The organism is Methylorubrum subtropicum, from assembly GCF_038442325.1.
Lineage (GTDB): Bacteria > Pseudomonadota > Alphaproteobacteria > Rhizobiales > Beijerinckiaceae > Methylobacterium > Methylobacterium subtropicum.
In genome coordinates this window covers 111,123-164,616 of the sequence record NZ_JBBXMW010000012.1, presented here as the reverse complement: position 1 = coordinate 164,616, position 53,494 = coordinate 111,123, and the positions used below count along the sequence as shown (strand labels likewise).

The 53,494-nt window shown below is 69.4% G+C and carries 56 protein-coding genes, 3 pseudogenes and 1 riboswitch (2 of these 60 only partly in view); of the genes and pseudogenes, 23 read left to right on the top strand and 36 right to left on the bottom strand.

Features of this window, described 5'->3' with window-relative positions:
- Positions 1-195: the 5' portion of a hypothetical protein gene (locus AAHG03_RS17590; protein ID WP_342152041.1), read on the bottom strand. Its footprint begins 105 nt before the window's first position; 195 of the gene's 300 nt are visible here — the first part of the coding sequence; it begins with the start codon at positions 193-195; its stop codon lies off the left edge, out of view.
- Positions 196-209: 14 nt separating this feature from the next.
- Positions 210-1,289, bottom strand: coding sequence for a catalase family protein (locus tag AAHG03_RS17585; protein ID WP_342152039.1), 1,080 nt, complete (start codon positions 1,287-1,289; stop codon positions 210-212).
- Between the two features lie 352 nt (positions 1,290-1,641).
- On the opposite strand from AAHG03_RS17585, the gene AAHG03_RS17580 reads away from it, so the two are divergent.
- The 3 genes from AAHG03_RS17580 to AAHG03_RS17570 all read left to right on the top strand — a co-directional run bounded on the left by AAHG03_RS17580 (position 1,642) and on the right by AAHG03_RS17570 (position 3,758).
- Positions 1,642-1,878, top strand: a complete 237-nt coding sequence (locus AAHG03_RS17580; protein WP_342152037.1) for a hypothetical protein — start codon at positions 1,642-1,644, stop codon at positions 1,876-1,878.
- 78 nt (positions 1,879-1,956) lie between these two features.
- Positions 1,957-2,838 (top strand): cytochrome b/b6 domain-containing protein, encoded by an 882-nt coding sequence (locus AAHG03_RS17575; RefSeq protein ID WP_342152035.1) that lies wholly within the window; start codon positions 1,957-1,959, stop codon positions 2,836-2,838.
- A complete protein-coding gene (locus AAHG03_RS17570; protein ID WP_342152033.1) occupies positions 2,835-3,758 on the top strand; it encodes a molybdopterin-binding protein in 924 nt (307 codons plus the stop codon). The genes AAHG03_RS17575 and AAHG03_RS17570 overlap by 4 nt, the downstream gene beginning before the upstream one ends.
- A gap of 30 nt (positions 3,759-3,788) precedes the next feature.
- Here the strand turns inward: AAHG03_RS17570 and AAHG03_RS17565 are convergent, their stop codons facing one another.
- Together AAHG03_RS17565 and AAHG03_RS17560 are read right to left on the bottom strand one after the other, a co-directional pair.
- Complete coding sequence (locus AAHG03_RS17565; protein WP_342152032.1) at positions 3,789-4,466, bottom strand: HAD family hydrolase; 678 nt, start codon at positions 4,464-4,466, stop codon at positions 3,789-3,791.
- 160 nt (positions 4,467-4,626) lie between these two features.
- Positions 4,627-5,763 (bottom strand): alpha/beta hydrolase, encoded by a 1,137-nt coding sequence (locus AAHG03_RS17560; protein ID WP_342152030.1) that lies wholly within the window; start codon positions 5,761-5,763, stop codon positions 4,627-4,629.
- Positions 5,764-5,948: 185 nt separating this feature from the next.
- Here AAHG03_RS17560 and AAHG03_RS17555 point away from each other — a divergent pair, with 185 nt between their 5' ends.
- The gene (locus AAHG03_RS17555; protein ID WP_342152057.1) at positions 5,949-6,158 is read left to right on the top strand and encodes a hypothetical protein; all 210 of its coding nucleotides are present in this window, start codon (positions 5,949-5,951) and stop codon (positions 6,156-6,158) included.
- A 213-nt stretch (positions 6,159-6,371) separates the two neighbouring features.
- On the top strand, positions 6,372-7,454 hold the full coding sequence (locus AAHG03_RS17550) for a catalase family protein (RefSeq protein ID WP_342152029.1): 1,083 nt from the start codon (positions 6,372-6,374) through the stop codon (positions 7,452-7,454).
- A gap of 155 nt (positions 7,455-7,609) precedes the next feature.
- On the opposite strand, the pseudogene AAHG03_RS17545 reads toward AAHG03_RS17550, so the two are convergent.
- Positions 7,610-7,906: pseudogene (locus AAHG03_RS17545) on the bottom strand (response regulator); the annotation flags it as partial.
- 109 nt (positions 7,907-8,015) lie between these two features.
- Positions 8,016-8,858, bottom strand: coding sequence for a DUF3658 domain-containing protein (locus AAHG03_RS17540; protein ID WP_342152027.1), 843 nt, complete (start codon positions 8,856-8,858; stop codon positions 8,016-8,018).
- A 199-nt stretch (positions 8,859-9,057) separates the two neighbouring features.
- Between AAHG03_RS17540 and AAHG03_RS17535 the strand changes: the two genes are divergently transcribed.
- The 4 genes from AAHG03_RS17535 (at position 9,058) to AAHG03_RS17520 (ending at position 12,359) form a co-directional block, all read left to right on the top strand.
- A complete protein-coding gene (locus AAHG03_RS17535) occupies positions 9,058-9,789 on the top strand; it encodes a response regulator transcription factor (RefSeq protein WP_342152055.1) in 732 nt (243 codons plus the stop codon).
- A gap of 29 nt (positions 9,790-9,818) precedes the next feature.
- Complete coding sequence (locus tag AAHG03_RS17530) at positions 9,819-11,162, top strand: HAMP domain-containing sensor histidine kinase (protein ID WP_342152026.1); 1,344 nt, start codon at positions 9,819-9,821, stop codon at positions 11,160-11,162.
- Positions 11,163-11,318: 156 nt separating this feature from the next.
- Positions 11,319-11,582 carry a GCG_CRPN prefix-to-repeats domain-containing protein gene (locus tag AAHG03_RS17525; RefSeq protein WP_342152053.1) on the top strand — a complete coding sequence of 88 codons (264 nt, stop codon included), beginning with the start codon at positions 11,319-11,321 and terminating at the stop codon, positions 11,580-11,582.
- A 114-nt stretch (positions 11,583-11,696) separates the two neighbouring features.
- Positions 11,697-12,359 (top strand): thioredoxin domain-containing protein, encoded by a 663-nt coding sequence (locus tag AAHG03_RS17520; RefSeq protein ID WP_342152025.1) that lies wholly within the window; start codon positions 11,697-11,699, stop codon positions 12,357-12,359.
- Between the two features lie 371 nt (positions 12,360-12,730).
- Here AAHG03_RS17520 and AAHG03_RS17515 read toward each other — a convergent pair.
- The 3 genes and pseudogenes from AAHG03_RS17515 to AAHG03_RS17505 all read right to left on the bottom strand — a co-directional run.
- Positions 12,731-13,009: pseudogene (locus AAHG03_RS17515) on the bottom strand (IS21 family transposase); the annotation flags it as partial.
- Between the two features lie 191 nt (positions 13,010-13,200).
- The gene (locus AAHG03_RS17510) at positions 13,201-13,704 is read right to left on the bottom strand and encodes a hypothetical protein (RefSeq protein ID WP_342152024.1); all 504 of its coding nucleotides are present in this window, start codon (positions 13,702-13,704) and stop codon (positions 13,201-13,203) included.
- Between the two features lie 181 nt (positions 13,705-13,885).
- Positions 13,886-14,167, bottom strand: coding sequence for a hypothetical protein (locus tag AAHG03_RS17505; protein ID WP_342152023.1), 282 nt, complete (start codon positions 14,165-14,167; stop codon positions 13,886-13,888).
- 44 nt (positions 14,168-14,211) lie between these two features.
- Between AAHG03_RS17505 and AAHG03_RS17500 the strand changes: the two genes are divergently transcribed.
- Positions 14,212-14,478: a hypothetical protein gene (locus tag AAHG03_RS17500; RefSeq protein ID WP_342152022.1), complete on the top strand. Its 267-nt coding sequence runs from the start codon at positions 14,212-14,214 to the stop codon at positions 14,476-14,478.
- A 12-nt stretch (positions 14,479-14,490) separates the two neighbouring features.
- Here the strand turns inward: AAHG03_RS17500 and AAHG03_RS17495 are convergent, their stop codons facing one another.
- Positions 14,491-14,613, bottom strand: coding sequence for a hypothetical protein (locus tag AAHG03_RS17495; protein ID WP_342152021.1), 123 nt, complete (start codon positions 14,611-14,613; stop codon positions 14,491-14,493).
- Positions 14,614-14,960: 347 nt separating this feature from the next.
- On the opposite strand from AAHG03_RS17495, the gene AAHG03_RS17490 reads away from it, so the two are divergent.
- From AAHG03_RS17490 to AAHG03_RS17475, 4 genes are all read left to right on the top strand, one after another.
- The gene (locus AAHG03_RS17490) at positions 14,961-15,299 is read left to right on the top strand and encodes a type II toxin-antitoxin system RelE/ParE family toxin (RefSeq protein WP_056203425.1); all 339 of its coding nucleotides are present in this window, start codon (positions 14,961-14,963) and stop codon (positions 15,297-15,299) included.
- Positions 15,300-15,316: 17 nt separating this feature from the next.
- Complete coding sequence (locus tag AAHG03_RS17485) at positions 15,317-16,411, top strand: HigA family addiction module antitoxin (protein WP_342152020.1); 1,095 nt, start codon at positions 15,317-15,319, stop codon at positions 16,409-16,411.
- A gap of 107 nt (positions 16,412-16,518) precedes the next feature.
- On the top strand, positions 16,519-16,710 hold the full coding sequence (locus tag AAHG03_RS17480) for a hypothetical protein (RefSeq protein ID WP_342152018.1): 192 nt from the start codon (positions 16,519-16,521) through the stop codon (positions 16,708-16,710).
- A gap of 288 nt (positions 16,711-16,998) precedes the next feature.
- Positions 16,999-17,283 carry a hypothetical protein gene (locus AAHG03_RS17475; protein ID WP_342152016.1) on the top strand — a complete coding sequence of 95 codons (285 nt, stop codon included), beginning with the start codon at positions 16,999-17,001 and terminating at the stop codon, positions 17,281-17,283.
- Positions 17,284-17,454: 171 nt separating this feature from the next.
- Here AAHG03_RS17475 and AAHG03_RS17470 read toward each other — a convergent pair whose 3' ends face one another.
- The 3 genes from AAHG03_RS17470 to AAHG03_RS17460 form a co-directional block, all read right to left on the bottom strand.
- On the bottom strand, positions 17,455-18,003 hold the full coding sequence (locus AAHG03_RS17470) for a hypothetical protein (protein ID WP_342152015.1): 549 nt from the start codon (positions 18,001-18,003) through the stop codon (positions 17,455-17,457).
- A gap of 163 nt (positions 18,004-18,166) precedes the next feature.
- Positions 18,167-18,769, bottom strand: a complete 603-nt coding sequence (locus AAHG03_RS17465; protein ID WP_342152014.1) for a metallophosphoesterase — start codon at positions 18,767-18,769, stop codon at positions 18,167-18,169.
- Between the two features lie 343 nt (positions 18,770-19,112).
- Positions 19,113-19,289 (bottom strand): hypothetical protein, encoded by a 177-nt coding sequence (locus AAHG03_RS17460; protein WP_342152013.1) that lies wholly within the window; start codon positions 19,287-19,289, stop codon positions 19,113-19,115.
- 69 nt (positions 19,290-19,358) lie between these two features.
- Here AAHG03_RS17460 and AAHG03_RS17455 point away from each other — a divergent pair, with 69 nt between their 5' ends.
- Complete coding sequence (locus AAHG03_RS17455; RefSeq protein ID WP_342152012.1) at positions 19,359-19,562, top strand: hypothetical protein; 204 nt, start codon at positions 19,359-19,361, stop codon at positions 19,560-19,562.
- Here the strand turns inward: AAHG03_RS17455 and AAHG03_RS17450 are convergent.
- Positions 19,559-21,172 carry an integrase arm-type DNA-binding domain-containing protein gene (locus tag AAHG03_RS17450; protein ID WP_342152010.1) on the bottom strand — a complete coding sequence of 538 codons (1,614 nt, stop codon included), beginning with the start codon at positions 21,170-21,172 and terminating at the stop codon, positions 19,559-19,561. The genes AAHG03_RS17455 and AAHG03_RS17450 overlap by 4 nt on opposite strands.
- Before the next feature lie 683 nt (positions 21,173-21,855).
- Here AAHG03_RS17450 and AAHG03_RS17445 point away from each other — a divergent pair.
- Genes AAHG03_RS17445 through AAHG03_RS17430 form a run of 4 tightly spaced genes read left to right on the top strand, consistent with a single transcriptional unit; the run spans position 21,856 to position 25,552 of the window.
- Positions 21,856-22,326 carry a MarR family winged helix-turn-helix transcriptional regulator gene (locus AAHG03_RS17445; protein ID WP_342152008.1) on the top strand — a complete coding sequence of 157 codons (471 nt, stop codon included), beginning with the start codon at positions 21,856-21,858 and terminating at the stop codon, positions 22,324-22,326.
- Positions 22,323-24,353: an FUSC family protein gene (locus tag AAHG03_RS17440; RefSeq protein WP_342152007.1), complete on the top strand. Its 2,031-nt coding sequence runs from the start codon at positions 22,323-22,325 to the stop codon at positions 24,351-24,353. Before AAHG03_RS17445 ends, AAHG03_RS17440 begins: the two co-directional genes overlap by 4 nt.
- Positions 24,350-24,559: a DUF1656 domain-containing protein gene (locus tag AAHG03_RS17435; protein ID WP_342152006.1), complete on the top strand. Its 210-nt coding sequence runs from the start codon at positions 24,350-24,352 to the stop codon at positions 24,557-24,559. Before AAHG03_RS17440 ends, AAHG03_RS17435 begins: the two co-directional genes overlap by 4 nt.
- 45 nt (positions 24,560-24,604) lie before the next feature.
- Entirely contained in the window at positions 24,605-25,552 is a 948-nt protein-coding gene (locus AAHG03_RS17430) for an HlyD family secretion protein (RefSeq protein WP_342152005.1), read from the top strand.
- A gap of 33 nt (positions 25,553-25,585) precedes the next feature.
- On the opposite strand, the gene AAHG03_RS17425 is transcribed toward AAHG03_RS17430, so the two are convergent.
- From AAHG03_RS17425 to AAHG03_RS17325, 21 genes and pseudogenes are all read right to left on the bottom strand, one after another.
- Positions 25,586-25,885 carry a hypothetical protein gene (locus AAHG03_RS17425; RefSeq protein ID WP_342152004.1) on the bottom strand — a complete coding sequence of 100 codons (300 nt, stop codon included), beginning with the start codon at positions 25,883-25,885 and terminating at the stop codon, positions 25,586-25,588.
- 12 nt (positions 25,886-25,897) lie between these two features.
- The gene (locus AAHG03_RS17420; RefSeq protein WP_342152003.1) at positions 25,898-26,125 is read right to left on the bottom strand and encodes a hypothetical protein; all 228 of its coding nucleotides are present in this window, start codon (positions 26,123-26,125) and stop codon (positions 25,898-25,900) included.
- The gene (locus AAHG03_RS17415) at positions 26,125-26,307 is read right to left on the bottom strand and encodes a hypothetical protein (protein ID WP_342152002.1); all 183 of its coding nucleotides are present in this window, start codon (positions 26,305-26,307) and stop codon (positions 26,125-26,127) included. The genes AAHG03_RS17420 and AAHG03_RS17415 overlap by 1 nt, the downstream gene beginning before the upstream one ends.
- A 688-nt stretch (positions 26,308-26,995) precedes the next feature.
- Positions 26,996-30,530 (bottom strand): annotated as a pseudogene (gene uca, locus AAHG03_RS17410) (urea carboxylase).
- A 5-nt stretch (positions 30,531-30,535) separates the two neighbouring features.
- Entirely contained in the window at positions 30,536-31,153 is a 618-nt protein-coding gene (locus AAHG03_RS17405; RefSeq protein WP_342152000.1) for an urea amidolyase associated protein UAAP2, read from the bottom strand.
- 14 nt (positions 31,154-31,167) lie between these two features.
- Complete coding sequence (locus tag AAHG03_RS17400) at positions 31,168-31,977, bottom strand: urea amidolyase associated protein UAAP1 (RefSeq protein ID WP_342151998.1); 810 nt, start codon at positions 31,975-31,977, stop codon at positions 31,168-31,170.
- A 252-nt stretch (positions 31,978-32,229) separates the two neighbouring features.
- Complete coding sequence (locus tag AAHG03_RS17395) at positions 32,230-32,577, bottom strand: cupin domain-containing protein (RefSeq protein ID WP_342151997.1); 348 nt, start codon at positions 32,575-32,577, stop codon at positions 32,230-32,232.
- Positions 32,578-32,590: 13 nt separating this feature from the next.
- Positions 32,591-33,964, bottom strand: coding sequence for a type III glutamate--ammonia ligase (gene glnT / locus AAHG03_RS17390; RefSeq protein ID WP_342151996.1), 1,374 nt, complete (start codon positions 33,962-33,964; stop codon positions 32,591-32,593).
- Positions 33,965-33,967: 3 nt separating this feature from the next.
- Positions 33,968-34,756 carry a creatininase family protein gene (locus tag AAHG03_RS17385; protein ID WP_342151995.1) on the bottom strand — a complete coding sequence of 263 codons (789 nt, stop codon included), beginning with the start codon at positions 34,754-34,756 and terminating at the stop codon, positions 33,968-33,970.
- Positions 34,753-35,688: an ABC transporter ATP-binding protein gene (locus AAHG03_RS17380; RefSeq protein WP_342151994.1), complete on the bottom strand. Its 936-nt coding sequence runs from the start codon at positions 35,686-35,688 to the stop codon at positions 34,753-34,755. Before AAHG03_RS17380 ends, AAHG03_RS17385 begins: the two co-directional genes overlap by 4 nt.
- Positions 35,685-36,752 carry an ABC transporter permease gene (locus tag AAHG03_RS17375; RefSeq protein WP_342151993.1) on the bottom strand — a complete coding sequence of 356 codons (1,068 nt, stop codon included), beginning with the start codon at positions 36,750-36,752 and terminating at the stop codon, positions 35,685-35,687. Before AAHG03_RS17375 ends, AAHG03_RS17380 begins: the two co-directional genes overlap by 4 nt.
- 10 nt (positions 36,753-36,762) lie before the next feature.
- On the bottom strand, positions 36,763-37,770 hold the full coding sequence (locus AAHG03_RS17370; protein ID WP_342151992.1) for an ABC transporter substrate-binding protein: 1,008 nt from the start codon (positions 37,768-37,770) through the stop codon (positions 36,763-36,765).
- 227 nt (positions 37,771-37,997) lie between these two features.
- Positions 37,998-38,109: riboswitch (guanidine-I (ykkC/yxkD leader) on the bottom strand.
- A 123-nt stretch (positions 38,110-38,232) separates the two neighbouring features.
- Positions 38,233-39,336, bottom strand: coding sequence for an HD domain-containing phosphohydrolase (locus AAHG03_RS17365; protein WP_342151991.1), 1,104 nt, complete (start codon positions 39,334-39,336; stop codon positions 38,233-38,235).
- A gap of 22 nt (positions 39,337-39,358) precedes the next feature.
- Positions 39,359-40,447, bottom strand: coding sequence for a protein-glutamate methylesterase/protein-glutamine glutaminase (locus tag AAHG03_RS17360; RefSeq protein WP_342151990.1), 1,089 nt, complete (start codon positions 40,445-40,447; stop codon positions 39,359-39,361).
- A gap of 10 nt (positions 40,448-40,457) precedes the next feature.
- Positions 40,458-41,312 carry a CheR family methyltransferase gene (locus AAHG03_RS17355; RefSeq protein WP_342151989.1) on the bottom strand — a complete coding sequence of 285 codons (855 nt, stop codon included), beginning with the start codon at positions 41,310-41,312 and terminating at the stop codon, positions 40,458-40,460.
- 7 nt (positions 41,313-41,319) lie between these two features.
- Entirely contained in the window at positions 41,320-41,793 is a 474-nt protein-coding gene (locus AAHG03_RS17350) for a chemotaxis protein CheW (protein ID WP_342151988.1), read from the bottom strand.
- A 115-nt stretch (positions 41,794-41,908) separates the two neighbouring features.
- A complete protein-coding gene (locus AAHG03_RS17345; protein WP_342151987.1) occupies positions 41,909-44,002 on the bottom strand; it encodes a HAMP domain-containing methyl-accepting chemotaxis protein in 2,094 nt (697 codons plus the stop codon).
- A 135-nt stretch (positions 44,003-44,137) separates the two neighbouring features.
- Entirely contained in the window at positions 44,138-46,348 is a 2,211-nt protein-coding gene (locus AAHG03_RS17340) for a HAMP domain-containing methyl-accepting chemotaxis protein (RefSeq protein ID WP_342151986.1), read from the bottom strand.
- 51 nt (positions 46,349-46,399) lie between these two features.
- Complete coding sequence (locus tag AAHG03_RS17335) at positions 46,400-46,861, bottom strand: chemotaxis protein CheW (RefSeq protein ID WP_342151985.1); 462 nt, start codon at positions 46,859-46,861, stop codon at positions 46,400-46,402.
- Positions 46,861-48,936 carry a chemotaxis protein CheA gene (locus AAHG03_RS17330; RefSeq protein ID WP_342151984.1) on the bottom strand — a complete coding sequence of 692 codons (2,076 nt, stop codon included), beginning with the start codon at positions 48,934-48,936 and terminating at the stop codon, positions 46,861-46,863. Before AAHG03_RS17330 ends, AAHG03_RS17335 begins: the two co-directional genes overlap by 1 nt.
- Before the next feature lie 719 nt (positions 48,937-49,655).
- Positions 49,656-50,828 (bottom strand): methyl-accepting chemotaxis protein, encoded by a 1,173-nt coding sequence (locus AAHG03_RS17325; protein WP_342151983.1) that lies wholly within the window; start codon positions 50,826-50,828, stop codon positions 49,656-49,658.
- Between the two features lie 199 nt (positions 50,829-51,027).
- On the opposite strand from AAHG03_RS17325, the gene AAHG03_RS17320 reads away from it, so the two are divergent.
- Together AAHG03_RS17320 and AAHG03_RS17315 are read left to right on the top strand one after the other, a co-directional pair.
- Positions 51,028-51,315: an STAS domain-containing protein gene (locus tag AAHG03_RS17320; protein WP_342151982.1), complete on the top strand. Its 288-nt coding sequence runs from the start codon at positions 51,028-51,030 to the stop codon at positions 51,313-51,315.
- Between the two features lie 39 nt (positions 51,316-51,354).
- On the top strand, positions 51,355-51,720 hold the full coding sequence (locus AAHG03_RS17315) for a response regulator (protein ID WP_342151981.1): 366 nt from the start codon (positions 51,355-51,357) through the stop codon (positions 51,718-51,720).
- Here AAHG03_RS17315 and AAHG03_RS17310 read toward each other — a convergent pair.
- Complete coding sequence (locus AAHG03_RS17310) at positions 51,717-52,046, bottom strand: hypothetical protein (RefSeq protein WP_342151980.1); 330 nt, start codon at positions 52,044-52,046, stop codon at positions 51,717-51,719. The genes AAHG03_RS17315 and AAHG03_RS17310 overlap by 4 nt on opposite strands.
- Before the next feature lie 237 nt (positions 52,047-52,283).
- On the opposite strand from AAHG03_RS17310, the gene fabD reads away from it, so the two are divergent.
- Positions 52,284-53,216 (top strand): ACP S-malonyltransferase, encoded by a 933-nt coding sequence (gene fabD / locus AAHG03_RS17305; protein ID WP_342151979.1) that lies wholly within the window; start codon positions 52,284-52,286, stop codon positions 53,214-53,216.
- Between the two features lie 21 nt (positions 53,217-53,237).
- On the top strand, positions 53,238-53,494 hold the start of the coding sequence (gene fabG / locus AAHG03_RS17300) for a 3-oxoacyl-[acyl-carrier-protein] reductase (RefSeq protein ID WP_342151978.1). The gene runs 484 nt beyond the window's last position; only the first 257 of its 741 coding nucleotides appear in the window; the start codon lies at positions 53,238-53,240; its stop codon lies off the right edge, out of view.

Genomic DNA, 53,494 nt, shown 5'->3' with positions numbered 1-53,494 from the left:
CGCATGCTCGGCATCAGGGCTGTCGACAGGCAGGACGTAGTCCTGGCCGCTCTCGATGCCCTTGGTCGGGTCGAACACGCGGATTGTCACGCTGAACGGCTTGAGGGACGTCCTGGCCCCGTCGTCGGCCTGGGCGCCGCCGCCGATGACGAGGGCGAGTGCGGCGAACGCCGTGCCCGTGAGGAAGGATCTCATACCCGTCCCCATGGTCATCGACCCGAGCCGGGTTCGTGGATCGGGCAGCCGTTGAAGCGCTCCCGGAACTCGGCGGAATGCCTGTAGGGCTCGTTGCGGGCGCGGTTGATGTTGCCGAGGGGGCGATGGGCGGCGAGGCCGGTCCAGACGCCGAAGCGCATGTGCTCGTCCACCGCATCGACGCGTGCGGCGTCCCAGCTGTCCTGCGCCCGTACGCGGATGGTCGCGACCTTCACGAAGGGTGCTTCCTGCTCGTCCCACTCGACGGTCGGGTCCTCGACCGGCTGGCGTTCGAGATCCCGGCACAGTTGCACCCGGAACTCCCAGACCCCGTCGATCCCCTTCATCTCCGACTGCACCGTCTCGCGGATCGCGTCCGGGCGTCCGGAGGCGTCGATCTCGGTGCCGGTCAGGGCGGTCAGGGCCGGTGCCACGGGAGCGACCGAGAACTTGGCGATGTAATCGCCGTACCGGAAAGGCGTGACGCTGTAGTAGGTCTCGCCGAGCGGATCGACGTTGGGCGCACCACCCAGCCCGCCAATCGTGGGGCTTTCGATGCCGACCGCGGTCAGCACTTTGTTGACCCCGCGCAGGACGGTGGATGCGGCGACCTTCAGTCCCTCGGCCCGGTCGGTGGTCTTGGCCAAGAGCTTGAGGCTACCAAGGAATTTGTCGGCCGTCGGCGCCTGGAAGACCTTGGCGTTGACCATGATGAAGTTCTGGGTCGTGCCTTCAGCCCCTGGCAAGCGCTCGCCCGGCACGTCGAGGACCTTGAGGGCCAACCCCCGCGGCAGGGAGATGGCATCCGGCAGGATGTCGCCGGCGTTGGTCGATATCCGCATGTAGACCTTATGCTCGCCCGGCGTGGCGAACATGCCTTGCGCGAGTTCCGGCGGCAGTCCGGCTTCGACCGTCAGGGTGCCCTCGAGGATGCCGTGCGCCTTGGCGTGGACCGAGCGCACCGCGTGTCCGGAATGCTCGGCGACCGTCGTCAGAATGGTATCGAAGGTCTCGTTCAAACCTTCGATGGTCTTCCCCTCGTCGGCAGCGATCTTCTCGACATCGGGGGTATAACGGACGGGCGCTGCCGGCATGCACGGTCTCCAAAACTCGCTTGTGCACAACCAATCAACTTGGAACCCGTTCCAGTCGTTTCCCCGATCAGCCTCACACCGCGGCCTCACGTATTCGGGAAATCTTCCGCCGGCCCAGCGGTAGGCTGTTGGCGTTCTTATTCCGGCCCGAAACTATTCACCACAAGCCTCCGTACCGGTTGGCATACGCCCGGCCTGGGCGTGGCGCGAGGCCCTGTCTCGGCGTCCGATTTGTCGTGTTCCAACGCCATTGGAAACGGATTTTTATTCGTAAAATCAGGAACTTGCCGTTCTCTCATTCTCTTCTCCCGATGTGCAAAAGGGGATTCCTTCCCCGTACAGGAGACGTTGAATGAAGATCACCACCCTCGCCCTCGCCGCCTCGGTCCTCGGCACCCTCGCCCTGGGAGCCGGCGGCGCTTCCGCGGCCCCGCTGGGACCGAACGGTCTCCAGGGCGGCTCCTCGACCGTCACCCAGGTCCGCATGGACCGCAGCGAGCGGATGATGATGAAGAAGCGCATGATGCGGAAGCAGATGATGAAGCGCCGCATGATGAAGAAGCGGATGATGATGAATCGCGGCATGTGATTTCGAGGCGCCGTGCGCTTCCGGAGGCCCCTATTCAGGGGCCTCCACCCTGGCTGTTACGTGTGCGAGGAAGACTGTTTGGCTCGAACCTACCTGACCCGATCCGCTCCCGAGACGGGCGAAGTCGAGCGTCGCCGCTGGATGTTTCGCCACCCCCTCGTCATCCGGGTCACCCACTGGGTGAACGCGGTCTGCCTGCTGGTCCTGCTGATGAGCGGCCTGCAGATCTTCAACGCCCATCCGGCCCTGTACTGGGGCAAGGTCTCGACCTTCGACGCGCCGCTGATGGCGATGTCCTCGACTGAGGACGATCCGCCCAAGGGCATGACAACGGTGTTCGGTCACGGCTTCGACACGACCGGCTGGCTCGGTTCCTCGGTCGGCTCCGACGGCGAGGCGGCCGACCGCGGCTTTCCGGCCTGGGCGACCTTGCCGAGCGACCAGGATCTCACCGGTGGCCGCTCCTGGCACTTCTTCTTCGCCTGGGCCTTCGTCCTGAACGGCTTTGCCTACCTGCTCTATGGGCTGGGCAGCGGGCAGCTTCGATTCCGTGTGATCCCGTCCCGCGACCAGATCCGGCACTTCGGCGCGTCGGTGTGGGAGCACCTGACGCTGCGCTTCCCGCAGGGCGACGAGGCCAAGTGCTACAACGTCATCCAGAAGCTGACCTATCTCGTCGTGCTGTTCGTGCTCCTGCCGGTGCAGGTGCTGGCCGGCCTCGCGATGTCGCCGGCGATGGACGCCGCATTCCCTTTCCTGCTGACGCTGTTCGATGGGCGCCAGTCGGCCCGTACGGTGCACTTCGTCGTGGCGGCTCTGCTGGTCCTGTTCGTGGTCGTGCACGTCGCCCTGGTCCTGCTCTCGGACTTCTGGAACAACATGCGCGGCATGCTGACCGGCTGGTTCGTGATCGAGCGCAAGGTCGAGCCGGCACCCGTGACCGGGGAGACCCGCGCATGATCCGCCTTCCGAGCCGACGGGCCCTCCTGACGGGCGCCTCCGCCGCGGCCGCGGCGGCCATGCTCGGCGGGTGTGACCGCCTCGGCAACGCGGAGTGGTTCCAACGCACGCTCAAGACAGGTGAGGACGCCAACATGTTCGTCCAGCGCCTGCTGCTCACCGACCGGACGCTGGCCCCGGAATACGCTGAGGCCGACATCTCGCCGTGGTTCAAGCCGAATGGCACCGAGGACCCGCCGGACAGGGACTACAAAGCCCTGGCGAGGGCCAAGTTCGCCAAGTACCACCTGGAGGTCGGCGGCCTCGTGGAGGCGCCTTTCAGGCTGTCCCTGGCCGAACTCCGCAAGCTTCCGGCCCGCACCCAGATCACCCGGCACGATTGCGTCGAGGGCTGGAGCGCCATCGGCAAGTGGACCGGGGTACCGCTCGCGGACCTCCTGTCCCGGGCCAAGCTCAAGCCGCAGGCACGCTACGTGGTGTTCCACTGCGCCGACACCATGGACCAAGGCAGTCCGCTCGAAGGCGGGGGGGACGGTGAGGAGACCGACGAGGCCCCTGCCGGCAACGCCAACCCGAGTATGACGAAGCAGTCAGGCGGCGACGAGAGCAGGAAGGACTCCGGCGGCCAACAGGCGTCGGAGGACTCTGCAGCCAGCGGCGGAGCGCCGGTCCGATATTACGAGAGCATCGACCTCGTGGACGCGTTCCACCCGCAGACCATCCTCGCCTACGACATGAACGGGCAAGCGCTTCCCGTGTCGAACGGCGCCCCGCTGAGGCTGCGCGTGGAACGCAACCTCGGCTACAAGCAGGCGAAGTACGTGATGCGCATCGAGGTGGTCGAGAGCTTTGCCCACCTCGGCGAGGGTAAGGGCGGCTACTGGGAGGACCAGGGGTACGCCTGGTATGCCGGCATCTGAGACGGCAACGACGCAACGTGGGCGTCCACACTATCCTCCGATGCGGACCATCTTTGAGGCGACGTCCAGCAGGGTCTCTCCCGTGACATCCGGCGCTCGCAGCACCGCGGAGTACGGCCGCCCCCGGGCGACGTAGCCGGCCATGAGCCCGGCGACCTTGGCACCATGCAGGTCCCAAGGGTGGGTCGCGATCAGCGCGATCTCGCCGGGCACGACCCCGGCGGTCTGCGCCGCGTAAAGGTAGACCTCGGCACGCGGCTTCGAGAGCTTCACGTCCTCGACGGACAGGACCTGCTCGACCAGCCCGTCCATGCCCGCCGCGGCGAGCAGGCCTCTCGTGCTCTTGGTCGCCCCGTTGCTCAACGCGAAGACCCTGATGCCGGCGTCGGCCAGAACCTGGAATGCGGCCTTGGCGCCTTCCTGCGGCGGCAAGACCTTCATCATGTCCAGGACGGCATGCTTGTCCTTCGATGAGGCTTCGAGCCCCTGCATGGCGAGCATTTCGTCGAGGCACTCCGACAGCACGGACTGGAAGGGGGCGAAGGTGTTGGTCGTGGCGAGGGCGAAGGTGTCCCGCAGGCCGGTCGCGTAGAGCAGGTCCAGCGCGAGCGGCGGGAGCCCCAACGCCATCAGCGCGGGCCGCATCGGCTCCATGCTGAACACCGTGCCGATGATGTCGAAGGCAACGACCTTGGGACGTTTGGGCATCGCGGTTCCGTTGTCGGGCAGCGCGTCAGGGCTGAAGCGAAGCAGTGAAAGCTCGCAGAGGTTCGATGCGCCGGCGGTCTGCGGCTACGCCGGCTGCGATGCCTTTCGACAAGTCAGCGGGCCGGCCATCCGGGGAAGGCCGGCCCGTACCGGCGTCAGGTCACTTGGCGCCGGTGGAACCGGTGGCCATGCCACCGAAGGCCGCATTCAAGTCGCCGATGACGGCGGTCTCGGCTTCCCTGGCCTTGGCGACGACGGCGCCCATCCCGAAGAACTCGTGCGTGACGCCGGGGTAGTCGCGGTAGGTCACCTGACCGCCCGCCGCCTTGATCTTGTCGGCCAGCATCTTGCCGTCGTCGTGAAGCGGATCGATTTGCGCGGTGACCACCGTGAACGGCGGCAGCCCCTTGAGGTCGGCCTTGCCGACGATATCGAGGCGCGGGTCGGTGCGGTCTGCGTCGTTGCGTACGGTCTGGTCGTAGAACCAGGCCATCATCGGCTTGTCGAGCGGCTTGGCCGAGGCGTTGTCCTTATAGGACTGCGTGTCGAGGTTGGTGCCTGCCATCGGGTAGACGGCCACGACCTGCAACGGCTTCTCGACGTTCCCGTCGCGCGCCATGATGGCGACGTTGGTCGCGAGGTTGCCGCCGGCAGACTCCCCGACCAGCGCGATTTTGGACGGGTTGCCGCCGAAGGTCTTGGCGTTGGCGAGCGCCCACTTGTAGGCGGCGAAGGCGTCCTCGTGCTGTGCCGGGAACTTGGCCTCCGGCGCATGGCGGTACTCGACTGAGACCACGACGGCCTTGGCACCCTTGGCAATGGCGCGCGGGGTCGCGTCGTAGGTGTCGAGGTCGGCGATCACGAAGCCGCCGCCGTGGTAGTACACCACCACCGGCAGCGGACCCGAGGCTCCCTCGGGGGTGTAGATCCGGACCTTCTGGGAACCGCCGCCGGTCTCGTAGGCGAGGTCCTTCGTGGTCACGCCTGGCTCGGGTGCCGTCGGCTTGCCCTGTTCCGTCAGAAGCGCCTTGACGCCGTCGGTGGGGCTCGGCTGCTTGCGCGCCTCCTCCGGCGAGAGCTTCGGGATCGGCTTCGGGTCGAGCTTCTTCAGCGCGTCGAGGACGTGCTTCATGTCGACGTCGAGGTTGGCCATCGGCGAGCCGGTCACAGTCGCGACGGCGCCGTCGAAATGGTCCTTCATCGTCGGCTGCGCCTGCGCCCAGGCCGAGGAAGCGGTCAGGAGGGCGGTGCCGGCAAGCATGGCGGCAAGCGCATGCGACTTCGTCTGAATGGCCACAGAGTATCCTTGGATGTGGGAGAGTCCCCGCCGAGTCGGCTGGAGGTCTGCCAAGGGAACGACCCCTACCTGTCGGTGTTCCAATTCCGTTCGCCCCGGACACGATACCGGCCATGCCGGAACCCGAGGTCGAGGTCTTAGCTTGCCTCCCTGTGCTGGTGCTTCGTCCGGCCATGAGGACCGCCATGTCGAGCGATACGGAAAGACATCACCTGCTGCTGAGCGCGCTGAAAGCCGCCCAGGGCAAGGGCGAAGGCTCCTTCGAGCAGGCTGTCACCGCCGCCTTCGAGCATGTCTTTGAACATCTTGACCGCCTGAACTCGCATGTTTCGCTGGGCGGCCCGGACGGCGAGGACCAACCCCTCAAGCCCGGCGAGTCCTCGACCTTGAGGTAACGCTCAGCCTGTTGCCTGCGGTTTGACCCGATATCGGCGGGTGGCCCACGGCAAGTCGGTTTTCGACTGACGCGATGCCGGCCTGGGTCGAGAGCGGCCCCTGGCAGATCGATTTTCGGAGCGGCTTTTCGATTCATAAACGCAAACTTCGAATCCGCTGCGTTCTTTCCAGCCGCGGCCCACTTCCGTTCCCCGACCCCCGTGAGGCAGCGCATGACATATCTTCGATACGCATCCGACATCGAGACGCCCACCCCGGACGAGCAGAAGACGATTGACGGCATCATCAAGGGCATGACTCAGCAATCGGAGACCGTCGAGGCACGCGAGCACCATGCCGTGCGTGCCAGCCACGCCAAGAGCTCGGCTTGCGTCACCGGGGAGTTGACGATTACCGCCGGCCTGCCGCCCGAACTGGCGCAGGGGCTGTTCGCGACGCCCGGGACCCACCCCGTGGCGGTGCGTTTCGCGCAAGGGCCGGGCGAGACCCTGGGGGACCGGGTCTCGACCCACCGCGGCATGTCCATCAAGGTGTTCGACGTGCCCGGCGAGAAGCTGCCCGGCCATGCCGTCGACACCCAGGACTTCGTCCTCGCCACGGGCACCACCTTTCCCTCGGGAACGGCGGCCGGCTTCCTGCGGGACGGCACCGTCATCGGCAAGTCGACGAGTTTGCCGGAGGGGGTGAAGAGCGCCGTCTCGTCGACGATGCGCAACCTCAACCGCGCGCTGCACGCATTCGGGACGGAGAGCGCGTTCGCCGACTTCTTCGGCCATCCCTTCAGCCACCCGCTGGCCGACAGCTACTTCAGCCAAGCGCCGGTCCGCTTCGGCGATTACGTCGCCAAGCTCGGGGCCGTGCCGGCGACGGAAAGCCAGCGTGCCCTGTCCGAGTGGCGGCTCGATCCGCATCAGGACGAGGACGGCTTCCGCCACGCCACGGTCGCGTTCTTCCGGGACCACGAGGTGGTGTTCGAGTTGAGGGCGCAGCTTTGGGCGGACGCCGAACGGCAGCCCATCGAGGACGCCTCGGTCGATTGGCCGGTCTCGATCAGCCCCTACCGGACGGTGGCGACGCTGCGCCTGCCCCGCCAGGATGCCTATGCCCCGGATCGCGTGCGCTACTTCGACGAGGTGATGACCTTCCGTCCGGCACACAGCCTTGCGGCCCACCGGCCACTGGGTTCGGTCATGCGCGCGCGGCTCCAGGTCTACCGGGCGCTGAGCGATTTTCGCCATCGCGAGAACGGCGTGGCGTCCGAGGATACCGCAAGCATTGATAAGGTGCCGGCCTAGAACGCGATATGCTCCAAGGCTCTCGCTTGCGAACGCGGTGGCTGCAGGACAGCGACGGGCATGGCTCGTTCGCGGCGGAGGCAGACCCTCCACCGGGGACTTGCGCCCCCTATCTCCAGACGGCGAAACCCCCGCGCGGGGGGTGAGATCGCTCTTTCGATCAAGCCGCGGATGCGGGTGGCGAGGGCCTCCAAGGCGATGGGCTTCACCAGAGATTCCATACCGGGCGCGAGGTGGCCGTGGTTCAGCGCGGCGTTCTCGGCGTAGCCGGTGATAAACAGCACCTTCAGGTCCGGCCGAGAGGACTTCGCCGCGTCCGCCATCGGTCGCCCATTCATGCCGCCGGGTAGGCCGACGTCGGTCAACAGCAGGTCAATGTGCACGTCCCACTGCAGCACCTTGAGGCCGAAGGCGCCATCCGACGCCTCGATGGCCGCGTAGCCGAGGTATTCCTGTGGATCTGCGACACCTATCGGAGGCTGCGGCGTTGATTACCGACGAACTCTTTCGACGGCGACCCTAAGACCTTCCGTGCGTCGGGGGGTCGTGGAAGCCGCCGGTTCAGGGGTCGCCTCCGGTGCCGCCAAGTGCGCTCCATGCGTCGCGTCGCCTGACATCGTAGTCTCGCATCCCCGGCCCTGGTCCGGTCACGTCCAGCACACCGGCCTCGCCGAGGACGAGGATGCGCGCGAACAGCAGTTCGTCGCTGCAACCCTGCCCCGGCGGATCGACCTCGAACGACAGGTGAGTGAGGACGCGACCGACCAGCTTGATCAGCATCTCGCTTTCCGCCGCCGCCTGCGCCGCCAGGATGGCATCGAAATGCGTCAGCGGCGCCGACACCAAGCGCCCGTCGCGCACCACCCGCAACGGAGCGTTCTCCCGCCGCAATCTCGACCAGTCCGCCACGGCAGCATCACTCTCGGCTCTGGTGAAGGGGCGTCGTTTCCCGCCCAGGCCGGATGCCACGATGTCCCCGGGGCGGAGAAGCCCGAGGGACCAGATGGGCGCGATCCCACCCTCGGTCGCGATTTCAAGGCCGGTGGCATCGACGATGTCGAAGGGCCGGCTGCCCATGCGGGAGGCGAATTCCAAGATGCTCGCGTGCTCGACGGCATCGGTCAGGCAGACCCAGAAGACCGGATGTACGCCCGACGCCGTTGCTTCCGTCCAGGGCGTCTCCGCATCCGACCCATCGAAGCATGGGTCGCCGGTCACGCGCATGTTCGCCTCGAACCACGCCCGGCGCGCTTCCGGGTCGGGCGGGTCGATGGGCCCGAGGCTCAGGGCGTGGGTGAGCGCGATCACCCGCGCCTCGCAGCCCTGCAATCGCAGGGCGTCGCGGACGCTCTCCGCCCGGCTTACGCCCCATGCCACATGAACGGTCTCGGCCTTACCGGTCATCTCGCAACCTCCATGGTCGTCGCGTCTCGACGCAAGCCCCACCGGCCGATGCTCGGACCGGGAGACCGTGGTGCCGGACCCCCTCAGCCTGAGAGTGCGGAACGCCCCGGTCATGACGGGGAGGGCCGCCGATGTAACGTTTTGTGACAACGGCCCCTTTCCCGTTGCCGACCGAGAGCCCCCTCGTATGTTCGGGGTCATGAGCGACGGTCAGACCATCGTGGTCGTCGAGGACGACGGCGACATCCGCAGCCAACTCTCCGCCTACCTGGAGAACGAGGGCTTTCGCGTCGTGGGCTTCGACGGCGGCGCAGGCCTCGACCGGCACCTCTCCACGGGCCCGGCGCCGGACTTGATCGTGCTCGACTGGATGCTCCCAGGCGAGGACGGGCTTTCGATCTGCCGGCGGCTTCGCGAGGCGGGCGGACCGCCCATCGTCATGCTGACCGCCAAGGACGAGGACATCGACCGCGTGCTCGGCTTGGAGATGGGCGCCGACTACTACGTCTCGAAGCCGTTCAATCCTCGGGTCCTGCTGGCCCGCATCCGTGCGGTCCTGCGACGCGCCAACGCCGCCGGCGCCCCGGCCGTCGAAGCCGAACCCGATCGGCTGAGCGTCGCGGACCTCGTCGTCGACCTTGCCGCCCGTACGGTGACCGCCGGCGACACCGCCGCCGAGATCCCGCTCACCAGCGCCGAATACGACCTGCTGCACTGCTTCGTCACCCGGCCGCAGCGGGTGCTGTCGCGCGACCAGCTGCTCGACTGGACGCGCGGCCGGACCGCGGACGCCTTTGACCGGACCATCGACGTGCAGGTCAGCCGCCTCCGGCACAAGCTCGACGCGGCCGGCAGCGAGGTTTTCGCCATGTTGAAGACCGTGCGCAACGCCGGCTACATCCTCGCCGCGCCGGTGCGGCCGGCACCGTGATGGCACGGCTCGGCCTGCTGGGACGGATCATGCTCCTGTTGCTGGGGGCGCTCTCGCTGCTCGTTCTGGCCACCGTCGCCCTGGATGGCTGGCAGCGGCGGCAGGAGGGACCACGCTTCCCGACCCGGTTCCCCCGGGTGGACCAGGTCGCCGACATCATCGCCTTGCTGCGGGATGCCGACCCCGGCTTGCGACCCGCCATCCTGAAGGCGGTGAGCGGCGAGGTCCTGCGCGCGGAGATCACCGACACTCCGCCGGACGAGACGAGCCTGATCCGCGAGCCGCGCCTCGAACGGCGCCTGCGCCGGTTGACCGGGGAAACGGACGGCCGGGTCCGGGCCTTCACGGACCAGGCGTTCCTGCATCGCGGTGTCGATCCCGCCGACGTGGCGGATGGCGACCGTAGCGGACCCATCGGCCAACTCGCCACCGCGACCTACAGGCTGCCGGACGGCCGGACCCTGGTCGTCTCGGCCATCGCCAGGCATCGGTCGATCATGCCTTGGCTGCTCGGCCAGCCACTCAGCCTCTGGGTCGCGGTCCTCGGCGCCGCCGTTGCGGGTCTCGTCCTCGTCGGCGCCCGGCACGAGCTCGCCCCCTTGCGACGCCTGACCGAGGCGGTGACCCGGTTCGACGGGCGGGCGTCCGAGCCGGTGGCCGTCACCGGGGGCGCGCCCGAGATCCACCACCTCACGCGCGCGGTCCAGGCTATGCAGGAACGCATTGTCGGCCTGCTCGGCGAGCGCTCGCTCCTCATCGGCGCGATCTCCCACGACCTCAAGACCTACCTCACGCGCCTGCGACTGCGGGCCGAGGGCGTCGCCGAGCCGGGCCGGCGCGAACGCCTGATCGAGGACCTCGACGCGATGACCGCGCTGATCGAGACCTCGCTCGGGTTCGCGCGCGGAACGGCGGTGGAAGTCGGCCGGACGCCAGTCGACCTCGCCGACATCGTCGCGGCCGAGGTCGCCGAGCACGCCGCGCACGGTGCCTTCATCCGTCTGTCGGGGGAGGAACTGCAGGGCATCGTGGTCGCCGGGGACGCGGTCGCCCTGCGCCGGGTGGTGGCTAACCTGATCGGCAACGCCGTCAAGTTTGGACGCTCCTCGGTCGCCGTCGCGGTGGGGCGCGTCGACGCGCTGTGCCGGGTCGTCGTCGAGGACGACGGCCCCGGCATCCCGGAAGCCGAGCGCACGGCGGTGTTCAGTCCCTTCTACCGGATCGAGCGTTCGCGCAGCCGCCTGACGGGCGGCACCGGCCTCGGGTTGGCCATCGCCCGCCAGATCGCGGAGGCGCACGGCGGCAGCGTCGTGGCAGAGGCGGGCTCGCTCGGAGGCGCGCGGCTCGTGGTGACCCTACCCGCATTCGCCTGAAGGCCGCGCCGGCCGCGTCGCCCGCGTTACGAAACGTTACGTGAAGGCACTGGTCCGTCACATCCGGGAAGGAGGCGCTGACGATCCTGCCTGCCTCGACCGCGGCATCCGAACGCACCGCCGCGGTCCCATGGGAGAGCGGACAAGGACATGACGATGCTGAAGATCCTCGCCTCCGGTGCCCTCCTGGCCGTCCTCGCGGTCCCCGCGTCTGCGCTGCCGCTGGTCCAAGACGCCGTCTCGACCGGAGCCGACGGTGCCCGGATCATCCAAGTCTACGGCGGCTGCGGTTTCTACGGCCACCGGGGACCCTACGGCGGGTGCCGGACCGGCGGGCAATGGGGTGGCTACGTCCGGGGCCGCTCGTGCCCGGCGGGCTTCCACATCGGGCCTTACGGCCGCCGCTGCTGGCCGAACTGAGCCTTCCGACACTCATCCAGGCGATGCGTCCGGCCTCGGCCGGGCGCCCGGCCACGAGGCTGGGCGCGCGACGGTGGACTGAAGGCTACCCGTGAAAGCGAGAGGCTTTTGAGAATGACTTTCGAACGAATCCCTCCGGTCCGGCCCACGCGAAGGAACGTCCTTTCGGGGGCTGCGGCCGGGCTGGCCACGGCGGCGGCGTCCAGGGCGGCATTCGCTGCATCCGTCGCCGACCCCTCCCAGGCGGGACCGCTCGGCGATGTCTGGATCGGGTCCCCGCAGGCGCGGGTGAGGTTGATCGAGTATGCAGCCGTGACCTGCCCGCACTGTGCGAGGTTCCACGCGGAGACATGGCCCGTCATCAAGGCCCGCTGGATCGACGCCGGTCACGTTCGCTTCGCGCTGCGAGGGTATCCGTTGAACCCCCTCGACACTGCGGGCTTCATGGTTGCGCGGGCGGATGGAGAGCGCAACTACTACGCCGTGACGGACCTGCTGTTCGAGCGGCAGGCCGCGTGGGCCTTCGCGGCCAAGCCGCTAGATGCCATGCGCGACCTCATGCGCCAAGCCGGCATCGGTGCCGAGCGGTTCGATGCCACCTTGCGCGACCAGGCCCTCTACTATGGTGTGAGGACCGTTCACGAGCGGGCGACGTCGGACCTGGGCGTGCACAGCACCCCGACGCTCTTCGTCGGCGAAGACAGGTTCGAGGGGGCCTTGGGCGCCGACGCGCTCTCGAAACGCATAGCGCTTGAGCTGGAGCGGCGTCCCGGCTGACGCGAACACCGACCCGGCATGCGAACGGCTGGTTCGTCGTCGGCTATCAGGGTCGTCTCGCCCTGCGGTGAGCGTAGCGGCGCCGGGATGCCGGGCATCCCGATGCCGTTGAGACTTCCTTCGAACGGAGTATCCGGGACCGGGTCGCCAATGTGCCCCAACCTGCTGATGTCGTGACCGCCCTGAGAAGGTCCGCTTCTCCGCTCGGAGCAGACGCCTTATCCAGCCAGCCACTAGGTCTGCAAAGGGTCAGGAGTTAGCATGTTGGCTATTCGGTCGTGCACGACGGGCAGGCCCCTGCTCTTGTGCGCCTGCAGGTCGGCGGGCAGACGATGAGGGGGACGTCGCGATGGCTCAATACAGTGGCGGCTATAGCCGAGTCCGCGCGGCGCCTCGTAGATCCGGATCGGCGTTAGTCGCTCGCGGGCTGACCTACCGGCGTTGGTGGTCAACATCCGATCGAGATCGTCGCGCCACGGCGCGAGCTTGGGCAGAGGCTGCACCTCACGCTCGTAGGCGAAGGCGGTGGCCCCCGACCGAATGACCTTCCGGACCGTGTTGCGCGAGACGTGCAGATCGCGGACGATGTCCTTGATCGAGCGACCGCGGGTGAAGAACTCGCGCCGGATGCGCGCAATCGTGCCGGACACCTCTCAAAGCTGCGACGTGGGCGTGGACCGATGTGGCTACGGCCGGCCTCGCTGGAGGAGATCCGCGAGAGGATGGCGGCGACGCCCACCGTGCCGGAGGAGATCCGGCTCGGGCGGGCGATGGAGGCTGGAGGGGAGGAATAGCGGGGCCTTGTGCCCCTGGAGCGTCCAGTATTTGGGCGCTTCATCGGTTACAGCAGATTGATGTTGTGCTTCTTCCTGATGCGGTGCGCTGTAAGGATCAACTTACGCACCGCACGCCATTCGTCTGAGAAAATGTCGCCGAGGATCTGCGTCGGGTCGTCGTACCAGTCCCGCTTGCTAGGCGGGATCGCGCGGAGTTCGAGATACCGCTTCGCGATTCCATTGAACGCCTGGCGCGCGTCCGCTTCGTCGAAGTGCGCCCCGCGCTCATACAGCATGATGGCGAACGGAAGGTTGCGTTCGAACGCTTCCTGCATGGCCGGCCCACCGGCGACGAGGTCACCCAGCCAGTCGTACAGGCACTCTGTCGCAACCGGGCTGAGGCTGTCGTAGACGCCCTCGTCAAAATAGAGCGCGCGACAGCACTTGCCGCACAACGACGGTCCTGCCCAACCGCACCCCTCTTCGTCGTCGGCCTCCTCGCATGTGATGCCACAGACGACGCACATGTCGTCTTCTTCGCGGCGGTACTCGGGGTCCGTATGCCTCATGGGCTCTCTCCATGCGTGGCCGGGGTGGCCACGCATGCGAAGAAAGGCCAGAGGCTTTCGCCCGTCGAGTCGATTCAGTCGTCAACCTTAATGCGGTTGACGCAACTATCCCATCCTTCGATGTTAGACCACGCATACTTGGTGGCGCAATAGGGTGTGCTGTTTTACGGTTAACGATATCTCAACTCGCCAGGGCGATGTGCTCGTCGTACTCGGCCAGGAACTCGGTACTACCGCCGTCCCCGGCGACCACGTGGAGATAGGCCGAGAGCAGCGAATGCCGTGTTTCGTTCTCACGGCCCATTAGGTGCTCGCGCAGGACCAGGTGCCGCTGACCGGCCGGTATGGTCCGGCGGATCCAGTGGTCGGTCTGCGGCGTCGAGGCCCGCGCAACGCGGCGCGAGATCTCGTGCTCCATCGCCTCGTCGAAGGGCTCCATCTGCAGCACGACTTTGGCGGACATCGCGGCGGCGCGGATCTCCAGGAAGGCGGACCCAATTCGGTGTCGTGGATGAGGTACGCCTGCGTGCCGGCAACCATGCGCACCTGCCGGTGCGTCAGGAAGCATCGCACCTCGACGGCATCGAGGTGACCGACGTCGTCGGCGAGCCGTGCGGCGGCCTCCTCGCGTGGGATCGGGACGCGGGGTTGCGTGAATGCGCCTCGCTCGTAGCCGAGCGCGACCGCGATCCGCTCAAGGCTCTCGCTACCCGCGGGCTCCGCCCTCTCGACCCGCTCGACGGTGGACAGCGAGACGCGGGCGAAGTCGGCTAGGGTTTCCTTCTTTCATTGCCGCAGCCCGCGAACGGTCCGCGTCATCATCGCCACCAGTTCGATGGGCGGCACCACGGGTACGCCCTGCGGCGGTTTCATCGCCGCCAAGCGTTCGACCAACTGCTTCGGCCTCATGACGGCCTCCTTTCGACACCTTGACGATGCCTCGGGCGATCCGCGCAAAGGAGGCCGGAAAAACCTTCAGATGCGGCGACACGCCGGTCGTCTCCCACCCCGTGCCTCGGGATACGTCCGATGCAAGCGCGGCAACGGACACGTCCTTCCTCGTGCCGGCAAACACAGAGGACCGATACGACATCGTGACCTCTCGCCTCCGTCCAACCTCAAGGCGAAGCGGGTTCGAACACGGCTGTTCATCGGTAGCGGGCACGGAACGGAGGCCATGGCGCCGGCGTTGCGACCATGTTACCCATTGGGTAATGACTTGGAGAACATTACCTTGCAGGTAACGGTTTCGGCCTATGGATCTCACCGTCAGGGGTAAGCGGCTGTGCAAGCAGCTTACCGACCCGAAGGAGATGGCCAAGGCCTTCGGCGACCGCGCGCGGCACATCCGGCTTCGGCTGGGTGTGCTGAGGCAAGCGAAAAGCCTGTCGGACGTCCCGACCGGCTCGCCGGACTACCGGCATATGCTGACGGGTGACCGGAAGGGCCAGTTCTCCGTCACCATCAAGGACAACTGGCGCATCGTCTTCGTGCCCGACCACGACCCGGTCCCGTCCCTCCCGGATGGCGGCGTCGATGTCGCGAGCGTCACGGCGGTCGAGATCGTCGAGGTCGTGGACTACCACGGGAAGTGAGCGTTGGAGGCGTGGACATGACGAGGAAGGAAGCCTTCGTCCCGCAATGGGCGACGCACCCCGGGGAACACCTTGCGGAGTACATCGATGAGCGCGGCTGGTCGCAGGCCGAGTTCGCTCGCCTGGCCGGCCTGACGCCGAAGCTCGTCAGCACGATCATCAACGGCACGAACCCGGTCACGCCGGAGACGGCTCTTCGGCTGGAGCACGTCCTCGGCTTGAAGGCATACATCTGGACGGGGCTGCAGGCCGAGTGGGACCTGTTCCAGGCCCGGGAGCGGGAGCGGGAGAGCGCCGAGCGGCAGGCCGATTGGCTGAAGCAGTTCCCGGTGAAGGAATTGAAGGCATGCGGCCGGCTGCCCGACACGCGCGACATCGGCAGCCTGTTCGGCGAGATGCTGACGATGCTCGGCATTGGCACCGCGCAGGCCTACGACGCCAGGATCGGGTCGCTGGCGGTACATCATCGCCGGGCGCGTTCCGCGACGGCTTCCCCGCACCACATGTACTGCTGGCTGATGCTCGGGGAGGAGCAGGCCCGGAAGCGCGAGCTTCCGGCCTACGACGGCGAACGGTTTCTTCGGAGTTGCGCCGAGATCAGGTCGCTGACGGTGCATGGTCCGGACGTCTTCGAGCCGCGCATGCTGGAGCTTTGCCATTCAGCAGGCGTCGCCCTGGTGTTCCAGAAGCCCTTGAGCAAGACCTGCGTCTTCGGCTCGGCACGGTGGATGAACGACGAGCGGCCGCTGATCCAGATGTCGCTGCGCATGAAAAGCAACGACCATTTCTGGTGGACCTTCTTCCACGAGGCCGCGCACATCGTCCTGCACCGCGGGAAGAACTTCGTCGACGACCAGAACGGCGAGGGCGATGGGGTGGAGGCCGAGGCCGATGCCTGGGCCGAGGAGGTATTGGTCGGTCGGGAGCGGATCGAGTCCTTCGCCACGACATGTCCCTCAACTAGGCAGGAGGTCACCGCCTTCGCCGAGGAGGTCGGCTTGCACCCGGGCATCGTGGTCGGCATGCTGCAGCATCGCTACGCCGTACCGTTCAATCACCTCAACGACTTAAAGGTGCGTTTCGCGTGGGCGGACGAGGTTGCGCCAGCCTGACTGACGCGACCCGGCGACGTCGCCGAGGCTTAAGCTCGTCGATGGTGCGGGTCCGTGGCGTGCATGTAACCGGCAAGGTGCAGCGCTGCGCTACGGCGTCGGGAAGGATGCTGACCCTGGCCCTGAACGGGTCGACCATCGGCACCGTGGCTTTCGCGGCCGGCACGGCCGTGGCCACGTTCACGACGACGAGCGGGATACCCTACCTCTTCGACCAGGGCGACGTCTTGACCCTTACGGCGCTCGCGACCCAGGACGCGGGCCTCGCTGACCTCGTCGGCTTTATCGCCCTGCAGTGAGGGCGGCCGCCGCAGGGGTTTCGAAAAATCCCGGCGGATTTCCGTTCTGATCTTCCGTTACTTAGTGCTGATGTGGCGTTATCGGGTGAGGCGGTAACGGGGCGCTACACAGGGCATACGAACGCTAGTCTCAGGCTGTGCTGTCGCCGGGGAAATTCGTACGCGTCCGGGGCTGACGCCATCCACAGGCGCCCAGGGTCTCGGTAACCACGACCGAACGAGGCCTCTGGACATCGATTCGGGGATCCCGATCTCCTGGGCGTACCCCAGCGACAGGAGGCCGCCCCGATGACGTACCACACCTCCGCCCACCAGGTTGCCGACACCTTCGACACCCCCCTGACCGGCGGCGCCCTGGCGCTCGGGTCGATCCTCATCCAGCAGCAGCAGGCCCGCAACGCGGTCCGTCGCGAGGCCGCCACGATCCGCGCGGTCGCCGGGCGCATGGCCTATGACCGCGTGATGGCCCAGCACCGCATCGACGAGGCCGAGCGCCAGGCCCGGGTCGATTTCGACCGCCGGCGCGCCGCCATCCGGCTGCGGGCCCTCGCTGCCAAGCGCGCCAAGGGCTGAGACGTGCTCAGCGCATGCCATGATGTGCTCACGGGATGCCACGGCGTGTGCGCGCAGGAAAGATCAAGCGAAAACTAGCAAGTCAGACGAGTTATCCACAGGCACGTTGACGCATAAGAAAGCCCGCCCTGGGCGCCCGGGGCGGGCTTCGTCGTTCCGGCGGTGGCGCGATCAGATGGCGCGCGGCGGCTCAGCGATGAGCTCGTCGAGGACGGCGACGAAATGCGACCGCTTGTTCTCGTCGCCCGTCAGGCGGCGGTGCGCCTCGGCGGCCGCGGCGGCGGCGCGGGCCGCCTCCATGCTGCGATACTCGGCCGGGGTCATCGGGCGCGGCAGCGAGGGCAGAAGGCGCTCGCCGAGCAGGTGACGTCCGATCACGGCGGCTTCGTTCTGCGACAGGGCGACTTGCTGATCGAGGGAGATGGCGTCGAGATAGAACCGGGCGGCGTCGTCCAGGGCCGCGGCCTCCGGCTCCTCGCCCGTCAGATAGGCCACCGCCGCCTGGCCCCACTGCTCCGCCGGGGACGGCGCCACCGGCGTCGGGGCGGGCTCCGCGGCCTCCGCCTCGACCATCGCCTCGGCCTCGGCGATGGGATCGTGCGGCGCGAGGGCCGAGCGGACAGCGCGCCAGACGAGCTTGCCGCTCTCCATCGTGGCGACCCATGTGACGCGGCCCATGGCGGCGAGCGCCCGGGCGATCGCTGCGAAAAGTGCCTTCATCGTCCCCTCCTGGATTGACGCTTCGATCCTGCCGCGGGGGGACGCATACGACCAATGTCGCCCTCGGTACGTCAATCGAGCAGGAGCTCCGGGGACCGCCCGGCCCGCGCAGATAGCTGGATAGCCGAAGGGTTCCCGGGGATGACCGGGGGCCCTTCTCGTTTCAGGCCTCGTCAGCCTCGCGGGCGTCGGCCCGCCATCTCTCCTCCGGCTGATCGGGCGTCGCCTCCATGCGGGCGACGACATCCTCCAGCCGGGCCGGCGCGTAGCCCCAGACGTCGACGCCCACGTCGCACGATTGCGACGTCCCGGGCAGCGTCCCGTGCGTGTGGCCGTGGACGTGCAGGACTCCCCGGAACGACCCCGGCCAGGCCCTGAGAGGGTAGTGGTCGCAGACGATGCGGCGGCCCGCGGCGTGGACCGTCAACCGCTCCTGCACGCTCTCCCAGGGAAGCGTGGTCACGCGGTCACGGTCGTGGTTGCCGACCACGAGATGCTTCTTCCCCGGCAGCGCCGCGAAGATCTGCGCCGTCCTCTCCGGCGTGTGCCCCCACTCGAAGTCGCCGAGGTGGATGACGGTGTCGGTGGGGCGGACGCGCGAGACCCAGGCCTCGATGATGAGCCTGTCCATCTCGGCGACGTCGCGGAACGGGCGGCCCGAATGGCCGATGCTCCCCGCGTGGCCGAAGTGGGTATCGCCGACGAGCCAGACGGAGCCCTTCGGCGGCGTCAGGTTGCGGTGGTGCGTGAGGGGTCGGTTGGTCATGAAGGCAGCCTCCTCGAAGGGGGGCTGCGCGCGCGGCGTCACGCCCCCGGGATGGTCGGTCTCGTCGGTTTGGGGGCTATTCGGCGTTTCACGGGTGCCTCTCGGTCGCGGTGTGGGACCAGAGATCGCAGCTCCAGATTCGACCCGTCAAGCGGGGTCGTGCGGCAGGATTAATGGAAAGCCCGGGCGGGGGTTTTTGTGCGAATCCTCTCCGGTTGGTGGGGGTGGAGAAGTTTCTGACAATTCATGCCCCGGGCACGTCGCGGTCCGGAGGGCGCCGGCTCCCGAGCACGGCGAACCGGGCCCGGCACCAGGGCGTGTACGCGTTCGGTCCCCGGCGGCCTCAGGCCTTGGGCCACCGGCAGTTCGTCACCAGGGCCAGCAGGACCTCCTCCAGCGACGCCCGGGGCCCGAGGCGCGCGATCAGGCGCTCGGTGTCGTAGGAGCCCCGGCGCCGGGGGCACCAGGGGCAGGTCAGGACGACCCGCCGGTAGGGGAACTCGCCCAAGCACCGCGGCACCTGTATCCCGTCCCCCGCCGTTGACCCGATCCGTCCGTTCCCTATCTGTTCTCAAGAGGGAGAGGGTCAATGCTCGGGTACGACGACATCGCGGCCGCGGCCGCCGGCGAGGAGCGGGACGCCCTGTGGCGGTCCCTGGCGGAGGAGATGGAGGCGGCGGCCGCGGCGCGCCGGGACGGGCCCGGGTTCGTCAGGGCCTCGACGCCGGCCGACCTGGCGCGGGCGCTCGGCCGGGACCGGCGCGGACGCCGTCTGCGGCGGCTGGCCGGTTAGGCCGCGACCTTCCGGGGGCGGCCGGGGTTGCGCTTGGCGGGCTTGCGCTTCGGGCGCGGCCGCGGCGCCGGCAACGGCTGCAGGGCAAGCGACGCCCGCTCCCGCTCGACCTCGGCCAGCAGGGCGTCGCACCAGAGCGACATTCCCTCGGCCTTCAACGCGATCCTCTGCGCCGTGTCGTAGTGCAGCCGCGTCACCGACGCCGTCTGCTCCCGCAGGTCCTTCGCCCCCGCGATCTCGTGGTCGAGGATGGCCGAGGCGGCGCCGCCCAGCCTGCGGTCGACGAGGAACTCGGTGAGGCTCCTGCGGACGTCGTGGAGCGTCCACTTGCGGATACCGTGCTCGGTCAGCAGGTCCGGGAGGGGCACCTCCGGGGAGACGCGCTGGGGATCGGCCTTCTTGTGGCGCTTGCCGGCGAGGCGGAACAGGACCTGGTTCATCGACCCGGCGCTCGCGTGGCCCGCGCCCCGCTTTGGCGGGAAAAGCCACCTGTTCGACTTGGCGCGGGCGGGCGCGAGCAGGCCTTCGAGCTCTCGCCAGGCCGCGAGGGGCAGCGGCAGGACGTGCTGGCGCCGCGACTTCATCTGGGGGCCCTGCCACGTCACCGCGACCCAATCGTCCCCCGGGACGCCGGCGTCCTGCGAGATGTGGCCGACCTGATCGAGCTCCGTCTTGGCGACCTGGCCCGTGCGCTGGCCCGTGAGGACCGTGAACCACAGCAACCCGAGCGTGCCGGCCGACGTCCCGTGCTCCGTCTGCCCGAGGGAGCGGTGCCGTTCGGCCAGGGCGAGGGTGCGGGCGAGCTCCGTCAACGTCGGCGTGTGCTTGCGCTTCGCGGACTGGTACTCGACGCTCCACTGCTCGCGCCACATCGGCCACTTCTCCTCGGCCCTGGCCAGGCCGCTCTTGCCGCTGTGCGTCCGCCAGGTCCAATCGAAGGCGTCCTTGGCCTGGTTCACGCACCGCGCGGCGGTCGACAGGGAATAGTTGGCGATGATCTCGTCCCTGATCTCCTGCAGCCTCTCGACGGTGATGGTGCAGACCAGCATTCCCTCCAGGCATGCGTAGCCGGGGTGCCGCAGGTACTTGGCGTACTTGGGGAGATAGCTCGCCTCGACCTTGGTCGCCTTGTAGTCGAGGAACTCCTCGATCATGTCCTCCCAGAACCATGGCCCGTTCCGGCGCCGGATCATGCTCGGCACCGGCGGCGGCTCCGAGCGGTCCGGGAAGGCGACGTCCCCGACGACTTCGAGGTCGCCGCCGGTCCGCGCCATGATGTTATGGAAGACCGACATCTCGAACTTCATGTTGTCGCCCTGCCGCAGGCCGACCTTCGCCTTCTCGGCGGCGAACCGGGCCTGGGTGACGTCGAGAAGGTGGTAGGCGCCCAGCTTCACCGTGTCGGTCCGGGTGCGCAGGTACCAGGTCAGGGCCTGGGGCGTGAGGCGCAGCGTCAGCCCGCGCTCCTCCGTGTCGCCCCATTCCATGCCCCGGCCAGGGACCTTGCCGTCGAGCAGCATCCGCTCGGCCTTGTTCACGTGGTTCTTCGTCAGCTTCACCGTCTCGCGCGTGTAGCCCCGCTTCGCCTTCGTCGTCGCCCCCGCCGCCATTCCCGTCCCCCGCGATACAACACCGATACAACGCGGGTCCCGAGAGACCCCGCAAGCCCGGCGTAGGCCGAAAGGCGGGAAAACCTCAATGGATTCAATGGGTGGTTAACGACCGATGGCCGCCCCCCGGCGGGAGCGTTAGGTGGTCAACAAGCCTTCCAAGCTGAATACGAGGGTTCGATTCCCTTCACCCGCTCCACGCCCCTCCACCGGGACACGGCCTCGCCATTCCGGGATGTGACGGGTCGGACCTGACCCGTTCGGAATTCGGCCGACGAATCCGCAGGGTTTGAGAGAGCCTGTTTGACTGGCTCATTCCATCCAACCCGACCCCCTCATCCTGAGGTACCGCGTCAGCGGCCTCGAAGGAGGGCTCCAGGGATCGCGCGACTTCTGGAGCCCTCCTTCGAGGCCTGCGCTTCGCTCCGCACCTCAGGATGAGGGTGTGGATTGGATCGATCGCAGAATCGAGCCGTCTCGATCCCTGAGAGCCAAGTCGAACAGGTTCTGAGCCCCCGCAGCACCGCATCCGCTTGCTCAGGTGGCAGCGCAGGTCTGGAGCATCGCCCAGGCGACGCCGCCCCTGGGAACGAGACCATTGAGGCGGCGGCCATAGATTGATAGGTTGCTAATCAATCGCCCACCTTTGGGGAAGGCCCGGCTCGGGCCAAAGGAAAAATCGGATGGCAGGCGAGGCACCGAGCCAGCGTTGGTTGACCTACACCCACGCGCTGCTCCTCTCCGGTCGCCAGTGGCGGCGGCTCGCCGACGCCACCACGGAGGCGCACGGGGTCTCGGAGGCAAAGGCGCTGCCGCTGGTACTGATCGGGCGCCTGGGCGGTGCGCCGCGCCAGACCGTGCTGGCCGAGGCCGTCGGCATCGAGGGGCCCTCGCTCGTGCGGCTGCTCGACCAGCTCGAAGCGGCCGGCCTCGTCCTGCGGAAAGAGGACCCGACCGACCGCCGCGCCAAGATCCTGAGCCTCACCGACACCGGGCGCGCCGTGGTCGCGCGGATCGAGGCCGACCTCGACCGGTTGCGGCAGGCGGTGTTCGCGGGCGTGAGCGCCGACGACCTGGAGGCGAGCCTGCGGGTGTTCCGGGCGATCCAGGACCATCTCGGCGGCTCCTCCGAACTGGGCGAGGCCGCGCCATGACCCTGCCGGGCTGGCGCGACTGGGCGTTCGCGCTCAAGACCTTCGCGGCGGCCATGCTGGCGCTGTTCCTGGCGTTCTGGATCGACCTGCCGAACCCCTATTGGGCGCTCGGCACGGTCTACATCACCAGTCAGGTGCTCGCGGGCGCGACCCGCTCGAAGGCGCTCTACCGGGTGCTCGGCACCCTGCTCGGGGCCGTGGTCACGGTGGCGCTCGTGCCGAACCTCGTGAACGCCCCGGAACTGCTGACGCTCGCCATTGCCCTCTGGGTCGCGACCTGCCTCTATTTCTCGCTGCTCGACCGCACCCCGCGCAGCTACCTGATGATGCTTGGCGGCTACACGGCGGCGCTGATCGGCTTCCCCGCCGTCGGCGATCCCGGCACTATCTTCGACACCGCGGTCGCGCGGGCGGAAGAGATCACGCTCGGCATCCTCTGCGCCAGCCTCGTCAACACGGTGGTGCTGCCGCAATCGGTGGCGCCCGTCGTCACCGGCCGGCTCGACCTGTGGCTGCGCGACGCGCGGGCCTGGGTCATCGACGTCCTCGGCCGCGCCCGCACGGCCAGGAACACGCAAGGCGCGCGGCTGAAGCTCGCCTCCGACGCCGTCGCCTTCGACGCGCTCGCGACCCCGCTGCGCTACGACATGACCGGGGCGGAGCGCTCGGTCGAGGCGATGGCGACCTTGCGCCAGCATATGCTGATGTTCCTGCCCATCGCCTCCGCGATCGCCGACCGCATCGAGACGCTGGAGCGCGCGGGCCCCCTGCCGCCGCGCCTGCGCGCCCTCCTCGCTGACATGGCCGGCTGGCTTGCCTCCGGCACCACCGAACCGGCACAGGCCGACCGGCTGAAGGCCGCGACCGATGCGCTCGAACCCGGTCTCGGCGACCGACCCTCCTGGGACGCGCTGGTGCTGGCGAGCCTGCTCGCGCGGCTGCGCGACTTCATCGACCTGCGCCAGGACGCGCGCATCCTCCAGCGCCACATCTCCGACGGCACGCCGGCTACCGAGCACCTGACCTTCCGCTACACGGCCACGGCCCGCACGATCCGCCACCGCGACCACGGCATGGCGCTGCTCTCGGCGGTGGGCGTGTTCCTGACCATCCTCGTCACCTGCGCGATCTGGATCGCGACCGGATGGCCGCACGGCTCGGCCGCCCCGATGATGGGGGCGGTGGGCTGCAGCTTCTTCGCCGCGCAGGACGATCCGGCGCCGCTCATCGTCGGCTTCGCCAATTCGGCGATCCTCGGCGCCATCGGGGCCGGCGCCTACCTGTTCGCGGTCCTGCCGCTCGCCACCACCTTCGAGATGCTGGCCCTTGCGCTGGCCCCGGCGCTGTTGCTCTGCGGGGTGTTCATGGCCCAGCCCAAGACCGCGCCGCTGGCGATGGGCGCGGCGGTCAACGGCTCGGCGATGATCGCGCTCCAAGGCAGCTACAGCGCCGACTTCGCCGCGTTCGCCAATTCCTCCATCGCGGTCGTCGTCGGCATGTGGGTGGCCGCCATCGTCACCCGCCTCGTCCGCTCGGTCGGGGCCGGCTGGTCGGCCCGGCGCCTGCGCGGCGTCAACCGCCGCGACCTCGCCCGCGCCGCCGAGCGCCAGGGCGCGCAGAACGGCCTCGAACTCGCCGCCCTCATGCTCGACCGCGTCGGCCTGATCGCGCCGCGGCTCGCTGCGCTACCGTCCGACGACGCCGAATGGACCGCCGACCTCCTGGCCGAGGTCCGCGTCGGCATCAACGTGGTGGAACTCCGGCGCGACCGGCGCCGGCTGCCGAAGCCGGCCCGCGCGGCGGTCGAGGCGCTGCTCGCCGCCCTCGCGCGCCATTTCCGCGGGAAGCCCGCGGCCCCCGGCCCGGACTTGCTCGACACCATCGACGCGGCGCTCGATGCCGTCTCCCCCGAGGCGTGGCAGGCGCCGGGGCGCGCGGCGCTGATGGGGCTGGTGGGCATCCGGCGCGGCCTGTTTCCGCAAGCCGACCCCTATCGTTCGACGCCCCACGCGGAGGCCGCGGCATGACCGGCGAATTCGACCTCTACGGCGTCTTCCTGCCTAGCCTCGCCGCCTGGATGCTGATCGCCTTCCTCCTCAGCCTGCCCCTGCGGCGGCTGTTGGCTTGGGCCGGGTTCTACCGCCTCGTCTGGCACCGGCCCCTGTTCGATCTCGCCCTCTACGTCGTGCTGCTGGGCGCCGTCGTCGCGGTCGCGGTGCCGCTCACCTCCTGACCGATCCTGCGCCCCGGCCACGTCCCCGACCTCCCGGAATCCCCGATGCCCCGGTTCCTCGCCCTATCGTTCCGCCTCCTCGTCACCCTCGGGATGGTCGCCGTCGCGATCGTCGTCGGGCTGGCCCTGTGGGACTACTACATGGAGGCGCCCTGGACCCGCGACGGGCGCGTGCGCGCCGACGTGGTGCAGGTGGCCCCCGACGTGTCCGGCCTCGTCACCGAGGTCCTGATCGCCGACAATCAGGTGGTGAAGCGCGGCGACGTGCTGTTCCGCATCGACCCCGACCGCTTCGCGCTGGCGCTACGGCAGGCCGAGGCCGTGGTCGAGGGCAAGCGGGCCACCGCCGTGCAGGCCGCGGCCGACTACGCCCGCTACCAGAAGCTCAGCGACGCGGCGGCCTCGCAGCAGCGGGTCGAGGCGGCGCAGGCCGCCGACCTCGAGGCCAAGGCCGCCTACGGTCAGGCGATGGCCGACCGCGATCTGGCCAAGCTCAACCTCGACCGCTCCGCCGTGAAGGCCTCGGTCAACGGGCGCATCACCAATATGGGCCTGCGGCCCGGCACCTACGTCTCGACCGGCCACGGCGTGATGGCGCTCATCGACAGCGACACCCTGCGGGTCGAGGGCTATTTCGAGGAGACCAAGCTGCCGCGCATCCATGTCGGCGACCGGGCCAGCATCCGCCTGATGGGCGAGAACGCCACGCTGACCGGGCACGTCGAGAGCTTCGCCGGCGGCATCGAGGACCGCGAGCGCACGGCCGGCTCGAACCTGCTCGCCAGCGTCAACCCGACCTTCGCCTGGGTGCGGCTGGCGCAGCGCATCCCGGTGCGGATCAAACTCGACGGCGTGCCCGACGAGACCCGGCTGGTCGTGGGCCGCACCGCCACGGTCGCGGTCGAGCCCGAGGGTGGAGGCTCGCATGTCGGCCTGTTCGGCGCCTGGCGCGGCGCCCCGTCGCCCGCCGCCGGGGAGACCGGGGCCCGTTGAATCGACGCCGACATCGCTGCCGGCGTCGGGGTGTCAGCCCGCCTTGGGCGTCGGGGTCGGATCGCTGATGCGGCGCAGGTTCTCGGCGGGCGTCTCGGCTTCCGTGGCTTCGACCGAGGCGACGGTGCCGCCCTCGGTCGCGTCGCGGCGGTGGAAGCCGGAGGCGGTGCGCGCCGTCTCGGCCTGCCAGCTCGGGTCCTCCTGCCGCGCCCGCTCCAGATCGGCCGGGCGGGCGACGTCGAGGGGGCTGTCCTGCCCCATGTCCTGGCCGTTGCGGTCGGCATGCGCGTTGAAGTCGCGCAGCGAAACGTGCGGCGGGTGCTTCTCGTCCATGTCCGTGCTCCTTCAGTGCGAACGGTCGGTGCGGTCGGGGGCGCGGCCCGCGCGGCTGTGGGTGTGGTGGGCGTCGCGCTCGCCGCCCCCGCCCGAGACGCCGGATTTCAACGTGCTGGTCGGGCTGCCGGGCGTCGGCCCGTGGCGTTCCTCGACTTTGGGCTTCGACTGGTCCTGATGGCTGCTGCCCGGCCCGCCGTGATGGCGGTCGGTGTTCGGGTGTTTGCTGGAAGTGCTCATCAGCGGTCCTGCTGGTGCCCTTGATGGGTGGTGTTAACCTTCGCATTGCCGGACTGGCCGACCTTGTCCGGATTCTGGGCCTGCCCGGACCCCTGACCCTGCGTGACGGGCGCCGCGGTGGCGCTGCCGGGGCCCTTGTCGGACTGGTTGGCGGGCGGGACGGGAGGCGGCTTGGCGGTCATGGGCGCACTCGGCTCCGTGGTGACGGGTGAGCCTGGAGAACCGGCCGCGGGGGCGAGAGTTCGGACACGGGTGCCCGGAATGTCCGCCGACCGGTCGGGGATTCTTGCTGCCCGTCAGCGTCGGGTGAAGTGCGTGGAGGTCGGGCGGTCGCGGTGCCGCATCCAATCCCAGACCAACAGGATCGGCACGGGAAGCACGATGGCGAAGAAGATCCAGTCGAACATCTGCGGCATGGTCGGTATCCTCCGTTCGGGTGATGATCTCGAACGGTGAACCGGACGCGACGACGCTCAAGTTCCGGTGTCGTGAGGCTATGCGACCCCGGGTTTACGCACCGCCGTCATTGCGAGGCGAAGCCGAAGCAATCCAGAGCGCGACGATGCAGACGAAGGCGGTCGGGCTCATGAAGGGGTCCGGCCGCGCCTCCTCCGGACAATGCAGAGCCCTGGATTGCTTCGGCTTCGCCTCGCAATGACGGTGTGGGGCGGGGGGCAGCCGTCTGCCCGAGTCTCACCGCCCCTGCCGCCGGATCCCCACGGACTTCGCTTGCATGCCCGACAAGACCAGCCGCAGGGCGGCGCGGAGGAGAAGGGTCGTCTGCTGCATTGGCCGGGCGCTCCCGCGGGCGGCCTCGAAGCCGCGGCCGGACGGGGCAAGTCCCGGGCCAGCTTCGCGTCGCCAGCCGCCTCAGGGGTCGAGGACCGCCACAAGGTCGCCGCCGCGCAGCGTCCGGCCGGGGCCGGTGCGCAGTTCGCGGATGCGGCCGGCCACGGGGGCCATGACCGGCACCTCCATCTTCATCGATTCGAGGATCGCCACGGTCTGGCCCGCGGCGACGCTCTCGCCCTCGGCGACCAGCAGCTTCCAGACGTTGCCCGGCACGCCGGTCGGCACGCCGACGCAGCCCGGCGGGATGTCGCCGGCCTCCGCGGGCGGGCCCTCGTCGGTGACGAAGCTGTCGAGGCCTTCCGCCTTCCAGCGCTCGCGCTCCGCGTCGAACGCGGATTGGCGCCGGATACGCGCGGCCTCGATCTCGGCGGCGTTCTCGGCCAGCATGGCGCGGTGCGCGGCGTAGGAGAACGTCTCTTCCTCGATCCGCACCGGATAGGCCCCGTGCGGGAAGGCGGCCCGCGCCTCGGTCAGCTCGTCGTGCGAGACCGGGAAGAAGCGGATGCGGTCGAACGGGCGCAACAGCCACGGGTGGCCGGGTGCGAATTCGCGCGTCGTGCGCCACGTGTTCCAGATCTGGATCGTGCGCCCGAACAGCTGGTACCCGCCCGGCCCCTCCATGCCGTAGATGCACATATAGGCGCCGCCGATGCCGACTGCGTTCTCCGGGGTCCAGGTGCGGGCCGGGTTGTACTTGGTGGTGACCAGCCGGTGGCGCGGATCGACCGGCGTCGCGACCGGCGCGCCGAGATAGACGTCGCCCAAGCCCATCACGAGGTAGCTCGCATCGAACACCGTCTGCCGAACGGCCGCCTCGTCGGGCAGGCCGTTGATGCGGCGGATGAACTCGATGTTCGACGGGCACCAGGGCGCGTTGGGGCGCACCAGCTCCTGATACTTGCGCATGGCGAGTTCGGCTTCAGGGTCGTTCCACGACAGCGGCAGATGGACGATGCGGCTCGGGACGCTGACATCCTCCGCCGCGGGCAGGCCGACCTCGATCTCGCGGAGCAGGCCGAGCAGGCGCGGGCGGGGGAGGGCGGTGCCGTCGTAGTGGATCTGAAGCGAGCGGATGCCGGGCGTCAGGTCGATCAGGCCGGGGAGGCGCGCGGCGCGCACGGCCTCGGCGAGCAGGTGGACCCGCAGGCGCAGGCCGATGTCGAGGGCCATCGGGCCATACTCGACCAAGAGGTTGTCGTCGCCCTGGCGGCGATAGGCGACAGGGACGGGGCCGGAGGAGTCGCTGGCGAGGATCGGGGCACCACGCCTGAACCCTCCCCCGCGGAGGGGGGAGGGTATCGGTGAGTGCTTCATCCTCCGGCCGTGCGAGGGCTCGGAATTTCACCGTATCGCCGGGCCGCAATTGCCCCATCTTCCACAACTCATCCCTGGCGATCACCGCCGGGCAGACGAAGCCGCCCAGGCTCGGGCCGTCGGGGCCGAGCAGGATCGGCATGTCGCCGGTGAAGTCGATGGCGCCGATGGCGTAGGCGTTGTCGTGCAGGTTCGAGGGGTGCAGGCCGGCCTCGCCGCCGTCGGGGCGGGCCCAGCGCGGGGTCGGGCCGATCAGGCGCACGCCGGTGCGGGCGGAGTTGAAGTGCACCTCGTAGGCCGACGCGAACAGGTCGGCGATGTCGGCCTCCTGAAAAAAGTCGGGCGCGCCGTGCGGGCCGTAGAGGACGCCGATCTCCCAGGCGTGCGTCAGCGGCGCGGGCTCGAGCGAGGCGGTCGTCACTTCGACCGCCTCGCCGCAATGGAGCACGTCGCCGGCTTTCAGCACGCCGGTGGCGTGGCCGCCGAAGGCGCCGAGCGCGAAGGTCGCCCGCGAGCCGAGCACGACCGGCGCGGCGAAGCCGCCGCGAAGGGCGAGATAGGCGCGCTGGCCCGGCCCCTCGATCGGGCCGACCGCGAGCGTCTGGCCCGCTTTCACCGGAAAGGCCTGGCCGTGCGGCTGCGGCGCGCCGTCGAGGGTCGTCCGCATGGCGGCACCCGAGAGCGCCACCACGGCGTCGGTGTGGAAGCGCAGCGTCGGCCCCGAGACCGTGAGTTCGAGGGCGCAGGTGTCGCCGTCGTTGCCGACGAGCGCGTTGGCGTGGCGGAAGGAGCGCGCGTCCATCGGCCCGCTCGGCGGCACGCCGACCTCCCAGAGGCCGAGACGGCCGGGGAGTTCCTGCAGGCTCGATTGCGGGCCCGGCAGCAGCACTTCGATGCTGCGTGGGCGGTAGGCGAGATCGCGCAGAGCCGTCGTCGCGACGCGCCCGCTGGCGAAGAGGTCGGAGGCCGCGATGGTGCGCAGGTAATCGAGATTGGTCTCGATGCCCGAGACCGCCGTCTCGGCGAGCGCCGCCTGCAAGGCCGCGATGGCTGATGGGCGGTCCGCGCCGGTGACGATGATCTTGGCGAGCATCGGATCGTAGAACGGCGTCACCTCCGTGCCGGTGGCGATCCAGCCGTCGATGCGTGCGGATTCCGAGAAGCGGACCTCGGTCAGCAGCCCGGCGCTCGGGGCGAAGTTGGCGTGCGGAATCTCGGCGTAGAGCCGGGCCTCGATCGCCGCGCCCTTCGGGGCGAGCGGCCCGGCGTCGGAGATCGGGTCCTCGCCCGCGGCCTGGCGCACCATCCATTCCACGAGGTCGATGCCGAACACCGCTTCCGTCACCGGATGTTCGACTTGGAGCCGCGTGTTCACTTCGAGGAACGAGAAATCCTCGCGCCGGGGATCGTAGATGAACTCGACCGTGCCGGCCGAGGCGTAGGACACACTTTCACCGAGCGCCACCGCGGCGGCGTGGAGGCGGGCGCGCACCGCGTCGGAGAGGCCGGGCGCGGGCGTCTCTTCGATCACCTTCTGGTTCCGGCGCTGGAGCGAGCAGTCGCGCTCACCGAGCGCCACGACGCGGCCCTTCCCGTCGCCGAAGATCTGCACCTCGACGTGACGGGCCTCCGCCACGAAGCGTTCCAGATAGACGCGGGCATCGCCGAAGCTGGCGCGGGCCGTGCGCTCGACTGCGGCGAAGCGTTCCGCCAACTCGTCGGCCGAGTGGCACAGCTGCATGCCGATGCCGCCGCCGCCGGCCGTGCTCTTGAGCATGACCGGGTAGCCGATGGTGTCCGCGGCGCTCAGTGCAGTCTCGACGTCCGGCAAAAGATCGGTGCCGGGCAGGAGCGGGACGCCGCTCGCCTTGGCGAGATCGCGGGCGGTGTGCTTGAGACCGAAGGCGCGCAGGTGTTCGGGCCGCGGCCCGATGAACACGATGCCCTCCGCCGCCAGCCGCTCGGCGAAGCCGACGTTTTCCGAGAGGAAGCCGTAGCCCGGATGGACGGCTTGCGCGCCCGTCGCCTTGCAGGCGGCGATCACCGCCTCGACGTCGAGATAGCTCTGCGCGGCGGGCGCGGGCCCGAGCCGCACCGCCTCGTCGGCGGCGAGCACGCCCGGGGTGAAGCGGTCGGCGTCCGAATAGACGGCGACCGAGGCAATCTCCATGCGCTTCAGCGTGCGCACGACGCGGGCGGCGATCTCGCCGCGGTTGGCGACCAGGACCTTGCGGAACATGCGGGTCAGCCCTCGCGCACCGTCACGCGGATCGGCGTGGGGTTGAAGCCGTTGCAGGGATTGTTGATCTGCGGGCAGTTCGAGATGACGCAGATCACGTCCATCTCGGCCCGCAGCTCGACGTAGTCGCCGGGCGAGGAGACGCCGTCGACGATGGCGAGGCCGCCGTCCTGCTCGATCGGCACGTTCATGAAGAAGTTGATGTTCGGCACGATGTCGCGCTTCGACAGGCCGTACTTCGCCACCTCGATGGCGAAATTCTCGCGGCAGGCGTGGAGATACTTGGTGGCGTGGCCGAAGCGGACCGTGTTGCTCTCGCAGGAGCAGGCCCCGGCGGAGGTGTCGTGGCGCCCGCAGGAATCGGCGGTGACGGTGAGCATGGCCCGGCCCTCGTTCGACATCACCCGCGTGCCGGTGGTGACGTAGGCCGCGCCCTGCTCGCGCACGGTGTCCTGCGAGGAGTAGCGCTCGGTGAGGTCGTCGGCGCGGTAGAACAGGGTGTCGATCGCTTGGCAGCCTTCCAGATCCTCGATGCGGATGATCTGGCCGGCCTTCACCAGCGTGGAGAACGGCGCCTGCGCGGGCACCACCTGATCGAAGAGGGCGGTCACGGAATCGGTCATCGGTCTCGCTCCCCTCAAAGGCCGGCGAAGGCGTTGTTCTCGAAGCCGCGCACGGCCTCGATGGTGGCGGTGCGGCAGAGGTCGTCCGCGGCAGGCTGGGCTGCGCGGAAGCGGGTGATCGCAACCGGGTTCGGGGCGTAAGCGGGCGCCGGGTCGAGGGGGTGGGGGCAGTTCGAGAGCGCGACCGTCAGGTCCATCTCGGCGCGCAGGTCCACGAAATCGCCTGCCGCGCGACCGGCCTCGTTCCAGGCCAGCCGCCCCTCCGACCCGACGCTCACGGGGGCGAAGAAGGTGATGTGAGGGGGGATGTCGCGCCGCTCCAGCCCGCTCTTCAGGGCGGCGAGCACGAGGTTGTCGCGGGTGTTGCGATGGGGACCGCCGGGGTAGCGGGCCGCGTTGGAGGCGGCGTTGGAGCCGCCCATCAGCGCGTCGTGGCTCCCGCAGGAATCCTCGATGAGCGAGAGCATCACCCGGCCCATGTCGGAGAACAGCACCCGGCCTTTCCGCAGCGCCGCGGTCCATTGCACCTTCACGGTGTCGGCGTAGTTCAGCCGCTCGCTCGGATCTTTCGCCGACCACGCCACGAGGGCGACGCTCGACGGGCCGTGGTCGAGGGCGATCCGCAGGGCCTCGCCGCTCCTGAGCGCCGTCGTCCAGTACCAGCCGCCGGGGATCGTCTCGCGGTGGAGGATCGCCGCCGCGTCGATCGGCACGCCGCCGCGCGGGCTCGGGCCGGGCAGGGCGCGGGGGGCGTGGCCCTGGCCGGCGCGCTTCAGCTCTTCGTAGCGACGGCGGTTTTCCGCGATGACGCTCTCGTCCGACATGCTCGTGTCTCCGATGAATCCGGGTCGTCCCGGCACTGGAGCCCTGTCGCGGCCGGGCCGTCCCGGCGGGCGTTTTTTGGTTTCGACGATCCCCCGTCCCACCCATCCCCCTCATCCTGAGGTGCTCAGCCAACGGCTGAGCCTCGAAGGAGGGCTTCAGTTCGCTGGGCGATCCCTGGAGCCCTCCTTCGAGGCTGCTTCGCAGCACCTCAGGATGAGGGGGGTGAGTGGGATGGGATCATGCGGTGAGCGTTACTCGTAGAAGGCGAAGAGCTTGCGGGCCGGCTCCACGATCTCCCAGGTGCCGGTGAAGCCGGCGGGCGAGACGAAGGCGTCGCCGGCCCGGAAGGTGGTTTTCTCGCCGGCCTCGTCGGTGACGACGATCACCCCTTCGAGGAGGTGGCAGAACTCGCTCTCGGTGAAGACGACCCGCCACGTGCCCCGCTCCGCCGCCCAGGTGCCGGCGGTGAAGCGCCCGTCCTCGCTGGTGAAGTGCAGCGTCGCGGTCTGGACCGGGTCGCCGGCCAGAACGCGCTCCGGGGCCGGGCGGTAGGTCGAGGGTTCGGCGGGAGAGGTCGCGAAGGCGATGACCTTTTTCATGAAAAAGCCTCGCCTAGAACAGGTGGCTGTAGCGCTCGATCTCCCACGGGCTCACCGTGAGATGATAGGCGTTCCACTCGTCGCGCTTGTAGCGGATGAACTCTTCGCGCAGGCCGGCGCCTAGGGTCGCCTCGACCAGCGGGTCGGCGGCGAAGGCGTCCACCGCCTCTTGCAGGGTCTGGGGCAGGAAGGCGATGCCGCGGTCCTTCCGCTCGGCGTCGGAGAGTTCGTAGAGATTGTCCTCGTTGGGCGCGCCGGGGTCGATCCGCTCGCGCACGCCCTCCAGGCCGGCGGCGAGCACCAGGGCGGCGGCGAGGTAGGGGTTGACCGCGCCGTCCGCGTTGCGGCTCTCGCAGCGCCCGCCGCCGGCCGGCACGCGGACCGAGTTGGTGCGGTTGTTCGAGCCGTATGAGTTGAACACCGGCGCCCAGGAGAAGCCGGCCATCGCCCCCTGGCGCACGAGGCGCTTGTAGCTGTTCACGGTCGGCGCGAAGGCGGCGCAGAGGGCGCGGCCGTGGCGCAGCACGCCGCCGATGAAGTGGTAGCCGGTCTCGGTCAGCCCGAGGCCACGGGGATCGTCGCCGGGGGCGCAGGCGAACAGGTTGCGGCCGGTCTTCAGGTCGGAAAGCGACATATTGAAGTGGGCGCCGTTGCCGGTGCGGTCGGCGAAGGGCTTGGGCATCATCGTGGCGATCAGCCCTTCCTCCTTCGCGTAATGCTTGGTCATCATGCGGAAGAAGGTCAGCCGGTCGCACATGGTCAGCGCGTCGGAATACTGAAAGTCGAACTCGAACTGGCCGTTGGCGTCCTCGTGATCGAAGGAATAGAGGTCCCAGCCGAGATCGTTGATGGTGGTCGCGACCTTGTCGAGCCAGGAGAAGTTGTCGATGAAGCCGCGCACGTCGTAGCAGGGCTTCACCAGCTTATCGTCCGGAACGGGCGTGTGCAGCGAGCCGTCGGCGGCCTGGCGCAGGAGGAAGATCTCGCACTCGATGCCGAGGTTGAAGCCGAAGCCCATGGCCTCGGCCTGCGCCAGGGCGTTCTTCAGCGCGACGCGGGTCGAGAGCGGATAGGGCTTGCCCTGGAAGGTGAGGTCGGCGGGCGCCCAGGCGAGCTTTGGCTCCCACGGCAGCGGGATGACGCGCGACAGGTCGGGGACGGAGGCCAGTTCGTCCTCGTTCGGGGCCTGGCCCAACCCGTCGAGGGCGTAGCCGGTGTAGCGCTCGGAGCCCGAAGCCATCTGCGGCAGGTGGTCGATGGGGACCACCTTGGCCTTCTGCGCGCCGTGGATGTCGACATAGGCGCCGATGACGTACTTCACGCCCTTCGCCCGCAGGTCGTCCTGCACGGCTCGGATGGCGGGATCGATGTCGGGGCTGTGGCCCATGGTTCAGGCTCCTTGTCGGGCGACGGCCGGGCCGTCGTAGGAATGGGGGAGGGGCGGGGTCTCGGTCAGGCCGCGGCGCACGAGCGCCGACAGGTCCTCGACCATCCAGGCGAACAGCTCGGCGCCCTCCGTCGCGCTCGCCTGCGAGGGCGAGCCGGTGACGCCGTTGCGGCTGGTGCGGTTGACCGGATGGGCGAACACCAAGCCTTCGGTGCGGTCCGGGTCGTCGGCATCCGCGATGCGGTTCTCCCGCACCAGGGCCGGGGCCACGGCCTGCATCAGGGCGGTCTCGGCCCGGTTGGCGTGCCAGTCCTCGGCGTCGGCGAAATGGACGGCGCGCACCCGCTCGCTCACGGTCGCGGTGTTGACCAGCGCCACCATCAGGTCGTCGTGGGCGGCGCGCAGCAGTTCGAGGGCGCAGCGCAAGGGGGCGGCGTTGGTGACGTGCGCGTTGACGAGGAACAGGCGGCGCACGCCGGAATGGTAGGCCTGCGCGCCGATCTGGCGGACCAGATCGGTCATCACCAGCGGGTCGAGGGCGATGGTGCCGGGCCAGCGCCGGGAATGGCCGAGCGAGCAGCCGTAGGGCATGGTGGGGAGCATCGGCACCGACGTGCGGGCCGAGACTTCGCGGCAGACGGCGTCGGCCAGCATGAAATCCATGCCGCAGCCGAGATGCGGCCCGTGCTGCTCGGTGGCGCCGATGGGCAGCAGCGCGGCCTGCGCGGCCCGCCCGAGGTCGCCGGGAATCTCCTCCCAGGTGCGCTCGGACCAGAGGACAGGTGCGCTCATTCGACCTCGTCCCCCACGCTCGCCATGCGGGTGACCATGTCGAGGCTGCCCAGATCGGCCGGGCCGTCGGCTTCCGCTTCCGCCGGGTGGATCAGGGCGTCGAGCCGGGTGCGGGTGGCACGGAACTCGGGCGTCAGCATCTGGCCCGGATGGCGGGGCCGGGGGACGGGCACCTCGATCAGCTCATCGACCTCGCCGGGATGCGCCTTCAGCACGAGGATGCGGTCGGCGAGCGTCACGGCCTCGTCGAGGTCGTGGGTGATGAAGACGATGGTGATGTCGATCTTGCGCCAGATCTCGATGAGGTAGGCCTGCATCCGGGCGCGCGATTGCGCGTCGAGCGCCGAGAACGGCTCGTCCATCAGGAGGATGCGGGGGCGCATGGCGAGCGCGCGGGCAATCGCCACCCGCTGCTTCATGCCGCCGGAGAGCTGGTGCGGGTAGGCGTCGGCGAAGCGTTCCAGGCCGATCAGGGCCAGCCATTGCAGCGCCTCGCGCTCGGCGACGTGGCGGGACTCGCCGTTCTCCTCCAACCCGAAGGCGACGTTGCGCTTCACCGTCAGCCACGGAAACAGGGTGTAGCCCTGGAAAACCATGCCCCGGTCCGCACCCGGCCCCGAGACCGGCACGCCGCCGACGCTGACGGTGCCGGAGGTCTTGGTTTCCAGGCCGGCGAGGATACGCACGAAGGTGGACTTGCCGCAGCCGGAGGGGCCGACGACGCAGAGGAATTCGCGGCGATGGGTGACGAGATCGATGCCGCGGAGCGCCACCGTCTCGCCGCCGTCCGCGTTGCGAAACACCTTGCCGAGATTCTCGACCTTGAGCGCGACTTCGCGGGCCTTCAGCTTGTCGAAGCGGGCGCGCACGCTCTCGCATTGCGTGCGGTAGTCGCACGGCTCCGGGGTCATCGGGATCGGGGCGGCGCTCATGCCTCGCTCCTCGCGTAGGGGAACAGGCGGCGGCCCAGCAGCGCCAGGGCGATGTCGGTGGCGATGCCGATGAAGCCGATCACGAGGATCGCGGCGTAGACGTTGTCGAAGTGCTGGTAGCGGGCCTGCTGCGTGATGAAGAAGGTGATGCCCGACGTGGTGCCGATCAGCTCGGCGACGATCAGGTAGGTCCAGGCCCAGCCGAGCAGGATGCGCTGGTCGCGGTAGAGCTGCGGCAGCACCGCGGGCACGACGACGCGGCGGATCAGGCGCAGGTTGCGCGAGCCCATGGTCAGCGCGGCCTCGATCAGCAGCGGATCGACCCGGCGGGTGGTGTTGGCGATGACCAGCACCTGCTGGAAGAAGGTGCCGATGACGATGATGGCGATCTTCGGCCCGTCGTAGATCCCGAGGATCGCCACCATCAGCGCGCCGAAGGCGGGGGCGGGCAGGTAGCGCACGAACTCGATGACGGGCTCGGTCAGCCGGGCGATGGTCGGTTGCGCGCCGCACAGCACGCCGAGCGGCACGCCGAAGATCGACGAGATCGTGAACCCCCAGAAGATGATCTGGATCGAGTGCCACAGGCTGGCGGGCAGCCAGATCGCGTCGCGCTGGGGCGGGGCGGCGGTGAGCGTGGTCCAGAGGGCCACCGCGACCTCGTGCGGGGCCGGGAGATAGACCGGGTTGGCGGGCCGGCCCGCGGGGGCCTCGGTGCCGGCGGAGCTTGCCGCGGCGACTTCCTCGGCGAAGGCGGCTTTGGGCACCCGCATGCCGGGCTCCATCCAGGCGACCTCGCCGGGGTTCGTCACCTCCACCAGCGGGTGCCAGAGGATGGGGATGTAGGAGATTGCGGCCCACAGCCCGAGCGGCAGCAGGAACGACAGCAGGGTGAGCGCCAGCCGCCGCCGCGGCGGGAGCGGACGGGCGACGCCGATCCAAGATTGACTTCGCGAGTGGCGCGCCCGGCCCACCGGGGCCGCCGCCCCCGCCACCGGCGGGAGCAGGGCGGGCGCCGCGGGGGCGGCGTCGTCCGTGGGCGGGGGGAGGGGGCGGGCGCGCATCCTCGAACCCTCACTTGCCGTCGGTGAGGGCGGGATCGATGTAGCTCTTCACGTCCTGCGCGGTCTTGTAGACCTCGAACTTGACGTTGAAGGCGTCGGCGTGCCGGCTCGATCCGTAGAGCGAGCCGAAGCCGTCGGCGTCCTTCATCACGGCGCGGCCATCGGCGAGCCGCATCAGCTTGGTGCCCTTGAGGAAACGGGTGAAGGTCGCGGGCTCGATCCCGACCTTGGCGGCCATGATCGCCACGGCGTCGGCTTGGGTCTTCGGGTTCTCGATGTAGTCGACCACCCGGTCCCACAGGCCGACGAGCTTGATCCAGTCGGCGCGGCGCGCGGCGAGGCTCGCGGGCGTCACCGTCACCACGTCGTAGATCAGGCCGGGCCGGTCGGCGGAGGTGTAGAGCGGGCGGGCACCCGCGGCGCCGCGCATCGCCTGACCGGCGATCGGCTGCCACGCGCCGATGGCCGCGACATCGCCCGAGGCCAGGATCTGCGGCGTCTCGTTGGTCTTGGCGTTCACCAGCGTGACGTCGCTCTCCTTGATCCCGGCCTTCTGCAGGCCGTCGATCAGGAGAAGATGCTCGACGAGGCCGACCTCCAGCCCGACCTTCTTGCCCTTGAGGTCGGCCAGCGACTTCACCCCCGGCTTGCCGACGATCATGTCGTTGCCGTTGGAGTAGTCGGTGAGCAGGATCATGACGTTCTTGGCGCCGTTGCCGCCCATCACCAGCGCGTCGCCGTTGGTGCAGGTCACCGCGTCGAGCTTGCCCGCCGAGAACGCGTCCATGGAGGCCGAGTAGTCGAACCACTCGAACTTGGCCTCGACGCCGGCTTCCTTGAGCCAGCCCTTGTCGATGGCGACCTGCCACGCGACCCAGCCCGGCCAGTCGCTGTAGCCGATGCGCAGCGGCTCGGCGGCGAAGGCAGGCGCCGAGAGCAGGCTCGCCGCGAGCGCCAGGGCGGACAGGCCGCGCCGGGCGCCCGCGAGACAGCCGGTGATCAGGGTCGGGAAGCGCATGTCTCGTCTCCTTGAGCGAACGGGGGCAGGCGCGCGCTCGGAGCCCGGTCGGGAGACCGGGGCGCGACGGACCTGAATGCGAGGGGGTGAGAGCGGCCTAGACGGCGCAGCCGAGCGCAGGGCGCCGGCTTCGTTCAGATGAAGATCGGATCGAGGAGAGCATAGATTCCCTTCCTGAGTGAAGGGATTGCACAAGACCACTGCTTGCCAATCCCTTGGCCAGTGAGGTCTCCCGGGCTTTTATCCCGCCGTGCATCCGGGCGGATGTCTCCCGCCGCGGCGACCGCTCTCGGACCGTTCACATCGAACTTCGATGCAGGAACCCTAGCGATCAACTCGTCATCATGAATACGCTTCCGAGGAATTGAGGGTCAATCAGGCTTCGCCGCGAGCCTGCATCAAGTTCCGCCGGGGGCTGCCGAAGTTTTGGTCGGTGTGCGAGCCGAAGCGGCAGCGTTCCGCTCAGGCGGCGGTCTGCTGCTGCGCCGCAACGACCTCGATGTCGGGCCGCTCGTGCTTGGCCGCCTCGATCTTCCTCCTGGCCGCCAGGAAGGCATCGACGCAGGTCGGATCGAAATGGCCGCCGCGCTCGCTCGCGATGTAGGCGAAGGCCTCGTCCTCGGTCAGCGCCGTCTTGTAGGGCCGCACGGTGGTGAGCGCGTCGAACACGTCGGCGATGGCGACGATCCGGGCGGGCAGCGGGATCAGCCGGCCCCGGAGCCCGCGGGGATAGCCCTTGCCGTCCCAGCGCTCGTGGTGGGCGCCCGCGATCTCGGCGGCGAGCTGGATCAGGTCGCTGGTGCTGCCGCCGAGGATGCGCTCGCCGATGGCCGCGTGCTCGCGGATCACCGCGAACTCGCCCGGATCGAGGCGGCCGGCCTTGAGCAGCACCGCGTCGGGCACCGCGACCTTGCCGACGTCGTGGAGGGGGGCGGCGAGGAAGATCGAGCGGCAGGCGGCGGGGGGCAGGCCCAGCTCCTCGGCCAGCAGCGCGCTGTAGCGGGCGACGCGGTAGGTGTGGCCGCCGGTGTCGTTGTCGCGGTACTCCACCGCCAGCGACAGGCGGAAGATGATCTCCGCCTCCCGGTCGAGCAGACGGCGCGTCGCCGCCTCGACCTCGCGGGCGAGCCACGCCGCCTGATCGTTGAGGCGGCGCAGCGCCGCCGAGAGGCTCGCCATGTTGCGAAGCCGCGCGCGGACCTCGGCGGCGTCCGGGGTCTTCGACAGGAAGTCGGTCGCGCCGGCCTCCAAAGCCTCGATCCGCACGCGCTCGTTCAGGCTCGTGGTGATCATCACGATCGGGATCTGCTCGTAGCCGGGCAGCGCCCGCAGGCGGCGCGTGAGCGCGATGCCGTCGAGGCCCGGCATCACGTAATCGACCAGCACGAGATCGAACGCGCCGGTCGCGGCGGCGTCGAGCGCCGCGTAGGGGTCGGTGAAGGGCACGCAGGTCAGCGCGCAGGCCTCCTCCACGAGCCGCGTCAGGTTGGCGAGGCTCGACGCGCTGTCGTCCACCACGAGCGCCCGCATCGACGGCGCTTCCGAGGGTAACGGCTTGAGCGGCATGGCGGGACCCTCTTGCGGTGCCTCAGGCGATGCGGCCGAGGGGCTGGCTCGCGCCGAAGCGCAGGATCTCCGCGTGGATGCGGTCGAGCGGCATCACCTTGGCGGCGGCGCCCCGCTCGATCGCCTCCTTCGGCATGCCGAACACGACGCAGCTCTCCTCGTCCTGCGCGACCGTCAGCGCGCCGGCGCGGCGCATCTCCAACAGGCCGTTGGCGCCGTCGTCGCCCATGCCGGTCATGATGATGCCGAGTGCGTTGGCGCCCGCGCATTGCGCGGCGGAGCGGAACATCACGTCGACCGAGGGACGGTGGCGCGAGACCAGCGGCCCGTCCTTGACCGCCACCGCGTAGTGCCCGCCGATCCGCTGCACCAAGAGGTGACGCCCGCCCGGCGCGATCAGGGCCTGCCCGGGGCGGACGGGGTCGCCGTCCTCCGCCTCCTTGACCGAGACGGCGCAGAGCCCATCGAGCCTGCGGGCGAAGGCGGCGGTGAAGCGCTCGGGCATGTGCTGGACGACGACGATGCCGGGGCTCTCGGCAGGCAGCACTTCGAGCACGTCGCGCAAAGCCTCGGTGCCGCCGGTCGAGGCGCCGATGCAGACGATCGGCTCGGTGCCGGTGACGCGCCGGGACGCCACCGGCGGCGGCAGCATCGCGTCGGCCGAGAGCTTGCGCTCGACCTGCCGCTCGGCACTGCGCGGGCGCAGCCGCGAGCGGGCGGCGGCGCGCACCGCGTCGCAGACCCGCACCGAGGATTCGACGAGGAACTGGCGGGTGTCGATGCGGGGCTTCGGGAGCACGTCGACGGCGCCGGCCTCCAACACCTCGAACAGCATGCGCGAGCCGGCCTCCGTCAGCGTCGAGCAGATGATCACCGGGATCGGCTTCTGCGCCATGATCTTGCGCAGGAAGGTCAGCCCGTCCATCCGCGGCATTTCGAGGTCGAGGATGATGACGTCGGGCACCTCCTCCTGGATGCGGCGGGCCGCGACGAACGGGTCGGCGGCGGTGCCGAGCACGGTGATGTCGGGCGCCGTGTCGAGGATCTGGCAGAGCGTCTGCCGGACAGAGGCCGAATCGTCCACGACGAGGACGCGGATCGGAGCGGTCATCGAGATACCCTCAGCGGCGGAAGACGGTGGAGGTCACTTGCGTCAGGCCCTGGAGACCCGCGACCGACATCGATTCGGAATGGCCCACGACGAGGTAGCCGCCGGGGCGCAGATGGGAGGACAAGCGTTCCAGCACCGCCCGCTGCGTCGGCCGGTCGAAGTAGATCAGCACGTTGCGGCAGAAGACGACGTCCACGTCGCGGTCGATGGCATAACGCTCGTCCATCAGGTTGAGGCGCTGGAAGCGCACCCGGCGGCGCAGTTCGGGCACGATCCGGCCCTGCTGACGGGCGGGATCGCGGGCCGTCATGACGTAGCGGCGGCGGGTCGCAGTTGGGATCGCCGCCAGCATCTCGTCGGAATAGATGGCGGCGGAGGCCAGCCGTAGCACCTCGGTCGAGATGTCGGTGCCGAGGACCGCGTAGTCGAACCGGGCGCCCTCCGCGATCATGTCCTGGAGCACCATCGCCAGGGTGTAGGCCTCGGCGCCGGTGGAGGCCGCCGAACTCCAGATCTTCAGCATCGGACGATCAGTGCGATGGCCCGGCAGGGCGCAGAGCTTCGGCACCAGCGTCTGCCGCAACAGGTCGAAATGCGCCGGCTCGCGAAAGAAGTCGGTCTTGTTGGTGGTCACGCAATCGACGAGATGGACGAACTCGTCCGCCAGCCGCCCCTTGTCGAAGAGGTGGCGGCCGTAATCGTCCAGGGTGTCGAGGCGGAGCGCCCGCACCCGCTTGCGCAGGCGCCCCTCCAGCATCGTCCGCTTGGTGGCGGGGAGCTGGATGCCGACGCGCGTCTCGATGACCTCGGCGATCGAGCGGAAATGCCGCTCGCTCAACGTATCCGTCAGGAGTCCGGAGGACATGGAAGGCTCAGGCCGCCAGCGCGCGGCCGAGGAGGGCCGGCTCGTCGCCCTCCATCAGGCGGACGAGGTCGAACACCACGACGAAGGCGTCGCCGCGCCGGCCGATGCCGGCGATGTAGTGCGAGCGCCAGCGCCCGCCGACATCGGGGGCGGCCTCCATCTCCGCCCGGTCGAGTTCGGTCACCTCGAACACCCGGTCGGCGACGAAGCCGACCCGCATGGTGCGGTCCGGCATCGGCACGTTGAGCAGGATGATCCGGGTCGCGGGGCTCGGCGCTTCCGGGGGGAGCCCGAGCTTGGTGCGCAGATCGACCACCGGATAGCTCTGGCCGCGCACGTCGATCATGCCGACGAGGAAGGCCGGTGCCTGCGGCAGGGCGGCGGGGGCGCGGTAATCGAGGATTTCCTGAACGTGCTCGATGTCGATCCCGAAGGTCTCACGGCCGAGGCCGAGGGTCAGATATTGCCATACGCTCGACATCCTGGCGCTCCGGTCCGTCCGCTGGCTGTCCCATCTCTCGGACAGGTTGGATGAAAAGGGTTGATCGATCGTAGGCCCCGCGGGCTTCGGCGAGCCCGCGGGGTCTCGGGCCGCGTCAGGCGACGCGGGTGAAGTCGGCGTCGCGCTCGTCGCCCTCGCCCATGTCGAAGGCGAAGCCGCCACCGCCCATGGACTTGGCCGCCGGGCGGGCCGCCGCCCGCTTGGCCGGGGCGCGGCTCACCGGGGACTTCACCACAGGGGAGGCCGCCATCCGGGCCGCGGTCGCCCGCAACTGCGTCACCGCCCCGTCGATCTCCCGCGAACCGGCGGCGGGCGCCGGCTTCCCGTCGATGCGGAAGTAGGCGATGGCCGCTTGCAGGGTCTCGGCCTGGGCGGCCAGCTCCTCGGAGGTCGCCGAGACCTGCTCGGACGCGCTCGCGTTCTGCTGGGTCACCTTGTCGAGCTGCTGGATCGCCTGGTTGATCTGGCCCGAGCCGACATCCTGCTCGCGGCAGGCCGCCGAGATTTCTTCTACCAGCGAGGCCGTCTTCTTGATGTCGGGCACCAGCCGCCCAAGCATGTCGCCGGCTTCGCGCGCCGCCTTGACCGTGTCGATCGACAGCGTGCCGATCTCGGCCGCCGCGGCTTGGCTACGCTCGGCGAGCTTCCTCACCTCGGAGGCCACCACCGCGAAGCCGCGGCCGTGCTCGCCGGCCCGCGCCGCTTCCACCGCGGCGTTGAGGGCCAAAAGATCGGTCTGGCGGGCGATTTCCTGCACGATGGTGATCTTCTGGGCGATGGTCTGCATCGCCTCGACGGCGCGACCCACGGCGCCGCCGCTGGCCTCGGCGTCCTTGGCCGACTGGCGGGCGATGGCTTCGGTCTGGCCGGCATTCTCGGCGTTCTGCTTCACGTTGGCGGCCATCTCCTCCATGGAGGCGGAAGCCTCCTCGGTGGACGAGGCCTGCTCGGTCGAGCCCTGGGAGAGCTGTTCGGCGGAGGCCGAGAGTTCCTGCGAACCGGCCGAGACGTTGCTCGCCGAGGCGATCACCTGCCCCACGACCTCGCGCAGCTTCACGTTCATCGCCTGGATGGCGTGCAGCAGGTCGGTGACCTCGTCGCGACCGGTGGCGGCCACGTCCCGGGTCAGGTCGCCCGCGGCGACGCTCTGGGCAGCGGCGACCGCCCTCGACAGGCCCCGCGAGATCGAGAGCGCCATCCACAGGGCCATGGCGAGGCCGAGAAGGACGGCGCCGACGACGACGCCGATCAGGATCGTGCGGACCGACTGGTAGGATTCCTGGGTTTCGTGGACGAAGCCCTGGGCGACGGTCTCCTCATAGCCGCGCAGCTTGGCCACCTCCTCGACCACCGCCCGGCGGGCGTCGGTGAAGGGGCCGACATAGTAGCGAAGCGCCTTGGCGTCGGTGTTGGCGAGGCCGAGGGCGAACACCTTCTCGGCCGAGGGCTCCCAGGTCTTCACGGCGGTGGAGAGGGCGCCCGCCGCCTCGGCGTAGCCGCCGGCTCGAGCCGCCTCGAGCAGCTTAGCGAGATCACGGCCGAGCGCCTTCTGCGTCTCGGAGAACTCGCCGGCGATCTTGGCCAGCAGGGCGTCGTCGGTCACCACGATCTCGCGGTAGATTTCGCCGCGCAGGCGGACCATCTTGAGTTCGATCGCCGAGATCAGGGTGCGGTCCTCGACCGAGAGGTCGGCCCGCGCCTTGAGGTCGTCGATGCGCGCCATCACGGCGGTGTAGGCGGCGAACTGCTCGCCGGTCGCGATCCCGTTGGCGGTGTTGTTGCCGTTCTGGACGGCGAATTCCAGGCCCTTGGTCACGGCCTCGCTGAGCTTGCCCCATTCCTCGCGCAGCGGCTGGATGCGATGACGGTCGGCGGGTGGAACGAGTTCGGTGTATTCCTTCAGGATACCCTGGAACTTGGCATCGTGCGCCTTGAAGTCGACGGCGAGTTTTTCGCGGGCTCCGTTCGTGGGCTCGAGCATCGAGCGGGCGAACATGCGGGCGGCGTCGAAGGACATCGCCTCGATGCGCAGCACCCGCTGGACCTGGGTGAACGGGCGGGCCGCAAAGGCCTGCATCCGCTCGTTGGATTGGCTCAGGCTGGTCACCGCCAAGGTGCCGGCCCCGCCGAGCAGCACGAGGATCAGCCCGAAGGAGATGCCGAGTTTGGATTTGATCGTGAAACGCATGATAGTCAGCCCCACACTTTACTGATCATGTCCCCAGTCATTCCGGTCGTCGGCATTCGCCGCGATTCTTCTATCGACCGGTCTTTCCACGATCCGCGCGGGCGTCGGTCCCGCGCGGATCGGTATTGCCTCGCGTCAGGCGACGCGGGTGAAGTCGGCGTCGCGCTCGTCGCCCTCGCCCATATCGAAGGCGAAGCCGCCGCCCTGGGATTTGGCCGCCGGGCGGGCCGGGGCCCGCTTGGCCGGGGCGCGGCTCACCGGCGACTTCACCACCGGGGAGGCCGCCATCCGTGACGCGGTCGCCCGCAATTGCGACACCGCCCCGTCGATCTCCCGCGCGCCCGCCGTCTGGGTGGCATCGAGACGGAAGTAGGCGATGGTGGCCTGGAGCGTCTCGGCCTGAGCCGCCAGCTCCTCGGAGGTCGCCGAGACCTGCTCGGACGCACTCGCGTTCTGCTGGGTCACCTTGTCGAGCTGCTGGATCGCCTGGTTGATCTGGCCCGAGCCGACATCCTGCTCGCGGCAGGCCGCCGAGATCTCCTCCACCAGCGAGGCGGTCTTCTTGATGTCGGGCACGAGGCGACCGAGCATGTCGCCGGCTTCCCGCGCTGCCTTGACCGTATCGATCGACAGGGTGCCGATCTCCGCCGCCGCGGCTTGGCTACGCTCGGCGAGCTTCCTCACCTCGGAGGCCACCACCGCGAAGCCGCGGCCGTGTTCGCCGGCGCGGGCCGCTTCCACCGCGGCGTTGAGAGCCAGGAGATCGGTCTGGCGGGCGATCTCCTGCACGATGGTGATCTTCTGAGCGATGGTCTGCATCGCCTCGACCGCGCGACCCACGGCGACGCCGCTCGCCTCGGCATCCTTGGCGGATTGCCGGGCGATGGCTTCGGTCTGGCCAGCGTTCTCGGCGTTCTGCTTCACGTTGGCGGCCATCTCCTCCATGGAGGCGGAAGCCTCCTCGGTGGACGAGGCCTGCTCGGTCGAGCCCTGGGAGAGCTGTTCGGCGGAGGCCGACAGCTCCTGCGAGCCGGCCGAGACGTTGGCGGCGGCCGCGGTCGCGTCCGACACCACGGCGCGCAGCCGCGTCAGCATCGTCTGGAGCGCGGTGCCGAGCTTGTCCTTCTCGGACAAAGGCTTGGCCGCCACCGTGAGGTTGCCGCCGGCGATCTCGTCGGCGATGGCCGCGGTCGCGTCGAGGTTGCGCGTCATCGCGTTGAGCGCGCGGATCAGGTCGCCGACCTCGTCGGAGGCGTTGGAGGTCAGCGTCCGGCTGAGATCGCCCACGGCCACCGCGTTGGCGAGTTCGACGGCCTGACCCAGGCCTCGGCTGATCTGGAGCGCGATCCACGTCGCCGCCGCGAGCGCGATCAGGAGCGAGGCGGCGAGCATGCCGACCAGCAGCATCCGGGCGTTGGCGGCATCCGCGGCGCCGGTCGCTGCGGCCACCTCCATCCGATGGCGGATCTGGCCGCTGTAATCATCGAGCGCCTTGATGGAGGCGAGCAGCTGCGCGCGTCCCTCGCCCATGGTGAGGCTCTGGGCCCGCAGGTTGCCGCCTTCCGCGGCGATGGTCACGACGCGCGCGGCGGAGGCGAAGGCCTTCTCGTACTGGCTTGTCACGGCCGCCGCCGAGACGCCGCCGGCATCGATGGCCGCCACAGTCCGGGCGATGTCGGCCGCCACCTCCTTGCCGGCCTGCTGCGCGATCCGGGTCGATTCCTCCAGTTCGGGGAGCGAGCCGGCGCTCAGCACCATCATGATCTGGCGGGTGTAGCGCAGCCAGCTCTCCCTTGCCCGCTCGAAGGCGAAGGCGGCGCGCAGCTGCTCCTCGCTCGCGCCGGGCTTGGTCAGGGTGGCGGCGAGCGCGTCCGAGGCCTCGTTCAGGCCCTTGATGATGGCGGCGGTCTCGCTCTGCCACGTCTGGAACGCGCGGAAGTTCGAGTTGAGGCGCCCGTTGCGCACCACCTCGTCCTGCACCTTGAACAGGGCGGTGATCCGCTCCGAGACGCCGTCCAGCACGCGCCGCTCGTCGGCGGCGGCACTGCGCTCCAACTCGTCCTTGCCCTTGAACAGGTCGCGCCGCGTCGTCCCGAGATCGGCGTTCAGCAGGTCGAGCTTGGCCGGATCGCTCTCGAGGATGATGTTCTTCTCGATCCGCGCGGTGGTGTTGAGGAAGTTCTGCAGGTCGGAGACCTTGGTGACGCGCTCGCCCTGGCGGGCGAGGTCGGCCTGGCTCGCGGCCAGATCGGACAGTTTGACGTAGCTGAGGCCCCCCGCCGCCGCGGAGAGCAGCAGCACGACACCGAAGGCGCCCGCGAGTTTGGCTTTGACCGTGACTCTCATGGTGTCGTTTCCATCCGTCTGAACATGTTGTTGGGGTTCACCTCGGCGCGTTCAATTGAGGATCCGCTCGACATCCGGGAGGATGACGAACTCGTCTCCGAACTTGACGATCGACTTGATGAATTCGGGACGCCACGCGGTGCCGACCTTCGGCATCCGCTGTTCGGTGCCGGCCTGAAGCTCGGTCACCTCGAACACCTTGTCGGCCACGAGCGCGACCACGACGGGGTCACCCTCGATCTCGACCTCGATCACCACGAAGCGGGTGTCCTGGGTCGCCGCCTCGGGCCGCATGCCGAAGCGCTCGCGGATGTCGGCGAGGGGCACGACGTTGCCGCGCACGTTGACGATCCGGTCCAGATGCGCCCGCGCGCCCGCCACGCGGGTCGCCGGGATCGGGTCGATGATCTCGCGCACCATCCCGGCATCGAGCGCGAAGGTCTCGGAGCCGATGCGCACCATCACCACCTGCAGGCCGCCGGCCTGGATCGAGGCTTCCACCGCGCCGGTCATCACGCCACCTCTTGGAATTCGCGGAGAGATTCGGGCCGGTTGCCCATCACGAGCTGGCCGATGTCGATGATGAGCGCGGCGGTGCCGTCGCCGAGGATCGTCGCCCCCGAGAAGGTCGCGACGTCCGCCTGGAGCTTGGAGAGCGACTTAATCACCGTCTGGTGGTTGCCGATGATCTGATCGACCACGAGCCCGATCCGGGTCTCGCCGACCGAGACGATGATGACCTTCTGGTGCGGGTCGGGCTGCCCTTCCGCCGCGAACAGGCTGCGCAGCCGCAGGAACGGCACCAGCGCGCCGCGGATGTTGAGGAAGTCGCGGCCCCGGCCCGTGCGGTCGCCGTCCGGCAACTCGACGCATTCCTCCACCGCCGAGAGGGGCACGACGTAGCGCCCCTCGCCGACGCGGATCAGCAGGCCCTCGATGATCGCCAGCGTCAGCGGCAGGCGCAGGCTCACCTTCGTGCCCGCCCCCGGCACCGTCGAGATGTCGATGGTGCCGCGCAAGGACTCGATGGTCTTCTTGACCACGTCCATGCCGACGCCGCGGCCCGAGAGCGCCGAGATCGTCGCCGCGGTCGAGAAGCCCGGCGCGAACAGGAACTGGTAGATCTGCTGGTCGCTCAGCACCGTGCCGGGGGCGCACAGCCCCTTCTCCTCGGCCTTGGCGCGGATGCGGGCGGCGTCGAGCCCGGCGCCGTCGTCGCGCACGCTCACCATCACCTGCGCGCCGGCATGCTCGGCGGTGAGCGTGATGCGGCCGGTGGCGCCCTTGTCCGCAGCGGCGCGGCGGGCCGGGTCCTCGATGCCGTGATCGATGGCGTTGCGGATCAGGTGGACCAGCGGATCGGCCAGCCGCTCGATCATGGTCTTGTCGAGTTCGGTGTCCTCGCCCTCGGTGACGAACTCGACCGGCTTGCCGAGATCGCGCGACAGGTCGTGGACGAGGCGGCGGAAGCGGCCGAACAGCGAGCCGATCGGCACCATGCGGATGCTCATCGTGGTGTCGCGCAGCCGCGCCGAGAGCCGCTCGATCTCCTCCGAGATCGTCTTGATGCCGCCATCCGCATGCAGGCCGGCGAGCTGGCTCAACCGCGCCTGGGCGATGACGAGTTCGCCGACCCGGTCCATCAACTCGTCGAGGCGCTCGGCCTCGACCCGCACCGTGCTGGTCGGGCGCTCCTCGTTGCGGCGCGCGGCAGCGCGCGGCTCCGGGGCCGGGGGTGCTTTGGACGGTTCCACGGAAGGAGCCGGCGGCGCGGCGGCGACCACGGTGGCCGCGACCGGCGCTTCGGCGGGCGTCTGTGCCAAAATCTCCGCCTCTTGCGGCGCCTCGGCGCTCGCGCCGAGCGGCGCCAGGGTGAGGGTCACCTCGTCCTGGCTGAACAGGAAGACGTCCTCGATCGCCTCCCGCGTCACGGCCTTGCGCAGGGTGACGTCCCAGCCGATCGCCAGCGCCTCCGGGTCGAGGGCGTCGAGGCCGGGCAGCGCGTCGAGGCGAGGCACGACCGTGCAGGGGCCGAGATCGCGCAGGTCGTCGAGGAGGGCGAGCGGGTTGGTGCCGTTGCGCAGCACGTCCGGCGCGAAGGCGATCCCGATCCGCCATCCGGCTTCCTCGCCGAGGGCGAGGGCCGGCGGCGTGACGGGGGCGGCCGGAGCAGGGCTCGGCGCCGGGGCGGCGACGGCCTTGCCACTCTCCCTGGCGCCGCCGACGAGGGCGCCGAGTTCGCCCAGAATGGCCTCGCCGAAGACCGGCTCGGTCCCGTCCGGGTCCTCGATCAGCTGGCGGATGTAGTCCTTGGCCGAGAGGGCGACGTTGACGAGGTCGAGGCTCGCGGGCACGCGGCCCTGGCGCACGAGGTCGAAGGCGGTCTCGAAATCGTGCGTGAAGGCGGCCACGCGCTCGAAGCCGAACATGGCGCCCGAGCCCTTGATGGTGTGCAGCGCCCGGAAGGCGGTGTCGATCAGGGCCCGGTCCTGCGGCTTCTCGCCGAGGTCGAGCAGGGTCGTCTCCAAGGTTTCCAGAAGTTCGTTGGCTTCCGTGCGGAAGACGGCGACGGGGTCCAGGGTCGTCATGTCTGCACCGGCCTCTGCGGCATGCCCGATGGTCTCACGACGGAGGTGCAGCGCCGCAGCCGGCACTCCGTTCGATCGCGCACGCTTCTTCACGCTCCGATGGAGCGAGACAAAGGATGTTCCGTGATCGTGGTAAGTGTCGGGGAATAGCCGTCTTCCGTGGTGATCTGCAGTAGAAATCCAAACAATGAATTTTTTGTGAAGCATAACATTCGATAAAAACAAGTATAAAAGTAGTGTTTGATGCCGTGCTCCGGGTGTCCGGGTATCGGAGGATCACAGGACGGTGGGGCCGGAATTCGCCTCGGGCGACAGGGAGGGCGGATGCCGTTCCATCGACGTCGCATCCGCCTCACGCCGTCATCGCGAGGCGAGGCGTAAGCGATCCAGGGCGCGACTTGTCCGGAAAGGGTGCGACTGGACCGACGGGGCGGCCGACGGAAGACCCCATCCGGTGAGTGCGGAGCCCTGGATTGCTTACGCCTCGCCTCGCAATGACGGGGAGGCTGAAAGGCGCCGGCGGAGACTGGAAATCTGATATCGGCGATTGAAATTGGGTCGTCCGCACAAAACGGATTTCCCATCCAAACCCTCATCCTGAGGTGCCCGCGTCAGCGGGCCTCGAAGGAGGGCTCCAGGGATCGCTGAGCGAACGGGAGCCCTCCTTCGAGGCTGCTTCGCAGCACCTCAGGATGAGGGTGTGGTTGAGAAGGCGAACGTTAGAAAAGATCGATCCCGTCGAAGGGGTCGTCCGAGGCCTTCGCGGCGGGCGCCGGGGCGGGCTCGCCGGTCAGCACGTGGCGGCGGAGGCGGTCGCGGACTTCGCCGAGGGTGCATGCGGCGACCATCGCCTCGGCCCAGGCCGGGTCCGGGGTGGCGTCGGCGGCCTCGGGGGTCTCGGTCGCGGTGCGCGCGGCCATCCGGGCGAGTTCGGCGTCGAGCGAGCGCAGCACGGTCTGGGTGTTCTCGATGCGCTGCTTCGTCAGGTCCTGGAACTGCATCGCCACGATGGCGCCGGCGACGTCCGCGGTGATCGATTGCGTCGTCTCGGCGGTCTGCTGCAGCACGCCGGCGAAGCGCGTGTTCTGCGCCACCAGGGTCTGCATCACGGTCTGCACCCGCGCCTCGGCGCTGCGGCTCTCGTCGGAGACGTCGACGGTGGCGATGTCCTGCAACAGGCCGTGGCTGCCGCGCAGGCCCGTGGCGATGGAGGCGATCTGCTCCTTGATCGTGGCGGACAGCGTGTTGATCGATTGCGCCAGCAGGCGCACCTCGTCGGCCACCACGGCGAAGGCGCGGCCGGCCTCGCCCGCGCGGGCCGCCTCGATCTTGGCGTTGAGCGCGAGCAGGTTGGTCTGGCGGTTGATCGCTTCGATCCGCGCGACGCTGCCCTCGACCGAGCCGATCTCGGTCAGCACCGCGTCGAGGGAATGCGCCGTCGCGCCGCCCTGGCGGGAGAGGCGGGCGACCTTGTCCATCAGCGCGCCGAGCGTGTCGCCGAGGCCCGCGGCGACGTCGGCGAGCAGCATGGAGCGCCCGTCGATCTCGACGGCCTGGATCGAGGCGACGAGGCCCTGCACGATCTCCGCCTGATCGCGGGTCGTGGCGGCGATGCGCTCGAACCGGCCGGTCAGGCCCTGGACGCTCTCTTCCATATGGCCGGCGGTGAGGCCGGCTTCACCCACGAGGGCTTCCAGCGCACGGCGTTGCAGGGTGGATAGGCCGAGCCAGGCCTGGAGCAAATCGAGGGCGCCGGACCGGTCCGGGGCGGGAAGGGGCGCGGGCTCCGAATCCGGTACGGCGGTGACCGGGACCGGCCGCAGCGCGCGGCGCGGTTGCAGCCACGTCACGCCGGTGCGCTCCTGCGCCAGCTTCGCGACTTCGGAAATCATCGTCCGCGCTCCAAGGACCGTCTGCGCCGCGCTGCCGAACGGGCGGCACGCTTCCGTGAGGCTACGGGCCCATGCTTGCCGAAGGGTTAGCGCGGTGCGGTCGAGATGCGCGCGACATTCAACAAACTTTTACGAGATGTCGGCCTAAGTCTTTCGGCAGGGGCGCGGTGTGCGGGCCTCGACAGGATTGAAGCCCTCCATGTCAGAACAATCCTCCGTCAGGTTGTCCGGCGATTGTACGGTGCGTTCCGTCCGGACGCTGCACCGCGAGATCGCCGCCGCCCTGGAGACGAGTTCGGACCTGAGCCTCGACTGCGCCCAGGTCGAGCGCGCCGACATCGCCTTCGTGCAGCTGGTGCTCTCGGCCGCCGCCACGGCGCGCCAGCAGGCCAAGCGGATCGACCTGACCGACGCCTCCGACGTGGTGGCGAGCGCCTTCGCCCGCGCCGGCCTCCGGCCGCGGGCGCCGTTCGCACCGGCCGCCTGAACCTCAACCCATCAAGACAAGAAAGTCCGGGAGTTCCCCATGGCCACCGTTCTCGCCGTCGATGACTCCGCGAGCATCCGGCAGATGATCAAGGTCGTCCTCGGACCGGCCGGTCACACCGTCATCGAGGCGGGCGACGGCGCCGAGGGCATCGCCAAGGCCAAGAGCGCCGCGCTCAACCTCGTCATCACCGATCTCAACATGCCGGTGATGAACGGCCTCGACATGATCAAGAACCTGCGCACGCTGCCGGCGCTCACGGGCGTGCCGATCCTGTTCCTCAGCACGGAATCGGACGAGGGCATCAAGCAGCAGGCGAAGGCCGCGGGCGCCACCGGCTGGATCACCAAGCCGTTCAAGCCCGAGCAGCTGCTCGCGGTGGTCTCGAAGCTGACCCGCGCCTAAAGCGCCAACCCACGGGCGTCGGCTTCGGCCCGTACGGTATCGAGCAGCGCGCGGGAGGCGATCAGGCGGCGGTCGAGCATCGGGTCGGTGAGCCGGTCGATGAAGATCGGCGCCGTCGCCCCGGCTTCCTGCGTCCGCCGCTCCAGGTCGCCGCGCAGCGCCCGCAGATAGGGAAGGCCCATCGGCCCGAGCCGGTCGAGGGTCGGGCGCAGCTCGGAGCGGAACTCGCACGACAGGCCGGCCAGCCCCACCTGCGCGCTCTCGTAGGCGCCGATCAGGCTGTGCGCCCGCCCGACCGCTTCCTGCGGAAACGAAGTCCTGAACATCTTTTGGGACTCCCCCGATCTGAACGAGGATCGAGGAATGAACGCGCCGGTTTCCCGCCGGTTCGAGCGTGACCATAGTGATCGTCATGTCTCGGCCGGAACTGCTTGGCCAAGCTTCTTTCTTGTGCGTTGCATTGTTGACACCCGCTGTCGGCGGTGCCAGTCCGCCGCACCTTGATTCCGCCGGGGCGCCTTGCTTCGGCGGCGCGCACGAAGACGGCGGGGACGACGAGCGGCATGACGCGGGCCTTCATCTTTCCGGGGCAGGGCAGCCAAGCGGTCGGCATGGGCAAGGCGCTGTCTGAGGCCTCGCCCGCCGCCCGCGCGGTCTTCGCCGAGGTGGACGAGGCGCTCGGCCAGAACCTGTCGAAATTGATGTTCGAGGGGCCTGCCGACGAGCTGACGCTGACGGCCAACGCCCAGCCGGCGCTGATGGCGGCGAGCCTCGCCGTCCTGCGCACCCTGGAGGCCGAGCGCGGCCTCGATCTCGCCCGCGATGCGGCCTTCGTCGCCGGCCACTCGCTCGGCGAGTATTCGGCTTTGGCCGCCGCCGGCACGTTCTCCATCGCCGACGCGGCGCGCCTGCTGCGCATCCGCGGTCAGGCGATGCAGCGGGCGGTGGCGCCGGGCGTCGGCGCCATGGCGGCTCTGCTCGGGCCCGATCTCGAGACCGCCCGCGCCATCGCCGAAGAGGCCGCCGAGGGCATGGTCTGCGGCGTCGCCAACGACAACGGCGCCGGGCAGGTCGTGCTGTCGGGCCATAAGGAGGCGGTCGAGCGGGCGATGGCGCTGGCGCAGTCGCGCGGCGTGCGCCGGGCGGTGCTGCTCAACGTCTCCGCCCCGTTCCACTGCGCCCTGATGGCGCCCGCCGCCGAGACCATGAAGGCGGCGCTCGCCGAGGTAACGCTGAACCCGCCGGTGGTGCCGGTCTACGCCAACGTCACGGCCGGGCCGCTCACCGATCCGGCGGCGATCCGCGAGGCGCTGGTCGCCCAGGTCACCGGAACGGTGCGCTGGAGCGAGAGCGTCGCCGCCATGGCGGAAGCCGGCGTCGACCGCTTCCATGAACTCGGCGCTGGCAAGGTGCTGACCGGCCTCGTCAAGCGCATCGCGCCGGGCGCCACGGCGAGCGCAGTCGGCACGCCCGACGACGTCGCGGCCTACGCTTAAGAATATACCGAGGACAATCCGATGTTCGACCTGACCGGCCGCAAGGCTCTCGTCACCGGCGCGACCGGCGGCCTCGGCAGCGCCATCGCCCGCGCGCTGCACGCGCAGGGCGCCCACGTTGCGCTGTCCGGCACCCGTAAGGGCGTGCTCGACGAACTCGCATCCGAACTCGGCGGCGAGCGCGTCGCCGTGGTGGAAGCCAACCTCGCCGACAAGGAAGCGGTCGAGGCGCTGCTGCCGGCGGCCGAATCGGCGCTCGGCGGGCTCGACATCCTCGT

What these genes read in the sequence shown, in the direction of transcription:
- AAHG03_RS17430 (WP_342152005.1), top strand. Translation starts at nt 24,605, where the DNA reads ATGCCCCGGTTCCTCGCCCTATCGTTCCGCCTCCTCGTCACCCTCGGG.
- AAHG03_RS17570 (WP_342152033.1), top strand. Translation starts at nt 2,835, where the DNA reads ATGATCCGCCTTCCGAGCCGACGGGCCCTCCTGACGGGCGCCTCCGCC.
- AAHG03_RS17365 (WP_342151991.1), bottom strand. Translation starts at nt 39,336, where the DNA reads ATGCCGCTCAAGCCGTTACCCTCGGAAGCGCCGTCGATGCGGGCGCTC.
- AAHG03_RS17420 (WP_342152003.1), bottom strand. Translation starts at nt 26,125, where the DNA reads ATGAGCACTTCCAGCAAACACCCGAACACCGACCGCCATCACGGCGGG.
- AAHG03_RS17350 (WP_342151988.1), bottom strand. Translation starts at nt 41,793, where the DNA reads ATGTCGAGCGTATGGCAATATCTGACCCTCGGCCTCGGCCGTGAGACC.
- AAHG03_RS17470 (WP_342152015.1), bottom strand. Translation starts at nt 18,003, where the DNA reads ATGAAGGCACTTTTCGCAGCGATCGCCCGGGCGCTCGCCGCCATGGGC.
- AAHG03_RS17485 (WP_342152020.1), top strand. Translation starts at nt 15,317, where the DNA reads ATGACGAGGAAGGAAGCCTTCGTCCCGCAATGGGCGACGCACCCCGGG.
- AAHG03_RS17310 (WP_342151980.1), bottom strand. Translation starts at nt 52,046, where the DNA reads ATGTTCAGGACTTCGTTTCCGCAGGAAGCGGTCGGGCGGGCGCACAGC.
- AAHG03_RS17550 (WP_342152029.1), top strand. Translation starts at nt 6,372, where the DNA reads ATGACATATCTTCGATACGCATCCGACATCGAGACGCCCACCCCGGAC.
- AAHG03_RS17385 (WP_342151995.1), bottom strand. Translation starts at nt 34,756, where the DNA reads ATGAGCGCACCTGTCCTCTGGTCCGAGCGCACCTGGGAGGAGATTCCC.
- AAHG03_RS17510 (WP_342152024.1), bottom strand. Translation starts at nt 13,704, where the DNA reads ATGAGGCATACGGACCCCGAGTACCGCCGCGAAGAAGACGACATGTGC.
- AAHG03_RS17525 (WP_342152053.1), top strand. Translation starts at nt 11,319, where the DNA reads ATGCTGAAGATCCTCGCCTCCGGTGCCCTCCTGGCCGTCCTCGCGGTC.
- fabD (WP_342151979.1), top strand. Translation starts at nt 52,284, where the DNA reads ATGACGCGGGCCTTCATCTTTCCGGGGCAGGGCAGCCAAGCGGTCGGC.
- AAHG03_RS17450 (WP_342152010.1), bottom strand. Translation starts at nt 21,172, where the DNA reads ATGGCGGCGGGGGCGACGACGAAGGCGAAGCGGGGCTACACGCGCGAG.
- AAHG03_RS17555 (WP_342152057.1), top strand. Translation starts at nt 5,949, where the DNA reads ATGTCGAGCGATACGGAAAGACATCACCTGCTGCTGAGCGCGCTGAAA.
- AAHG03_RS17400 (WP_342151998.1), bottom strand. Translation starts at nt 31,977, where the DNA reads ATGTCGGACGAGAGCGTCATCGCGGAAAACCGCCGTCGCTACGAAGAG.
- AAHG03_RS17315 (WP_342151981.1), top strand. Translation starts at nt 51,355, where the DNA reads ATGGCCACCGTTCTCGCCGTCGATGACTCCGCGAGCATCCGGCAGATG.
- AAHG03_RS17340 (WP_342151986.1), bottom strand. Translation starts at nt 46,348, where the DNA reads ATGAGAGTCACGGTCAAAGCCAAACTCGCGGGCGCCTTCGGTGTCGTG.
- AAHG03_RS17540 (WP_342152027.1), bottom strand. Translation starts at nt 8,858, where the DNA reads ATGACCGGTAAGGCCGAGACCGTTCATGTGGCATGGGGCGTAAGCCGG.
- AAHG03_RS17455 (WP_342152012.1), top strand. Translation starts at nt 19,359, where the DNA reads ATGCTCGGGTACGACGACATCGCGGCCGCGGCCGCCGGCGAGGAGCGG.
- AAHG03_RS17375 (WP_342151993.1), bottom strand. Translation starts at nt 36,752, where the DNA reads ATGCGCGCCCGCCCCCTCCCCCCGCCCACGGACGACGCCGCCCCCGCG.
- AAHG03_RS17535 (WP_342152055.1), top strand. Translation starts at nt 9,058, where the DNA reads ATGAGCGACGGTCAGACCATCGTGGTCGTCGAGGACGACGGCGACATC.
- AAHG03_RS17345 (WP_342151987.1), bottom strand. Translation starts at nt 44,002, where the DNA reads ATGCGTTTCACGATCAAATCCAAACTCGGCATCTCCTTCGGGCTGATC.
- AAHG03_RS17520 (WP_342152025.1), top strand. Translation starts at nt 11,697, where the DNA reads ATGACTTTCGAACGAATCCCTCCGGTCCGGCCCACGCGAAGGAACGTC.
- AAHG03_RS17585 (WP_342152039.1), bottom strand. Translation starts at nt 1,289, where the DNA reads ATGCCGGCAGCGCCCGTCCGTTATACCCCCGATGTCGAGAAGATCGCT.
- AAHG03_RS17360 (WP_342151990.1), bottom strand. Translation starts at nt 40,447, where the DNA reads ATGACCGCTCCGATCCGCGTCCTCGTCGTGGACGATTCGGCCTCTGTC.
- AAHG03_RS17580 (WP_342152037.1), top strand. Translation starts at nt 1,642, where the DNA reads ATGAAGATCACCACCCTCGCCCTCGCCGCCTCGGTCCTCGGCACCCTC.
- AAHG03_RS17425 (WP_342152004.1), bottom strand. Translation starts at nt 25,885, where the DNA reads ATGGACGAGAAGCACCCGCCGCACGTTTCGCTGCGCGACTTCAACGCG.
- AAHG03_RS17380 (WP_342151994.1), bottom strand. Translation starts at nt 35,688, where the DNA reads ATGAGCGCCGCCCCGATCCCGATGACCCCGGAGCCGTGCGACTACCGC.
- AAHG03_RS17565 (WP_342152032.1), bottom strand. Translation starts at nt 4,466, where the DNA reads ATGCCCAAACGTCCCAAGGTCGTTGCCTTCGACATCATCGGCACGGTG.
- AAHG03_RS17440 (WP_342152007.1), top strand. Translation starts at nt 22,323, where the DNA reads ATGACCCTGCCGGGCTGGCGCGACTGGGCGTTCGCGCTCAAGACCTTC.
- AAHG03_RS17490 (WP_056203425.1), top strand. Translation starts at nt 14,961, where the DNA reads ATGGATCTCACCGTCAGGGGTAAGCGGCTGTGCAAGCAGCTTACCGAC.
- AAHG03_RS17370 (WP_342151992.1), bottom strand. Translation starts at nt 37,770, where the DNA reads ATGCGCTTCCCGACCCTGATCACCGGCTGTCTCGCGGGCGCCCGGCGC.
- AAHG03_RS17495 (WP_342152021.1), bottom strand. Translation starts at nt 14,613, where the DNA reads ATGAGGCCGAAGCAGTTGGTCGAACGCTTGGCGGCGATGAAACCGCCG.
- AAHG03_RS17395 (WP_342151997.1), bottom strand. Translation starts at nt 32,577, where the DNA reads ATGAAAAAGGTCATCGCCTTCGCGACCTCTCCCGCCGAACCCTCGACC.
- AAHG03_RS17530 (WP_342152026.1), top strand. Translation starts at nt 9,819, where the DNA reads ATGCTCCTGTTGCTGGGGGCGCTCTCGCTGCTCGTTCTGGCCACCGTC.
- AAHG03_RS17325 (WP_342151983.1), bottom strand. Translation starts at nt 50,828, where the DNA reads ATGATTTCCGAAGTCGCGAAGCTGGCGCAGGAGCGCACCGGCGTGACG.
- AAHG03_RS17335 (WP_342151985.1), bottom strand. Translation starts at nt 46,861, where the DNA reads ATGACCGGCGCGGTGGAAGCCTCGATCCAGGCCGGCGGCCTGCAGGTG.
- glnT (WP_342151996.1), bottom strand. Translation starts at nt 33,964, where the DNA reads ATGGGCCACAGCCCCGACATCGATCCCGCCATCCGAGCCGTGCAGGAC.
- AAHG03_RS17445 (WP_342152008.1), top strand. Translation starts at nt 21,856, where the DNA reads ATGGCAGGCGAGGCACCGAGCCAGCGTTGGTTGACCTACACCCACGCG.
- AAHG03_RS17330 (WP_342151984.1), bottom strand. Translation starts at nt 48,936, where the DNA reads ATGACGACCCTGGACCCCGTCGCCGTCTTCCGCACGGAAGCCAACGAA.
- AAHG03_RS17415 (WP_342152002.1), bottom strand. Translation starts at nt 26,307, where the DNA reads ATGACCGCCAAGCCGCCTCCCGTCCCGCCCGCCAACCAGTCCGACAAG.
- AAHG03_RS17465 (WP_342152014.1), bottom strand. Translation starts at nt 18,769, where the DNA reads ATGACCAACCGACCCCTCACGCACCACCGCAACCTGACGCCGCCGAAG.
- AAHG03_RS17320 (WP_342151982.1), top strand. Translation starts at nt 51,028, where the DNA reads ATGTCAGAACAATCCTCCGTCAGGTTGTCCGGCGATTGTACGGTGCGT.
- AAHG03_RS17475 (WP_342152016.1), top strand. Translation starts at nt 16,999, where the DNA reads ATGACGTACCACACCTCCGCCCACCAGGTTGCCGACACCTTCGACACC.
- AAHG03_RS17355 (WP_342151989.1), bottom strand. Translation starts at nt 41,312, where the DNA reads ATGTCCTCCGGACTCCTGACGGATACGTTGAGCGAGCGGCATTTCCGC.
- AAHG03_RS17480 (WP_342152018.1), top strand. Translation starts at nt 16,519, where the DNA reads ATGCTGACCCTGGCCCTGAACGGGTCGACCATCGGCACCGTGGCTTTC.
- AAHG03_RS17405 (WP_342152000.1), bottom strand. Translation starts at nt 31,153, where the DNA reads ATGACCGATTCCGTGACCGCCCTCTTCGATCAGGTGGTGCCCGCGCAG.
- AAHG03_RS17505 (WP_342152023.1), bottom strand. Translation starts at nt 14,167, where the DNA reads ATGTCCGCCAAAGTCGTGCTGCAGATGGAGCCCTTCGACGAGGCGATG.
- AAHG03_RS17435 (WP_342152006.1), top strand. Translation starts at nt 24,350, where the DNA reads ATGACCGGCGAATTCGACCTCTACGGCGTCTTCCTGCCTAGCCTCGCC.